Source organism: Microbacterium sp. bgisy203 (genome assembly GCF_965345155.1).
GTDB lineage: Bacteria > Actinomycetota > Actinomycetes > Actinomycetales > Microbacteriaceae > Microbacterium.
In genome coordinates, this window is sequence record NZ_CBDRLZ010000007.1 from 1 (window position 1) to 56,334 (window position 56,334).

Annotated in this window: 50 protein-coding genes (1 of these 50 only partly in view); 17 read left to right on the forward strand and 33 right to left on the reverse strand. The window is 72.3% G+C overall.

All coding sequences use genetic code 11. The annotated features are described in order from the left end of the window. Positions 1 to 707 (reverse strand): 2-phosphosulfolactate phosphatase (locus tag ACRVYW_RS10940; protein ID WP_431804519.1); only part of this gene is annotated, 707 nt, incomplete at its 3' end. A 75-nt stretch (positions 708 to 782) separates the two neighbouring features. Between ACRVYW_RS10940 and ACRVYW_RS10945 the strand changes: the two genes are divergently transcribed. Beyond that, positions 783 to 1,319, forward strand: a complete 537-nt coding sequence (locus tag ACRVYW_RS10945) for a hypothetical protein (protein ID WP_431804521.1) — start codon at positions 783 to 785, stop codon at positions 1,317 to 1,319. A 25-nt stretch (positions 1,320 to 1,344) separates the two neighbouring features. Here ACRVYW_RS10945 and ACRVYW_RS10950 read toward each other — a convergent pair whose 3' ends face one another. The 6 genes from ACRVYW_RS10950 to ACRVYW_RS10975 all read right to left on the reverse strand — a co-directional run bounded on the left by ACRVYW_RS10950 (position 1,345) and on the right by ACRVYW_RS10975 (position 6,606). Beyond that, positions 1,345 to 2,820 carry an FtsX-like permease family protein gene (locus ACRVYW_RS10950; RefSeq protein ID WP_431804523.1) on the reverse strand — a complete coding sequence of 492 codons (1,476 nt, stop codon included), beginning with the start codon at positions 2,818 to 2,820 and terminating at the stop codon, positions 1,345 to 1,347. Then, complete coding sequence (locus ACRVYW_RS10955) at positions 2,817 to 3,578, reverse strand: ABC transporter ATP-binding protein (RefSeq protein ID WP_431804525.1); 762 nt, start codon at positions 3,576 to 3,578, stop codon at positions 2,817 to 2,819. Before ACRVYW_RS10955 ends, ACRVYW_RS10950 begins: the two co-directional genes overlap by 4 nt. Before the next feature lie 221 nt (positions 3,579 to 3,799). Continuing rightward, positions 3,800 to 4,462 carry a response regulator gene (locus tag ACRVYW_RS10960; RefSeq protein WP_431804527.1) on the reverse strand — a complete coding sequence of 221 codons (663 nt, stop codon included), beginning with the start codon at positions 4,460 to 4,462 and terminating at the stop codon, positions 3,800 to 3,802. Beyond that, on the reverse strand, positions 4,459 to 5,640 hold the full coding sequence (locus tag ACRVYW_RS10965; protein ID WP_431804529.1) for a sensor histidine kinase: 1,182 nt from the start codon (positions 5,638 to 5,640) through the stop codon (positions 4,459 to 4,461). Before ACRVYW_RS10965 ends, ACRVYW_RS10960 begins: the two co-directional genes overlap by 4 nt. 86 nt (positions 5,641 to 5,726) lie before the next feature. Next, on the reverse strand, positions 5,727 to 6,002 hold the full coding sequence (locus ACRVYW_RS10970; protein ID WP_431804531.1) for a hypothetical protein: 276 nt from the start codon (positions 6,000 to 6,002) through the stop codon (positions 5,727 to 5,729). Between the two features lie 97 nt (positions 6,003 to 6,099). After that, complete coding sequence (locus ACRVYW_RS10975; RefSeq protein WP_431804533.1) at positions 6,100 to 6,606, reverse strand: Lrp/AsnC family transcriptional regulator; 507 nt, start codon at positions 6,604 to 6,606, stop codon at positions 6,100 to 6,102. 93 nt (positions 6,607 to 6,699) lie between these two features. On the opposite strand from ACRVYW_RS10975, the gene ACRVYW_RS10980 reads away from it, so the two are divergent. Then, positions 6,700 to 8,076 (forward strand): DUF6421 family protein, encoded by a 1,377-nt coding sequence (locus ACRVYW_RS10980; RefSeq protein WP_431804535.1) that lies wholly within the window; start codon positions 6,700 to 6,702, stop codon positions 8,074 to 8,076. Further along, positions 8,069 to 8,728 carry an SDR family NAD(P)-dependent oxidoreductase gene (locus ACRVYW_RS10985; protein ID WP_431804537.1) on the forward strand — a complete coding sequence of 220 codons (660 nt, stop codon included), beginning with the start codon at positions 8,069 to 8,071 and terminating at the stop codon, positions 8,726 to 8,728. The genes ACRVYW_RS10980 and ACRVYW_RS10985 overlap by 8 nt, the downstream gene beginning before the upstream one ends. Positions 8,729 to 8,732: 4 nt before the next feature. Here ACRVYW_RS10985 and ACRVYW_RS10990 read toward each other — a convergent pair whose 3' ends face one another. Both ACRVYW_RS10990 and ACRVYW_RS10995 read right to left on the reverse strand, forming a co-directional pair. Continuing rightward, on the reverse strand, positions 8,733 to 8,912 hold the full coding sequence (locus tag ACRVYW_RS10990) for a hypothetical protein (protein ID WP_431804539.1): 180 nt from the start codon (positions 8,910 to 8,912) through the stop codon (positions 8,733 to 8,735). A gap of 80 nt (positions 8,913 to 8,992) precedes the next feature. Then, positions 8,993 to 9,811 (reverse strand): tryptophan-rich sensory protein, encoded by an 819-nt coding sequence (locus ACRVYW_RS10995; RefSeq protein WP_431804541.1) that lies wholly within the window; start codon positions 9,809 to 9,811, stop codon positions 8,993 to 8,995. A gap of 40 nt (positions 9,812 to 9,851) precedes the next feature. Here ACRVYW_RS10995 and ACRVYW_RS11000 point away from each other — a divergent pair, with 40 nt between their 5' ends. Beyond that, positions 9,852 to 10,913 carry a threonine aldolase family protein gene (locus ACRVYW_RS11000; RefSeq protein ID WP_431804543.1) on the forward strand — a complete coding sequence of 354 codons (1,062 nt, stop codon included), beginning with the start codon at positions 9,852 to 9,854 and terminating at the stop codon, positions 10,911 to 10,913. Between the two features lie 105 nt (positions 10,914 to 11,018). Here the strand turns inward: ACRVYW_RS11000 and ACRVYW_RS11005 are convergent, their stop codons facing one another. From ACRVYW_RS11005 to ACRVYW_RS11015, 3 genes are all read right to left on the reverse strand, one after another. Then, entirely contained in the window at positions 11,019 to 12,359 is a 1,341-nt protein-coding gene (locus ACRVYW_RS11005; RefSeq protein ID WP_431804545.1) for a DivIVA domain-containing protein, read from the reverse strand. 146 nt (positions 12,360 to 12,505) lie between these two features. Continuing rightward, positions 12,506 to 14,458, reverse strand: coding sequence for a M3 family metallopeptidase (locus ACRVYW_RS11010; protein WP_431804732.1), 1,953 nt, complete (start codon positions 14,456 to 14,458; stop codon positions 12,506 to 12,508). 84 nt (positions 14,459 to 14,542) lie between these two features. Further along, positions 14,543 to 15,235: an NUDIX hydrolase family protein gene (locus ACRVYW_RS11015; protein ID WP_431804547.1), complete on the reverse strand. Its 693-nt coding sequence runs from the start codon at positions 15,233 to 15,235 to the stop codon at positions 14,543 to 14,545. Between the two features lie 35 nt (positions 15,236 to 15,270). Between ACRVYW_RS11015 and ACRVYW_RS11020 the strand changes: the two genes are divergently transcribed. The 4 genes from ACRVYW_RS11020 (at position 15,271) to ACRVYW_RS11035 (ending at position 23,910) form a co-directional block, all read left to right on the forward strand. After that, positions 15,271 to 15,990: an alpha/beta hydrolase gene (locus ACRVYW_RS11020; protein WP_431804734.1), complete on the forward strand. Its 720-nt coding sequence runs from the start codon at positions 15,271 to 15,273 to the stop codon at positions 15,988 to 15,990. A 412-nt stretch (positions 15,991 to 16,402) separates the two neighbouring features. Further along, the gene (locus ACRVYW_RS11025; protein ID WP_431804549.1) at positions 16,403 to 18,109 is read left to right on the forward strand and encodes an ABC-F family ATP-binding cassette domain-containing protein; all 1,707 of its coding nucleotides are present in this window, start codon (positions 16,403 to 16,405) and stop codon (positions 18,107 to 18,109) included. A 171-nt stretch (positions 18,110 to 18,280) separates the two neighbouring features. After that, positions 18,281 to 23,080: an ATP-dependent helicase gene (locus ACRVYW_RS11030; RefSeq protein ID WP_431804551.1), complete on the forward strand. Its 4,800-nt coding sequence runs from the start codon at positions 18,281 to 18,283 to the stop codon at positions 23,078 to 23,080. A gap of 56 nt (positions 23,081 to 23,136) precedes the next feature. Continuing rightward, positions 23,137 to 23,910, forward strand: coding sequence for a DNA-formamidopyrimidine glycosylase family protein (locus ACRVYW_RS11035; RefSeq protein WP_431804553.1), 774 nt, complete (start codon positions 23,137 to 23,139; stop codon positions 23,908 to 23,910). A 70-nt stretch (positions 23,911 to 23,980) separates the two neighbouring features. Here the strand turns inward: ACRVYW_RS11035 and ACRVYW_RS11040 are convergent, their stop codons facing one another. Further along, complete coding sequence (locus ACRVYW_RS11040) at positions 23,981 to 24,643, reverse strand: YitT family protein (protein ID WP_431804736.1); 663 nt, start codon at positions 24,641 to 24,643, stop codon at positions 23,981 to 23,983. 116 nt (positions 24,644 to 24,759) lie between these two features. On the opposite strand from ACRVYW_RS11040, the gene ACRVYW_RS11045 reads away from it, so the two are divergent. Both ACRVYW_RS11045 and ACRVYW_RS11050 read left to right on the forward strand, forming a co-directional pair. Continuing rightward, positions 24,760 to 25,167 (forward strand): transferase, encoded by a 408-nt coding sequence (locus ACRVYW_RS11045; protein WP_431804555.1) that lies wholly within the window; start codon positions 24,760 to 24,762, stop codon positions 25,165 to 25,167. Between the two features lie 30 nt (positions 25,168 to 25,197). Further along, the gene (locus ACRVYW_RS11050; protein ID WP_431804557.1) at positions 25,198 to 25,974 is read left to right on the forward strand and encodes a LysR substrate-binding domain-containing protein; all 777 of its coding nucleotides are present in this window, start codon (positions 25,198 to 25,200) and stop codon (positions 25,972 to 25,974) included. A 242-nt stretch (positions 25,975 to 26,216) separates the two neighbouring features. Here the strand turns inward: ACRVYW_RS11050 and ACRVYW_RS11055 are convergent, their stop codons facing one another. The 4 genes from ACRVYW_RS11055 to ACRVYW_RS11070 all read right to left on the reverse strand — a co-directional run bounded on the left by ACRVYW_RS11055 (position 26,217) and on the right by ACRVYW_RS11070 (position 31,674). Continuing rightward, positions 26,217 to 28,691 carry a CHAT domain-containing protein gene (locus tag ACRVYW_RS11055; RefSeq protein WP_431804559.1) on the reverse strand — a complete coding sequence of 825 codons (2,475 nt, stop codon included), beginning with the start codon at positions 28,689 to 28,691 and terminating at the stop codon, positions 26,217 to 26,219. A 90-nt stretch (positions 28,692 to 28,781) separates the two neighbouring features. After that, complete coding sequence (locus tag ACRVYW_RS11060) at positions 28,782 to 30,458, reverse strand: S8/S53 family peptidase (protein ID WP_431804561.1); 1,677 nt, start codon at positions 30,456 to 30,458, stop codon at positions 28,782 to 28,784. Between the two features lie 54 nt (positions 30,459 to 30,512). Continuing rightward, positions 30,513 to 30,998: a hypothetical protein gene (locus tag ACRVYW_RS11065; protein ID WP_431804563.1), complete on the reverse strand. Its 486-nt coding sequence runs from the start codon at positions 30,996 to 30,998 to the stop codon at positions 30,513 to 30,515. Further along, a complete protein-coding gene (locus ACRVYW_RS11070; protein ID WP_431804565.1) occupies positions 30,988 to 31,674 on the reverse strand; it encodes an RNA polymerase sigma factor in 687 nt (228 codons plus the stop codon). Before ACRVYW_RS11070 ends, ACRVYW_RS11065 begins: the two co-directional genes overlap by 11 nt. Positions 31,675 to 31,768: 94 nt before the next feature. Here ACRVYW_RS11070 and ACRVYW_RS11075 point away from each other — a divergent pair, with 94 nt between their 5' ends. Continuing rightward, on the forward strand, positions 31,769 to 32,497 hold the full coding sequence (locus tag ACRVYW_RS11075) for a glutamine amidotransferase-related protein (RefSeq protein WP_431804567.1): 729 nt from the start codon (positions 31,769 to 31,771) through the stop codon (positions 32,495 to 32,497). Positions 32,498 to 32,517: 20 nt separating this feature from the next. Here ACRVYW_RS11075 and treZ read toward each other — a convergent pair whose 3' ends face one another. The 6 genes from treZ to ACRVYW_RS11105 form a co-directional block, all read right to left on the reverse strand. Continuing rightward, positions 32,518 to 34,365 (reverse strand): malto-oligosyltrehalose trehalohydrolase, encoded by a 1,848-nt coding sequence (gene treZ / locus ACRVYW_RS11080; RefSeq protein WP_431804569.1) that lies wholly within the window; start codon positions 34,363 to 34,365, stop codon positions 32,518 to 32,520. A gap of 418 nt (positions 34,366 to 34,783) precedes the next feature. After that, entirely contained in the window at positions 34,784 to 37,222 is a 2,439-nt protein-coding gene (gene treY, locus ACRVYW_RS11085) for a malto-oligosyltrehalose synthase (RefSeq protein WP_431804570.1), read from the reverse strand. Between the two features lie 17 nt (positions 37,223 to 37,239). After that, on the reverse strand, positions 37,240 to 39,450 hold the full coding sequence (gene glgX, locus ACRVYW_RS11090; protein ID WP_431804572.1) for a glycogen debranching protein GlgX: 2,211 nt from the start codon (positions 39,448 to 39,450) through the stop codon (positions 37,240 to 37,242). Between the two features lie 100 nt (positions 39,451 to 39,550). Continuing rightward, on the reverse strand, positions 39,551 to 40,033 hold the full coding sequence (locus ACRVYW_RS11095; RefSeq protein ID WP_431804574.1) for a glutaminase: 483 nt from the start codon (positions 40,031 to 40,033) through the stop codon (positions 39,551 to 39,553). A gap of 26 nt (positions 40,034 to 40,059) precedes the next feature. Continuing rightward, positions 40,060 to 40,752 carry an SDR family oxidoreductase gene (locus ACRVYW_RS11100; RefSeq protein WP_431804576.1) on the reverse strand — a complete coding sequence of 231 codons (693 nt, stop codon included), beginning with the start codon at positions 40,750 to 40,752 and terminating at the stop codon, positions 40,060 to 40,062. A gap of 43 nt (positions 40,753 to 40,795) precedes the next feature. Beyond that, on the reverse strand, positions 40,796 to 42,346 hold the full coding sequence (locus ACRVYW_RS11105; protein ID WP_431804578.1) for an APC family permease: 1,551 nt from the start codon (positions 42,344 to 42,346) through the stop codon (positions 40,796 to 40,798). Positions 42,347 to 42,715: 369 nt separating this feature from the next. Here ACRVYW_RS11105 and ACRVYW_RS11110 point away from each other — a divergent pair, with 369 nt between their 5' ends. Further along, positions 42,716 to 43,183 carry a DUF1269 domain-containing protein gene (locus tag ACRVYW_RS11110; protein ID WP_431804580.1) on the forward strand — a complete coding sequence of 156 codons (468 nt, stop codon included), beginning with the start codon at positions 42,716 to 42,718 and terminating at the stop codon, positions 43,181 to 43,183. Between the two features lie 126 nt (positions 43,184 to 43,309). On the opposite strand, the gene ACRVYW_RS11115 is transcribed toward ACRVYW_RS11110, so the two are convergent. Further along, entirely contained in the window at positions 43,310 to 43,861 is a 552-nt protein-coding gene (locus ACRVYW_RS11115) for a YaeQ family protein (RefSeq protein WP_431804582.1), read from the reverse strand. 188 nt (positions 43,862 to 44,049) lie between these two features. Between ACRVYW_RS11115 and ACRVYW_RS11120 the strand changes: the two genes are divergently transcribed. Next, positions 44,050 to 44,739 carry a TetR/AcrR family transcriptional regulator gene (locus ACRVYW_RS11120; protein ID WP_431804584.1) on the forward strand — a complete coding sequence of 230 codons (690 nt, stop codon included), beginning with the start codon at positions 44,050 to 44,052 and terminating at the stop codon, positions 44,737 to 44,739. Between the two features lie 144 nt (positions 44,740 to 44,883). Here ACRVYW_RS11120 and ACRVYW_RS11125 read toward each other — a convergent pair whose 3' ends face one another. Next, positions 44,884 to 45,858, reverse strand: coding sequence for a DnaJ domain-containing protein (locus tag ACRVYW_RS11125; RefSeq protein ID WP_431804586.1), 975 nt, complete (start codon positions 45,856 to 45,858; stop codon positions 44,884 to 44,886). Between the two features lie 10 nt (positions 45,859 to 45,868). Further along, positions 45,869 to 46,960 (reverse strand): enoyl-CoA hydratase/isomerase family protein, encoded by a 1,092-nt coding sequence (locus ACRVYW_RS11130; RefSeq protein WP_431804588.1) that lies wholly within the window; start codon positions 46,958 to 46,960, stop codon positions 45,869 to 45,871. A gap of 130 nt (positions 46,961 to 47,090) precedes the next feature. Here ACRVYW_RS11130 and ACRVYW_RS11135 point away from each other — a divergent pair, with 130 nt between their 5' ends. Continuing rightward, on the forward strand, positions 47,091 to 48,506 hold the full coding sequence (locus tag ACRVYW_RS11135; RefSeq protein ID WP_431804589.1) for an ATP-binding cassette domain-containing protein: 1,416 nt from the start codon (positions 47,091 to 47,093) through the stop codon (positions 48,504 to 48,506). Beyond that, positions 48,503 to 49,333, forward strand: a complete 831-nt coding sequence (locus ACRVYW_RS11140) for an ABC transporter permease (protein WP_431804591.1) — start codon at positions 48,503 to 48,505, stop codon at positions 49,331 to 49,333. The genes ACRVYW_RS11135 and ACRVYW_RS11140 overlap by 4 nt, the downstream gene beginning before the upstream one ends. 45 nt (positions 49,334 to 49,378) lie before the next feature. Here ACRVYW_RS11140 and ACRVYW_RS11145 read toward each other — a convergent pair whose 3' ends face one another. The 6 genes from ACRVYW_RS11145 to ACRVYW_RS11170 form a co-directional block, all read right to left on the reverse strand. Continuing rightward, a complete protein-coding gene (locus ACRVYW_RS11145) occupies positions 49,379 to 49,843 on the reverse strand; it encodes a hypothetical protein (protein ID WP_431804593.1) in 465 nt (154 codons plus the stop codon). A 246-nt stretch (positions 49,844 to 50,089) separates the two neighbouring features. Next, a complete protein-coding gene (locus tag ACRVYW_RS11150; protein ID WP_431804595.1) occupies positions 50,090 to 50,890 on the reverse strand; it encodes a uroporphyrinogen-III synthase in 801 nt (266 codons plus the stop codon). 188 nt (positions 50,891 to 51,078) lie between these two features. Further along, positions 51,079 to 51,417, reverse strand: a complete 339-nt coding sequence (locus ACRVYW_RS11155) for a hypothetical protein (protein WP_431804597.1) — start codon at positions 51,415 to 51,417, stop codon at positions 51,079 to 51,081. After that, entirely contained in the window at positions 51,407 to 51,817 is a 411-nt protein-coding gene (locus ACRVYW_RS11160) for a phage holin family protein (RefSeq protein WP_431804599.1), read from the reverse strand. The genes ACRVYW_RS11155 and ACRVYW_RS11160 overlap by 11 nt, the downstream gene beginning before the upstream one ends. Before the next feature lies 1 nt (position 51,818). Beyond that, complete coding sequence (locus tag ACRVYW_RS11165; protein WP_431804601.1) at positions 51,819 to 52,217, reverse strand: hypothetical protein; 399 nt, start codon at positions 52,215 to 52,217, stop codon at positions 51,819 to 51,821. 106 nt (positions 52,218 to 52,323) lie between these two features. Then, positions 52,324 to 53,847: a protoporphyrinogen/coproporphyrinogen oxidase gene (locus ACRVYW_RS11170; protein ID WP_431804602.1), complete on the reverse strand. Its 1,524-nt coding sequence runs from the start codon at positions 53,845 to 53,847 to the stop codon at positions 52,324 to 52,326. 72 nt (positions 53,848 to 53,919) lie between these two features. Here ACRVYW_RS11170 and ACRVYW_RS11175 point away from each other — a divergent pair, with 72 nt between their 5' ends. Together ACRVYW_RS11175 and ACRVYW_RS11180 are read left to right on the forward strand one after the other, a co-directional pair. Continuing rightward, a complete protein-coding gene (locus ACRVYW_RS11175) occupies positions 53,920 to 54,486 on the forward strand; it encodes an HhH-GPD-type base excision DNA repair protein (protein WP_431804604.1) in 567 nt (188 codons plus the stop codon). Between the two features lie 213 nt (positions 54,487 to 54,699). Beyond that, positions 54,700 to 55,524, forward strand: coding sequence for a hypothetical protein (locus ACRVYW_RS11180; RefSeq protein WP_431804606.1), 825 nt, complete (start codon positions 54,700 to 54,702; stop codon positions 55,522 to 55,524). A gap of 151 nt (positions 55,525 to 55,675) precedes the next feature. Here the strand turns inward: ACRVYW_RS11180 and ACRVYW_RS11185 are convergent, their stop codons facing one another. Then, on the reverse strand, positions 55,676 to 56,334 hold the final stretch of the coding sequence (locus ACRVYW_RS11185) for a glycine--tRNA ligase (protein WP_431804608.1). It continues 730 nt past the right edge of the window; 659 of the gene's 1,389 nt are visible here — the last part of the coding sequence; its start codon lies off the right edge, out of view — the gene reads right to left on this strand; the stop codon is at positions 55,676 to 55,678.

Here is a 56,334-nt window from a genome sequence, read left to right on the forward strand (position 1 = left end):
CAGTAGGCGACGAAGACCCCGTCGCGGAGGGCGGGGACGGATGCCGAGGCATCCACGTCGGCGGCGGCGAGCACCTCGTCGCGCGCGCCGCGCTCGAGGAGCTCCTGACCCGAACCGCTCGCGGTGAGGAGGTGACGCACCGCCCCGCGCAGACCGCGGAACGACTCGCGCGCCGCGGCGGACTCGGGCGACGTGTGGTCGATGCCGCGGGTGCTCAACGCATCGATGACGGCGCCCGCGCCGAGCAGGTCCTCCACGGCGACCCGGAGGTCGGCGTCGGGCGTGCGCGCGGTCAGTTCGCCCGCGGCGATGACGGCGACGCTCGTGCGATCGCCGTGGCGATGCTGCTCGGCGACGATCGCGTCGGCGACGGCAGAGGCGTTACGCAGGGCACCGAGCAGCACGAGGGGCCGCGGGCCGGACGCGACCGAGGACTGTGCGGCTGTGGGGGGCGCGAGAGCGGCAGCTTGCGCGGCGGTGCGCGTGGCAGCGGCGGCGCGCGCGACAGCGGCGCCGTTCAGCGAGACGGCGTGGGCGGCGGCATCCAGCGGCACGGTCTCCCCCGCGTCGACGCGCGAGGTCACCGTCGAGCTGAAGCGCAGCACGTCGACGACCACGACGACATCGGCGGGCGCGAGGCGGGCGAGTCCCCGTGTTCCCCACTCGAAGCGCACCTGGTAGCGGGACTGGTCGAACGGCGAGGGCATCCTTCCAGCCTAGGCGGGCGCGGGTGCGGGCGCCGGTGCGGGTGCGGGTGCGGGTGCGGATGGGAGACTGTGCGCATGCGGATCATGCTGAAGCTCGTCCTCGACTGCGACGCCGACGCGGCCTGGCGGGCGCTCCACTCGCCGCGCGCCGTCGCCGACCTTTACGGTCCGCTCCTCGACCTCGCCCCCATGGAGGCCGCCGGCATGCCGACGACGCTCGAGCCGGGGGCTGACGTCCCGGTGCGGATGCAGCTCGGCATCCCGAGCGGAGGGCTCGCGCTCGGCGATCAGCTGATCCACGTGAGCGAGCGGTACACGAAGGACGCGAACGGTCCGGTGCGGGTCTTCCGCGACAGCGGCATCCCGCTGACCGGCCCGCTTGCGGCGCTCGACGTCTGGGACCACCAGATGGCCGTCTCGCCCGCGCCCGGCGACGCGACGAAGACGCTGTGGCGCGACCGGCTCGTGATCGGCGGCGCGGCAGCTCCCCTGCTGTGGCCGGCGCTGTGGGCGGCGTGGCAGTGGCGCGGCGCGCGCCTGAAGCAGCTCGCGCCGACGTGGGCGCACGACCCCGAGCTCGCCGGCGACGATCCGGGCGAACCCGAGGTCTGACGCGCGCCGCACCCGCGCGGTCGGGCTACTCGGCGAGCGCCTCGACCGCGGTCACCCGCGTCGCGAGCCGCGTCGGCACCACCGCGGCGACGAGGGTGAGGGCGGCAGTCAGGGCGACCACGAGCAGCATCGTGCCCCACGGGATGCCGGGCGCGACGAGCGTCGGCGACGACCACGACGGCGGCGCGCTGATCGAGCCGAGGAGCGACTGCGCCGCGACCCACCCGTAGACGATCCCCAGCGCGAGGCCGAGAACGAGGGCGGTGATCGTGACGTGCACGGCCTCGAGGAGGACGACGCGGCGCACCTGGGGGGCGGTCAGCCCGAGCGCCCGCAGGAGGCCGAGTTCACGCCGGCGCTGCACGACGCCGATCGTGAGGAGGTTGACGAGCCCGACGCCCGCGATGACCGCTGAGACGGCGACGAGCCCCATCATGATCGCGGCGAACGTGTCCATGATCTGCGACATCTCGGCAGGCGGCTCCCCGCCGGCGGACGCCGTGAGCACGGCCTTGACCGACGCGTTCGCGACAGCGAACATCACGACGAGCGTCACCCCCATGACGACACCGATCGCCATGCGGCTGGACCGCTCGGGGTAGCGGAGCGCGTTCTCGGCGGCGAGATGCGCCGTCGCCGATCGCCCGAACAGCCGCCCCGTCAGCCGCAGAAGCGGCGGCATGACGACGACGGCGCCCAGCGCGAGACCGGTGAACGAGAGGATGCCTCCCCCGAAGGCGACCACGACGCCGAGCGGGCTCACGAGCCCCGCGAGCACCCCGAGGCCGAGGAGCGCGGCGCCGACGGCGAACAGCACGATCGCCGCGGCGCGTCGGCCGCGGGACGAGGCGACCTCGTCGTGCGTGCGGGGCGCGGCGCCCGAGACCGCCTGCAGCGGCGTGACCGTGAGCACGCGACGCGACCCCGACCATGCGCCCGCCCACGTGGTGAGCGCTACGACGACGGCGGGCACGAGGAGCACGGGCTGCAGCACCTGGTACCCGGTCGACAGTCCCAGCGCGGCATCCGCCCACGCCGTCAGCACCCCGGCGCCGGCCGTTCCCGCGACGAGGCCTACCACAGCGCCGATCGCGCCGACGACGATCCCCTGGCGGGCGACGGCCCGGCGCTGCGAGCGCGCGGACGCTCCGATGAGCCGGAGGAGCGCGATGTCACGCGTGCGCCCCGCAACGATCGTCGCGAAGGTGTTCGCCGTCACGATCGACGCGACGTACACCGCGACGCCGACGAGCAGAACGCTCAGGATGCCGACGACGATCGTGACGGTCTCGCCTCCGCCGAGGTACGGGTCGCTCCGCAACCATGCGCCGATGTAGCCCGTCGCTCTCAGGAGCAGGACACCGAAGGCCGTCGAGATACCCGCGACGAGGATCGTCGCGCCCATCCCCCGCTCGCGGAGCCAGGAGAAACTGTCGCCTCGGCCGCGGGTCGCCCAGGCATCCGCCCCTGTGCCGCGGGTTGGCGCCGCGACGGCGGTCACGCCGCCACCTCCGCGGCGAGCATGAACGCCGAGACCTGCTCGGCGCTCTGGCGCGGCTTGTCGGCGACGACCCGTCCGTCGCCGAGGAAGAGCACCCGGTCGGCGTGCGAGGCGGCGACGGGGTCGTGCGTCACCATCGCGATCGACTGGCCGTGCTCGCGGGTCGCCGCCGCGAGAAGGGCGAGCACCTCGCGGCTCGAGCGGGAGTCGAGATTTCCGGTCGGCTCGTCGGCGAAGACGAGGTCGGGGGCGGTCGCGAGGGCGCGGGCGATCGCGACGCGCTGCTGTTGCCCGCCGGAGAGCTCGTGCGGGCGGTGGCGCAAGCGAGCGCGCAGGCCGAGCGAGTCGATAAGGCCCTCGATGCGGGCGCGTTCGAGTGCGGACGGGGTGCGCCCGTCGAGGTCGAACGGAAGGAGGATGTTGCCGAGGGCGTCGAGGGTCGGCACGAGGTTGAACGCCTGGAAGACGAACCCGACGCGGCGGCGGCGCAGGATCGTCAGCTCGAGGTCGGAGAGCCCCGTGATCTCGGTGTCGCCGATCCACGCGCGGCCGCTCGTCGGCGCGTCGAGCCCGGCCATGATGTGCATCAGGGTCGACTTGCCGGAGCCCGAGGGGCCCATGATCGCCGTGAACTCGCCGCGACGGATGCCGACGGTCACGCCGTCGAGCGCGCGGACGGCCGTGTCGCCGGCTCCGTAGCTCTTGCCGAGGTTCTGCACGCGGGCCGCGAGGCCCAGGTCTGTCGTCGTGATCTCCATGCCTTCGACGCTACGGACGGCGGGTGCGCCCGCGCGTCGGTCGGCGGTCGCTGGCGCGTACATCGGGAGGATGATCCGCGTTCCGTCGCGAAAGCAGGCTCGATCGCACTCGCGGAGGCTGGGGCGGCCCCCGTTGGCCGGTTGAGCCTGCTTTCGGTGCAGAACGTGCGGGCGATGGCGAGGTCGGCGCCCGTCCAACGAGGCACCCGCCGGTCGGCCGATCAGGCGAGGCCGTGCTCGAACGCGAACACGACGAGCTGCACGCGGTCGCGCAGGGCGAGCTTGCCGAGAATCCGGCTGATGTGCGTCTTGACGGTCGCCTCGGAGAGGAACTCGCGCTGCGCGATCTCGGCGTTCGACAGCCCGCGCGCGGCGAGGGCGAAGATCTCCCGCTCCCGCTCGGTGAGGTCGCCGTACGCTGCGGGGACGGGCGCGGCGGTCGAGTCGGCGAAGTGCGCGAACAGGTCGCGGGTCGCGGATGCCGCGATGACCGACGACCCCGCGTGCACGGTGCGGATCGCGGCGAGGAGGAACTCGGGGTCGGCATCCTTCAGAAGGAACCCGCTCGCCCCCTGGCGGATCGCGCGGGCCGCCGCCTCGTCGAGGTCGAACGTCGTCAGCATCACGATCTTCGGCGGATCGCCCGCGAACGCCGGGTCGGCGAGCAGGTCTGCGGTGGCCGCGAGGCCGTCGCGCACCGGCATCCGGATGTCCATCAGCACGACGTCGGGCCGCACCTCGCGGACGACCCGGACGCCGTCCTCGCCGTCGCCCGCCTCGCCGACGACCTCGAGGTCGGACTGCGAGTCGATCACCATGCGGATGCCGGCGCGGAAGAGCGCCTGATCGTCGACGAGGACCACCCGGATCGCCGCGCCGCTCACGCCGCCTCCCCGATCGGCAGGCGCGCCCGGACGACGAACCGCCCGCCCTCGGCGGCGGCGTCGAGCGACCCGCCGGCGAGTTGCGCGCGCTCGCGCATGCCGATGAGTCCGTGCCCGCGGCTCGGCGCGTCGCCGTCGGCATCGGCCGTCGGATTCGTCACCGAGAGCTCCACCCGGTCATCGTGCCACGCGAGCCCGACCGCGACGGCGCCCGGAGCCCCGTGCCGGAGCGCGTTGGTGAGCGCCTCCTGCAGGATGCGGTAGACCGCGAGCTGCGTCGCGGCGGGGACCTCGGCGCGCGGGGCGGGGTCGACGTCGACCTCGAGGGCGACTCCCGCCGCACGCACCTGCGCGTACAGCGTTTCGAGGTCGGCGAGGGTCGGCTGGGGTCCCTCCGACTGGGTGTGGCGGAGCTGGGTGAGGAGCATGCGGACGTCGGAGAGCGCCGCGCGCGCCGCCGTCGATATCGTGCCGAGCGCCGCCGTCGCCGCCTGCGGTTCGGCGGCCGCGGCGTAGCGCGCGCCGTCGGCCTGCGCGATGACCACGGCGAGCGAGTGCGCGACGACGTCGTGCATGTCGCGGGCGATGCGGGTGCGCTCCGCCTCGGCGGCCGCCTGCGCCTCGGCGATCTCCTGAGCGCGCCGGTTCTCGCGCGCACGGACGCCGGTGCGCACGAGGGCGCCTGCCGTCCACGACAGGAGCAGTGCGAGGGCCGCCGACACGAAGACCGTCGCCGCGAGGAAGGCATACGTCGAGGCGGCCGTCGCCAGCGTCCAGCCTCCGGCCAGCACGGGCGGCACGACCAGATACAGCGTGATCACGAGCGCGCCGACGATCGACGACGCGAAGCTCAGCCAGTACGCGAGGCGCGTGCCGTACACCGCCGCCGCGTACAGGATGGCGAAGATCGCGAGGTTCGCCGGGAGCGGGGGCAACGCGAACGCCATCTGCACGAGCGCGCCGAACCAGGCGACGGCGAGCGCCAGCGTCGGCGACCAGCGACGGATCGCGAGCCCCGCCGAGAAGACCGCGAACAGCGCGACCGTCGCGACGAACTGCACGCGGGTGAGACTGATGCCCGCCGTGCCGACGAAGCTCAGGAGCACGGCACCCACGAAGAACAGCGCCGCCGCCGTCACGTCGACGACGAGCTGGGTGCGGGTCATCGGTCGGAACACGCTTCGACGCTACGCGACGGGTGCGGCCCCGGCATCCTTCTGCGGATGTATCCGGCAGGCCCCGCGCGGGCGGGGCTTGTCGGCGCTCAGCCCGCGCTCTCGTCGTACTCGAAGAAGTAGAGGCTGTTGCCGCCGCCGTCGGAGACGCTCACGACGCGTCCGCCGGGGATGCCGCGGGGAGGCATGATGACGACGAGTTCCGGGCGGGCGGCGAGGAAGGCGTCGAGGTCGGGCACGCGGTACATCGGTCCGGGGCGTTCGGAGTAGTGGTCGATCGAGACCATGACCTGGATGGAGGATCCGGGAACCTGGAAGGCCACCGTCTCGTCGCCCTCGCTCCACGCCTCCACCCAGTCGAGCACGTCTCGGTAGAACGCGACCGTGGGCCCGAGCTCGCGGACGGGGCGAATAGAGGAAGGTGAGGCCGACGCTCTCCATGGGGCGATTATGCCCCGATGATCACCCCGGCGGCAGAGGGGGTCGCGGCAGAGGGGTCGGCGGTAGAGGGGTCGCGTCTGCCGGGCCGGTGACCGTCGGGCGGTGCTCGAAGAAGGTCTGCAGCACGACGGTCGTGCGAGTCGACACGTTCGCCGCGTGGCGGATCTCGCGGACGAGATCCTCGAGCGCGCGCGGCGATGCGACGCGCGCGAACAGCATGTAGGCCGCGTCGCCGGCGATGGAGTGGCACGCCTCGATCGCGTCGAGGTGCTCGAGCAGCTCGGGCGCCGTGTCGGGCTGGGCAGGATCGAGCGGCGTGATCTCGATGAACGCGGCGAGCGGGCGTCCCACCGCCTCCGCGTCGACGAGTGCGCGATACCCCGTGATCACTCCGCGCGCTTCGAGGCGCTTGAGCCGCGCCTGCACCGCTGACACCGACAGACCGGTCGCGGCAGAGAGATCGGCCAGCGTCGCTCGACCGTCGCGGGACACCTTGGCGACGATCCGCCGGTCGACAGCATCTTCCATGTCTGGAAGACTACCTGTTGATGGCGATCAGCGCCGTAATATTTCCTGCCCGTCGCGTCTTCGGCGGGCCTCTTCCCGATCGGAGGCGCTCACATGTCCCTTCTCGACGCTCACCCCACCGCCGTGAACACCGTCATCGACGACGGGCGCCCGCTCGCGGAGCAGCCCGCATGGCTGGCGTTGAAGGATGCCGCGACCGCGGTGCAGCCCTTGCAGGCACAGGACGGGTCGATCCCCGACTCCGCCGACCACCCCGACGCGTCACGCCTTGTCGAAACCGTCATCGCGTCGATCGAAACCCTCGCGCCGCTGTTCCCGCACGACGCCGCGTACCTCGAGGCATCCGTCGCCGACCTCCGCCGCTGGGAGGACGAAGGATTCGGCGTGCCCGACTTCCTGGACTCGCTCGTCGCGTTCCAGCCGCAGGAGCACCGCGTCGACGGGCTCGCGCACCTCGTCGTCTTCCCGATGTACACCCAGAACGGGTCGCGGAACCGCCACCTCGAGGCGGTGCTGTGCGAGGTGATCTGGCCGGAGTTCATCGCCGAGGTCGAGGAGACGTACACGAACCGCCTGTTCGTGAGCCTGCGCCTGCTCGACTTCACGCCGGGGTACGACACGAACTCGGCAGTCCTCTTCCCCGAGACCGTCGCCATGCGCGAGATCCCCGCGTTCACGTGGGGCGCGATCTTCCAAGATCGCGAGGCCGCGCGGTTCCGGCGCGTGCTGGCCGCGGCATCCGACATCACGAAGCTCGACCTGCCCGCCGATGCGGCGGAGCTGCTCGATGACCAGGCGCTGGCCGAAGAGACGTTTGTCATGTGGGATCTGATCCACGACCGCACGCACATGCGGGGCGACCTGCCGTTCGACCCGTTCATGATCAAGCAGCGGATGCCGTTCTTCCTCTACTCCCTCGAAGAGCTGCGCTGCGACCTGACGGCGTTCCGCGAGTGCGTCGCGCTCGGCGCACGGGGCGACGACATCGGAGCGCACGCGCGGCTCGTGCAGTATGCGGTGATCTTCGACCGGATCTTCCGGTTCGCGATCACCGGGTCGCGGGTGCGGAACTACGACGGCCTCGGCGGGCAGCTGCTGTTCGCGTGGCTGCACCAGCGCGGCGTGCTGCACTGGACCGACACGCAGCTCGCGTTCGACTGGGCCGAGGTGCCGGGTGCCGTCGTCGAGCTGGCCGATGCCATCGACCGGCTGTACTGGGAATCGATCGACCGCCCGAAGGTCGCGCATTGGCTCGCCGCGTACGACCTCGTCCGCTCGGTGCTGACGCCGCACCCCGCCTCGCAGTGGGCGCGGGGGCTGCCCGACGAGGTGCTCGCGGGACCGCCGAAGGCCTACACCGACGCGGTGCTCGACGACGAGTTCCCGCTGTCGATGTTCTTCGAGGCCCTGGAGAAGAAGATGCGCGATGTCATCGCCTCGACCGAGGGGATCACCGGCCGCGATGCATGAGCGCACCGTGCTCCTCGCGGGGGCGACGAGCGCGAGCGGACTCGCGGCGACGCGTGCTCTGCTGCACGCCCGAGGGCAGGTGGTCGCGGTCGGGCGGGATGGCGCCCGGCTCGCGACGCTCGCAGACCTCGGCGCACGGACCGAAATCTGCGACCTCGCCGACAAGGCCGCGGTCGACGCTCTCGTCACCGCGCTGCATTCCGAAGGGGTACGGGTCGACGGCATCCTGCATCTCGTCGGCGGCTGGCGCGGGGGCGGCGGGCTGCCCGGCCAGACGGATGCCGACTATCGCGCCCTCGAAGGCGGGCTCACTTCCCTCCGCCACGTGAGTCGCGCGCTGTGGGACGACCTCATCGACTCCCCCGCCGCGCGGACGGCGATCGTGTCGTCGACGGCGGTCGCCCGCCCGCTCGCGGGCGGCGCGAACTACGCCGCGGTGAAAGCCGCCGAGGAGGCCTGGGCGCGCGCGATGGCGCAGGCCTTCGCGAGGGCCGCGCGCGATGCCGCGACACCGCTCGCCGCGGCTTCCGTCATCTTCCGCGTGCGTGCGCTCACGGGTCTCGAAGACGCGCTCGCGGACGCGTTCGTCGGGCTGTGGGATGCCGACGCCGCCGCGATCAACGACACCGTGATCGAGCTCGCCGCCGGGTGACCGATCATTCCTGCTCGGCCACGCCGCCGCGGGCCTGCGCCGCCGACGCCGGACCGACCGGAGGCCCGGCCTCCGGCCGATGCGACGTCCCGTTCGCTTCGTCGACCTCGTCGGCCGGGGAGGCGTCTGGCGCGACGGCGAACTCGGCCGAGAGGATGCGGTACGACTTCGTCGTGAACGCCACGGGGGCGAAGACGAGGATGCCGAGGAACGGGCGCCCCGCCGACGCGCCTCCGGCGCTCAGGCGCTCAGACCCGCGCGCCCTCAGGCGCTCTGCGGCGCGTCGTCCCCGCGCACCCGGTCGAGGACGCGCGCGATCACCGGCACCGACACGACGATCACCGTGGCGATGATCGCCGCCACCGCGATCGGGGTGCTCTGCAGGTCTCCCGTCAGACGCGCGACCGCGAGCCAGCTGAGGCCCCACCCGATCGCGAGGCCCGGCGCGATGCGCCAGTGCGACCAGGCGGCGAGCGCCACACCGATCACCGCGACCGCGGCGACGACGATGACGCCCAGGACATCGGCCGCCGACTCCCACGACGCCGGCACGGTGACGGTGAGCGCCGCGCCGAGGTTCGCGACCGTCGCGAGCGTTGCCCACCCGAGGTGAAGGCCCGTCGTCGCGTCGATCAGCAGGCCATCCCAGAATCCGGCACCGGGCTCGCGCGTGCGGATGACCTTCACGTACGTGATGCACAGGGCCACGAGGAGTGCGACCAGGACGACCACCGTCGCCCAGATGCCCGCGAACTGCACCGTCACAAGCCACAGCCCGTTCAGCACCATCGTGAGGGCGATCCACCATCCGAGAGCGCGCTGACGTAACCGCTCGCGCTGGGCTGGCAGCGCCTGCCAGATCGTGTAGCCGAGGAGGCCCAGGTAGATCGCCGACCAGATGCTGAACGCCTCCGTCGCGGGAGTGAGGTACGAGGCATCCGGGTCGAAGGCGCCGCCGACGGCGTCCTGGATCGGCGTGCCGCCGAAGGCCCCGATCCCGACCATGTCGCCGATGATCATGAAGCAGAACGCGCTGATGACCGCGATCTGACGAAGGATGTCGTTCGCACGTGAGGTGGCCATGGCGAAAGCCTAGAGCGCAGGGAGAATCTAGGCTGGAGCGGTGACAACGCTCCACGATCGTGATATCCGCGGCTTCGCCAGCGACAACTACTCCGGCGTCCACCCCGAGATCCTCGCGGCGATCGCCGCGGCGAACGACGGACACCAGATCGCGTATGGCGAGGATGCCTACACCGCACGCCTCCAGGAGGTCTTCGCCGCGCACTTCGGCGACGGTGTCCAGGCCTTTCCGGTCTTCAACGGCACGGGGGCGAACGTCACGGGCCTGCAGTCGATGCTGCCGCGCTGGGGCGCGGTGATCGCGGCATCCACCGCCCACATCAACGTCGACGAGGGGGGCGCCCCCGAGCGGGTCGCGGGCATCAAGATCCTGAACGTGCCGACGGATGACGGCAAGCTCACCCCCGACCTCGTCGACCGGGAGGCGTGGGGCTGGGGCGACGAGCACCGCGCGCAGCCGCTCGTCGTCTCGATCACGCAGTCGACCGAGCTCGGCACGCTGTACACACCCGACGAGATCCGCGCACTCGCCGACCATGCCCACGCCCGCGGCATGCGCCTGCACCTCGACGGTGCCCGCATCTCGAACGCGGCGGCGGCGCTCGATCTGCCGCTGCGCGCCTTCACGACCGATGCCGGCGTCGACGTGCTGAGCTTCGGCGGCACGAAGAACGGGGCGCTCGGGGGCGAGGCCGTCGTGATGCTGGATGCCGCGGCATCCGAGGGCCTCGTGTACCTGCGGAAGCTCAACATGCAGCTCGCGTCGAAGATGCGGTTCGTCTCGGCGCAGCTCATCGCGCTCCTCGAGGGCGACCTCTACCTCCGGAACGCGCGGCACGCCAACGCGATGGCGGCGCGCCTGCGGGCGGGCGTCGAGGCGGGGATCGCGGACGGTTCGATCTCGGGCGTCGCGTTCAGCCAGCCGACGCAGTCGAACGGCGTCTTCGCGACATTGCCCGACGGCGTCGCCGACGAGCTGCGGCGCTCGTTCCGGTTCTACGACTGGGATGCGGCGAGGAACGAGGTCCGCTGGATGTGCTCGTTCGACACGACCGAGCAGGACGTCGACGCGTTCGTCGCGGAGCTCGCGCGCCTCACCTGACGCGACCCGACGGCTGAGTCGTATGGCCGATGGTGCTGGAGTGCCCTACTGAGGAGAGTGAGGCCGGTCAGAGCCGATCGGCCATACGACCCATGCCGAAACCCCTCAGCCTTCGGCGGTCTCGTCCCGGCCGGCGTCGGCGACGGGCCTCGCGCTCTTGCCCGTGGCGGAACCGGATGCCGAGGCGTCGTCGGCCTCCGACCCGCCCGCCTCCTGCCCGCCGGCTCCCTCGGAGCGCATGAGCTCCTTGACCTCGGACATGAAGCTCGTCAGCTGCTGCTGCTGCCAGCGCAGAGCGCGCGTGCGGTCCTCCGCGTCGCGGAGCACCGCCTGCGAGTGCTGCGTGACGGTGTCGATGATCTTCTGCGCCTTGACGCTCGCACGGTCGAGGATCTCGCGAGCGCGGAGCTTCGCGTCGGCTTCGACCTGCTGCGACTGCGCCCGCATGAGCTTGTCGAAGTCATCGGCCTTCGCCGTGATGCGCTGCGCGTGCTCGACCGAGGCTGCGACCTGCTCGTTCGCGTCCTGCGTGATGCGCTCCGCGTGGGCGACCGCCTGGTTGTGGAGCATGAGGAACTCCTGCTGCGCGTCATCCTGGCGACGGGTGAGCGCCTCTTCGAACTCGAGCGTACGCATGCGCTGCTCGCGCAGGGCCTCGTCGGCCTCGGCACGCGCCTGCTCGGCTTCGCGGGCGACGAGGGAGCGGAGCGCGGCCGCGCCCTTCTCGGCCTCAGTGCGGATCGCGGCGGCCTCCTGATCGGCTTGCGCGACCTTCTCGGCGGCGTGCGCAGCTTCGCGGTCGAGCTGCGCGGTGTGGGCGGTGAGCTCGGTCTCGATGCGCAGGCGCGCCTGCGCGGCATCCGTCTCCGCCTGCTGCTTCAGGGCGTCGGCGTCGGCCTGAGCGGCGGCGCGCTGCGAGGCGATCTCGTCGCGCGCGGCCTCGAGCAGCCGGTCGGCCTGGACGCTCGCGTTCTTGATGATGACGGATGCCTGCTCCTCCGCGACGCGGAGGACCTCCTCGAACCGCTCGCGGCCCTTCGACGACTCGTCGGCGGCGTTCACCAGCTCGTCGCTGAGGGTCTGCACCTTGTCCTCGGCGTTCGCCGCACGCGCGGACTCGACGGCGAGGTCGGACTGGAGGTTCGAGAGCTTCCGCTCGAGCTCGTCGATCTTCGCCTTGTGCCCCTTGAGCTCGACCGTCGCGCGGTGGTGCGTGTCCTTCAGCTGGGCGAGCTCGTCGGAGCTCGCGCCGCGCTGGGCGGTGAGGGCCGCGATGGCCGCGTCGACCTCGGCCTTGTCGTAGCCGCGGAACGTCGTCGTGAACTCGCCGCCGTGCGACGATCCAGAAGAGGACGAGGCGCCGGATGCCGAACTCTGCGCCCCCGCCATCAGCTCGTCGAACGGCGAGGATCCGGGAACATCATCACGGGGGGACTGGTCGGACACAGGGGTCTCCGCTTCGAGCAGGCGGCAGGGAACGCCGCCGAGGGGGGAACGCGGCCCGGGTCGGCCGACACTCGAATCGTACCCGACCGGGGCCTTGTCCCCACGCGCGAAATGGCGTGCGGAAGACGTGTGGTTGCGGCGCCCGATCAGGCGCCCGCGAGCCACTCCCGGTACGCCTCGAACGAGAACGGACGCCCCAGGAACGCCTCCACCAGATCCGCGGCGTCGCGGCTGCCGCCGGGCTCGAGGATCTCGCGGCGGTAGCGGGTCGCGACCTCGGCGTCGGCGAGGTCACCCGCGAACGCCGAGAGCAGGTCGCGGGCGATGACGAGGCTCCACTGATAGGTGTAGTAGCACGACCCGTAGCCGGTGAGGTGACCGAAGCCGGCGTACGAGTGCGCACCGGCGAGCGGCTGCACCGGCGAGGTCACGCGATACCAGTGCTCGGTCGCGGCCTGCAGGTCTTCGGGCCGGTCGACGTGCAGGTGGTAGGACACCTGGGCGTGACCGAGCTGGCGGCGCACCTCGAGGGCACGGCCGAACGCGTCGGCGACCTTCATCTTCGCGACGAGGTCGGCAGGGATCGGCTCACCGGCGCCGTTCGCCGTGAAGGTCGCGAGGACGTCGGCATCCCACGCCCACTCCTCCAGCAGCTGGCTGGGCGCCTCGACGAAGTCCCACTCGGTCGCGACGCCGGTGAAACGGGCGACGCGCTGGTCGCCGCCGAGGATCGCGTGGACGAGGTGTCCGAACTCGTGGAAGAACGTGACGACCTCGTCGTGCGTCATGAATCCGCGCGCGAAGTTGCAGAGGAGCACCGACTCGGGAAGCACCCGCCCGGTGACGCCCGGGGCGAGGCCGAAGCACGCGGCGTGGGTGTACTTGCCGGCGCGCGGGTGCAGGTCGAGATGGATGCGGCCGAGCCGCTCGCCACCGCGCACGACGTCGTACGAGTGGACGTCGTCGTGCCAGGTCGCGACGTCGACCTCGACGTATTCCACGTCGAGCAGCCGCCCGGTCGTCTCGAGCAGGCCCGGCAGCACGCGATCGAAGGTGAAGTAAGAGCGGACGAGCTGTGCGTCGACCTCGTGGCGCTCGTTGCGCAACGTGCTCAGCAGGTAGAAGAGGTCGGCGACCGTGACCTCGGTCGCCGAGGGGTCGTCCTGCTGCAGCCGGTCGAGGAGCACCGGGTATTCCGCCGCGGCGGCGACGACGGAAGCCGCGTCGAGCCGGTCGAGGAAAGCGGCGATCGCGCGCCCGCCGTGCCCGGGATCGGTGTGCCCGATCATGCGCGTCTCGGTCTCGAAGTCGGCCCAGGAGCCGTAGCCGAGAAGCGCCGCGCGCTCGGCGCGTACGTCGAGGAGTTCGCGCAGGATCGCGTCGTTCTCGGGCCAGGCGAGGTCGTTGTAGGCGGCGACGAGCGCGGCGCGGGTCGCGCGGTCGGTCGCATATTCCCGCACCGGCATGAGGTCGGGGTAATCCGTGGTGAGCACGACGCGTCCGTCGTCACCCGGCGGGTGCTCGTCGATGAAGTCCTGCGGGAGCCCGGCGAGCGCCTCGGGGGCGACGCGGATCTCGCGCCGACCGTCGCGGATGTTGCGGGAGAACTCGAGGCTCAACTCGGTGTCGCGGTCGGTCAGCTCGCGCACCCGCTCGCGCTGCGCGTCGGGCAGGTCGACCCCGCCGCGGCGGAAGTCGCGGAGCACCTGGGTGAGCAGGCGTTGCTGGTCGTGGTCGAGGCGGGCGGATGCCTCGTCGGGCGTGATCGCCGCGAGGGCCGCGAACAGCGCGCGGTCGAGCAGGCGCCCGGCGGCGAGCGCTTCGAGGCGCTGCACGTTCTCCTCCGCCGCACCGCGGACGGCGGCGTCGGGGTGCGATTCGCTGAGGAGGTACACCTCGCTCGTCGCCTGCCCGAGGGCGAGCTCGGCGTCGTTCCAGAGAGCGAGGCGGGCGACGGCGTCGAGGCCGTCGGCATCCGCTCGCGCGAGTCGCGCGTCGAGCTCTGCCACGGCGGCGACCGCGCCCTGCGGGCGCTCGGTGACGAAGGCCAGCCAGCCGTCCGTGTCGGCGGGGAAGGTGAGCGGCTCGGGTGCGGTCATCGTCGGGACATCCATCCTCCGAGCCTACGCGGCGCCACCGACGGGGCCGCCTCGCGCACGTCACGCCGGGTGCGGAGGGCGTGTTCAGCGCAGAGCGCCGACCGAGGCGAGCGCCTGGCGGAGGAGCGTCGAGCGGCCGCCCTCCATCTCGGCGGCGAGAGAGTCGGAGGCCGCTTCGTCGGGGCCCATCCACGTGACCTCGAGCGCGTCCTGGCGGGGCTCGCACGTGCCGGTGACGGGTACCACGAAGGCGAGCGAGACCGCGTGCTGGCGGTCGTCGTGGAACGCGCTCACCCCGGGGATCGGGAAGTACTCGGCGACCGTGAACGGCACGGGCTGCGGCGGGAGGAGCGGGAACGCCATCGGGCCCAGGTCGTTCTCGAGGTGACGGAAGAGCGCGTCGCGGACGGTCTCGCCGTAGCGGACCCGACCCGACACGATCGAGCGGGTGATCTCGCCCAACGGCGTCGCCCGGAGGAGCACGCCGACCTGCGTGACCTGCCCCATCCCGTCGGTGCGGACCGGCACCGCCTCGACGTAGAGGATCGGCAGGCGGCGGCGCGCCTCGGCGAGCTCGACGTCGGTCAGCCAACCCGGGTTCGCGGCGTTTCCCGGGGCGGGGTGGCCGAAGCTGCCGTCGCCGAGGGGATGTCCGGAGCGGCCTCCGCCGCCGATGCCGCCGCCGATGCCGCCCCCGCCGAGGCCGCCGAGGGGATCGCGCGGCGTGGAGTCGTCGTCGCGCTCGTTGGGGTCGGGGTCGGGGGTGCGCACGGCCATGCTCCATGTATACCCCCTCGCGCCGCCGGGCCGGGATGCGCCGTGTCCGCACCCCCTGCAAGGATGGCCGCGTGGACGAGACCCCCGAATTGGACGACGCGGCCGTACTGTGGTCGGCCCCGCCCGCCCTCGACCCGACGGAGCGCGCGGAGCGGCCGGTGCTCGTGCTGCTCCACGGATACGGTTCGGAAGAGGGCGATCTCTTCGGCCTCGTGCCCTACCTTCCCGACGAGTTCGTGGTGGCCGCGGTGCGCGCACCCCTCACGCCGCCGTTCCCCACGCCGGGCTGGTCGTGGTTCCCGATCGAAGGGCTGCAGACGCAGGATGCCGGGGCCGTGACCGCCGCGGCGGAAGCGCTCCTCGCGTGGCTCGATCGGGCGGTGGATGCCGCGGCGTCGGTCGGGCTCCTCGGATTCTCCCAGGGCGCCGTGATCGCCCTGCAGGCGCTGCGTCTGCGCCCCGAGCGCTTCGCGTTCGTCGTGAACCTCGCGGGGTTCGTCGCCGACGGGTCGCTCCCGACCGATGAGGTGCTCGCCGGCATCCGCCCGCCCGTCTTCTGGGGGCGCGGTGCGCGCGACGACGTGATCCCGCCCGCCCGCGTCGCGCACACGATCGAGTGGCTGCCGAGGTTCGTCGAGCTGAGCGGCCGCGTCTACCCGGGCCTCTCGCACAGCGTGTCGGAGGACGAACTCGCCGATGTCCGCGCGTTCCTCGACAAGCAGCTCGCCGCGCTCCCCGCTGACCCCGGGCCCTGACCCCGCCACGCCCGTCACCCGCTCCGGTCGTTGATCGAGTCCCTCGGGCGGAGTCGAGACGCCCCTCCGCCCTCCCGCCGAGGCCCGCTAGACTGGTGAGTGTCCTGGTCCCGAGTGTGAGGAAGACCGTTGAAGGCAATCGACGCCGCGCTGTGATCCTGCGCTGACCCGTCGACCCTTCCGTTTCGGATCCTCGACCTCCCGGACTCCCGCCTCGCCCGATGCTTCATCGAGGCAGCGCCCCCGGCTGTTCGTTCGTCGACGCGCCGCGCCCCACCCCGCGCAGGCCGTCGACCTTCCGCCTCTCCCACCGGAGTCCCGCAGCTTCGCGGGTCCGTGCGTCCGAGGCATCCGGTGTGTGCGGCGTCTGCGCTCTGAACGCCCGTGCTCCGGCACGACATCGGAGGACCCCATGCCCACCACGATCCACTCCCACCCCGCGGTCGTCCTCGACCGCGTCACCTTCACCTGGCCCGACGGCACACCCGCGCTGCACGAGGTCTCCGGCGCGTTCGGCGCCGGCCGCACGGGCCTCGTCGGCCGGAACGGCGCCGGCAAGTCGACGCTCCTCGGTCTCATCGCGGGGCAGCACCGTCCGGCATCCGGCACCATAGCGACGACCGGCGACGTCGACCTCCTGCCGCAGCTGCTGACCCTCGACACCGACCGCCGCGTCGCCGATCTGCTCGGCGTGGGAGCCGCCGTCGACGCCGTGCGCGCCATCGCGGCGGGCGACGTCGATCCGGCGCACTTCGACACGGTCGGCGACGACTGGGACGTCGAGGCGCGCGCCACGGCCGCGCTCGTCGAGGCGGGGCTCCCGCCGGATGCCTTGGGCCGCCGCGTCGGAGAGCTCTCCGGCGGCGAGGCGGTGCTCGTCGCGCTCACCGGCGTGCGGCTGCAGGGCGCGCCGATCGCGCTGCTCGACGAACCGACCAATAATCTCGACCGCGACGCGCGGGCGCGGGTGTACGACCTCGTGCGCCGCTGGCGCGGCGCGCTCGTCGTCGTGAGCCACGACACGACGCTCCTCGACCTCATGGACGACACCGCCGAGCTGTACGGCAGCGCGCTGACGACGTTCGGTGGCGGCTATTCCGCGTGGCGCGAGGCGCTGGATGCCGAGCAAGCGGCGGCGCGCCAGGCCGAGACCGCCGCGCGACAGGTCGTGCGGCGCGAGAAGCGCGACCGCATCCACCAGGAGCAGGTGCTCTCGACGCGCGCGGCGATGGGACGCAAGGCTTCGGTCGAGAAACGCCAGCCGAAGATCATCATGAACGCCCGCAAGCGCGCGGCGCAGGAGTCGGCCGGGCGCCTCCGCGGCGAAGCGGCGGGCAAAGAGGCGGAGGCCCGGGCCGCGCTCGACGCGGCCGAACGCCGGGTGCGCGACGACGACAGCGTACGCATCGATCTGCCCGACCCCGGCGTGGGCGCGGGGCGCCGAATGGCGACCTTCACCGGCGCAGGCCGGTCGTGGGTGCTGCAGGGCCCGGAGCGGTTCGCGCTCGTCGGGCCGAACGGCGCCGGAAAGACGACGCTGTTGCGGCGCCTGGTGGGGTCGGCGACGACCGGTCGCGGTCATGTCGCAGGAGATTTCGCGTCGACGGGCCCGGAAGGGGCGGTTTCGGACTCTGCGGGCGCAGATCTCCTGCGAGACGCGCACGCCGAGGCGCGCACCGATCGGATCGGATACCTTTCGCAGCGCGTGGATGGTCTCGACGAGACCGTCTCGCCGCTCGAGAACCTGCGCCGCGCGGCGCCGGGCATCGGCGACGTCGAGCTGCGCAACCGGCTCGCGCGGTTCCTGCTGCGCGGCGACACGGTGCTGCGCCCGGTGTCGGCGCTGTCGGGCGGCGAGCGGTTCCGCCTGGCGCTCGCCTGCCTGCTGATGGCCGATCCTCCGCCGCAGCTGCTCGTCCTCGACGAACCGACCAACAACCTCGACCTCGACACGGTCGACCAGGTGGTCTCGGCGCTCGGCGCGTTCCGCGGCGGGATCGTCGTCGTGAGCCACGACGACGCGTTCCTCCGCCGCGTGGCGCCGGATCTCGTGCTGGAGCTGCGGGACGGTGAGCTGCATGAAGCGGCGATCGACGGCGTGGAGTCCGACGGGGTGTAGCTGGGCGCGCGTGCCGTGTTCAGTCTTCGCGCGAGCCGCGCAGGCCGCACGCCCCGGAAAGTCGCGGGGCGGCGGTCGCGGATCGCGCGGTGGAACGGAATACGGTACACACCGCGTTCGCCCGTCGCGAGCACCCGACCTGATGTCGGAGGTCGGGGCGAAGATGGGAGGGTGACCGACACGACGACGAGCGCGACGCGCCCCGGGGACTCCTCCCCGGAGGTGCTGGCGCGGTTCGGTCCTGCGACGCAGGACTGGTTCCGCGGCGCGTTCGCCGAGCCCACCTCGGCCCAGGCGGGCGCGTGGGAGGCGATCTCGCACGGCAAGCACGCGCTCGTCGTCGCGCCGACCGGGTCGGGCAAGACGCTGTCGGCGTTCCTGTGGGCCATCGACCGGATCTTCCGCGAGAAGCCCGTCGCACCGCCCGCGCCCGTCGACGACGCGACCCCCGGAAAAGGCCGCGCGAAGAAGAAGTCCGCGAAGGCGAAGGATGCCGCGCAGACGCGCGTCCTCTACGTCTCACCCCTCAAGGCTCTCGGCGTCGACGTCGAACGGAACCTCCGCTCGCCGCTGGTCGGCATCGGCCAGTCGGCGCGTCGCCTCGGGATCGCCGTGCCCGATGTCACCGTCGGCGTGCGCTCGGGGGACACGACGTCCGCCGATCGGCGAAAGCTCGTCGCCGACCCTCCCGACATCCTCATCACGACCCCCGAATCGCTCTACCTGATGCTCACGTCGCAGGCATCCGAGACCTTGCGGGGCGTGCACACCGTGATCGTCGACGAGGTGCACGCGGTCGCGGCGACCAAGCGCGGAGCGCACCTCGCGGTGAGCCTCGAGCGCCTCGACGCGCTGCTCGAATCCCCGGCCCAGCGCATCGGGCTGTCGGCGACGGTGCGCCCGATCGACGAGGTGGCGCGCTTCCTGGGCGGGTCGGCGCCCGTCGAGATCGTCGCACCGCGCGCGTCGAAGACATTCGACCTGCAGGTGGTCGTTCCCATGGACGACATGCTGAATCCGCCTCCGCCCCCGCGCGCCGCCGAAGACGTGGCGCCGGATGCCGACGACGCGGACCCCGACGAGGGCGACGGCGACTGGTTCTCCGCGCCGTCGCAGCCGTCCGAGGTCACCGGTTCGGTGTGGCCCCACGTCGAGGAGGCGATCGTCGACCGCGTGCTCGCGCACCGCTCGACGATCGTCTTCGCGAACTCTCGCCGCCTCGCCGAGCGCCTCACCGGTCGGCTCAACGAGATCTACGCCGAGCGCCTCGGCCTCGAGACCCCCGACCCGACCGTCCCCGCCGCGATGATGGCGCAGGCCGGCACCTCGGCTGGTGTCGCGCCCGTGCTCGCGAAGGCCCACCACGGCTCGGTGTCGAAGGAGCAGCGCGCGCAGGTGGAGGATGAGCTCAAATCCGGCATCCTGCGCTGCGTCGTCGCGACGAGCTCGCTCGAACTCGGCATCGACATGGGCGCGGTCGACCTCGTCATCCAGGTCGAAGCCCCGCCGTCGGCGGCCTCGGGGTTGCAGCGCGTCGGGCGCGCGGGGCACCAGGTCGGCGAGATCAGCCGGGCGGCGCTCTTCCCGAAGCACCGGGGCGACGTCCTGCACACGGCGGTCGTCACGGAGCGGATGCTCGCGGGCAAGATCGAGGCGATCACCGTTCCCGCGAACCCGCTCGACATCCTGGCGCAGCAGACGATCGCCGCGTGCGCGACGGGGGCGATCGACGTCGAGGAGTGGTTCGAGACCGTGAAGCGGTCCGCGCCGTTTCGCACGCTGCCGAGGTCGGCGTATGAGGCCACGCTCGACCTGCTGGCCGGCAAGTACCCCTCCGACGAGTTCGCCGAGCTGCGCCCGCGCCTCGTGTGGGATCGCGACCACGGCACCCTCACCGGGCGGCCCGGCGCGCAGCGCGTCGCGGTGACGAGCGGCGGCACGATCCCCGACCGCGGCCTGTTCGGCGTCTTCGTCGCGGGCGAGACGCGCAACGCCCGCGTCGGCGAGCTCGACGAGGAGATGGTCTACGAGTCTCGCGTGAACGACGTCTTCACGCTCGGCACCACGAGCTGGCGGATCGTGGAGATCACGCACGATCGGGTCAACGTGCTCCCGGCCTTCGGGCAACCGGGAAAGCTCCCGTTCTGGCACGGTGACGGTCTCGGCCGCCCCGCGGAGCTCGGCGAGGCCCTCGGCGCCTTCTCGCGCGAGGTGGTCGCCGCCTCGCCGGAGAAGGCCTCCGAACGGCTTCGGGAGTCGGGGCTCGACGACAACGCAATCGGCAATCTCCTCGCCTACCTCGGTGAGCAGAAGGAAGCGACGGGGAGCCTTCCCACCGACAAGACGCTCACCGTGGAGCGGTCCCGCGACGAGGTCGGCGACTGGCGCATCATCCTTCATTCCCCGTACGGCATGCACGTGCACTCACCCTGGGCGCTGGCGGTGAATGCGCGCGTGCGGGAGCGGCTCGGGGTCGAGGGATCGGCGGTGGCGAGCGACGACGGCATCATCGTGCGGGTGCCGGATGCCGAGAGCGAGCCGCCCGGGGCGGAGCTCTTCGTCTTCGAGGCCGACGAGCTCGAACAGATCGTCACCGACGAGGTCGGCGGCTCGGCCCTCTTCGCGTCGCGGTTCCGCGAGTGCGCGGCCCGGGCTCTGCTCCTGCCGCGTCTCAATCCCGCGCGGCGCTCACCGCTCTGGCAGCAGCGGCAGAAGTCGGCGCAGTTGCTCGAGGTGGCGAAGAACCATCCGACGTTCCCGATCATCCTCGAGACGCTCCGCGAGGTGCTGCAGGACGTCTACGACCTCCCCGCCCTGCTGCGCATCACCCGCGCGATCGGCGATCGCCGTATCCGTCTCGTCGAAACGACGACGACGCAGCCCTCCCCGTTCGCCCGCGACCTCCTCTTCGGATACGTCGGCGCGTTCATGTACGAGGGCGACTCGCCGCTGGCCGAGCGGCGCGCGGCGGCGCTGTCGGTCGATCCGGCGCTCCTGTCGGAGCTGCTCGGCAAGGTCGAGATGCGCGAGCTGCTCGACCCCGACGTCATCGCGCAGTTCGAGGCCGAAGCGCAGCGCCTCGAACCCGACCGGCGCGTGCGCGGCGTCGAGGGCGTCGCCGATCTGCTGCGTCTGCTCGGACCCCTCGATGCGACGGAGGTCGCGACGCGTCTCGAGGACGGCACGCTCGAGACCGCCTCCGCCCATCTCGACGAGCTCGTGACCGCGCGGCGCGCGATCTCGGTGACGATCGCGGGCGCGCCGCGCGTCGCGCAGATCGAGGATGCCGGACGCCTCCGCGACGCGCTCGGCGTGGCGCTTCCCGTGGGCATCCCGGTCGCATTCCTGGAGCCGGTCGTCGATCCCCTCGCCGATCTGGTCGCCCGGTTCGCGCGGACCCACGGCCCGTTCCGCACGTCGGACGTCGCCGCGCGCCTCGGAATCGGTGCGGCGGTCGCGCGACAGACCCTGCAGCGTCTCGAATCGCAGGGACGCCTGGCAAGCGGGTTCTTCCTGCCCGGACCGGGCGGAGGCGACTCGTCCGCCGGCGCCGACAACGACGCCGAATGGTGCGACGCCGAGGTCCTGCGCCGCCTGCGACTGCGATCGCTCGCCGCGATCCGCGGCACGGTGGAGCCGGTCTCGCCCGACGCCTTCGCGCGTTTCCTCCCGGCGTGGCAGCACGTCGCCGCTCCGCTCCCGGGCGGCGCCCGCGCCGAGCGGGGAACCGCCGGCCGCGCGCTCGAGGGCGTCGACGGCGTGCTCGCCGTGATCGAGCAGCTCGCCGGGGTGCCGCTCCCGGCGAGCGCGTGGGAGTCGCTGATCCTGCCGGGGCGGGTGTCCGACTACAGCCCGACGATGCTCGACGAACTGACGGCCACCGGTGAGGTCCTCTGGTCGGGGCACGGCTCCCTCCCCGGTCGCGACGGCTGGATCGCCCTGCATCCGGCAGACACCGTCGCCCTGACCCTCGCGCTCCCCGATGACGCCGAGCCGCCGAGCGTCCTCGAGCAGCAGCTGCTGTCGGCGATGGAGACCGGCGGCGCGTACTTCGCCGCCCAGCTCGTGGCGGCGACGGGCGCGGAGAGCGAGCAGTCGGTCGTCGAGGCGCTGTGGAACCTCACCTGGACCGGACGGGTCACGAACGACACTTTCGCGCCGGTGCGCGCGCTTCTGGCGGGGGGCTCGCAGGCGCATCGCACCGCCCGGCGCACCCCCCGGGCGCGCATGTTCCGGGGCACGCCGCTCGCCGCCGCGCGCCCTCAGGCATCCGCCGCCCCGCACCGCGCTCCGCAGCGCCCCCCGCTGATCGGCGGGCGTTGGTCGCTTCTTCCCGAACCGAGCGCCGATGCCGCGCTGCGCGCCACGGCCGCGGCGAGCGTCCTGCTCGAGCGCTACGGCGTCGTGACGCGCGGAAGCGTGCAGACCGAGGGCGTGCCGGGCGGTTTCGCGCAGGTCTACCGGACGCTCGCCGGATTCGAGGATGCCGGGCACACACGGCGCGGGTACTTCATCGAGAAGCTCGGGGCGGCGCAGTTCGCGTCGTCGGCGACCGTCGACCGGCTACGGACGTTCGCCGCCGTCCCCGACCCGGCACCGCTCGACGCGCTGACCCTCGCCGCGACCGACCCCGCGAACCCGTACGGCGCGGCGCTCGCGTGGCCCGCGCTCGAGGGCGTCGGCCACCGGCCCGGACGGAAGGCCGGCGGCCTCGTGACGCTCGTCGACGGCGCGCTCGTCCTCTACCTCGAGCGAGGCGGTCGATCGGCGCTGGCGTTCACCGACGATGAGGACATCCTCGCCGCCGCCGCGCGGAGCCTCGTCGACACGGCCCGCGCGCGCCGACTCGACACCCTGACCGTCGAACAGGTGTCGGGCGCGTTCGTCTACGGCACACCCGTCGGAAAGGCGCTCCTCGCCGCGGGCTTCGTCGAGTCGAGCCGCGGCCTGACGCTCCGGCGGCAGCGGTGACCGCGGCGGTGCCTGGCGCGGCGGCGGTGGCAGGATGCCTGGAGTGAGGGGCGCGGATGCCTGAGGGCGACACCGTCTTCCGCGCGGCGCGGCGACTGAACGACGCCCTCGCGGGGCAGGAGGTCACGCGGTTCGATCTGCGCGTTCCGCGCTACGCGACCGCCGACCTCACCGGCGAGACCGTGCACGAGGTGGTCCCCCGCGGGAAGCACCTGCTGATGCGCATCGGCGATCAGACGCTGCACTCCCACCTCAAGATGGAGGGGCGGTGGCTCGTCTTCCGTCCGGGCGAACGCTGGCGCTCCCCCGCGTATCAGGCGCGCGCGATCCTGGGTACGGCCCGTGCCGTCGCCGTCGGGTTCGAGATCGCGATGGTCGACCTCGTCCCGACCGACAGCGAGAGCGAGCTCGTCGGGCACCTCGGACCCGACCTCCTCGGGCCCGACTGGGATGCCGCGGAGGCAGCACGCCGGGTGGCATCCGACCCCCGCCCCGTGCACGTCGCGATCCTCGATCAGCGGAACCTCGCCGGCCTCGGCAACGAGTACGCGAACGAGCTGCTGTTCGTTCGCGGCATCCTGCCGACGCGCCCCGCGACCGACGTCGACGCCGCGGGCCTGGTCGACACCGCGGCGCGGATGATTCGCGCGAACCGCGACAGGGCGGGCCGCACCTTCACCGGCGACACGCGCCCCGGCCAGCAGGACTGGGTCTATCGCCGAGAGAACAAGCCGTGCCGCCGGTGCGGCACCCTCATCCGCCGCACCGATCTCGGAGCGAACCCGACGAGCGAGCGCATCGTGTTCTGGTGCCCCGTCTGCCAGACCTGAGCCTGCGGCGCCGGCCACGAAACCACCACCGCCGGCTCCACCACCGCCGTCTCCATCACCGCCCGCTCCATCACCGTCCGAGGTACCGCCCCGGACGGTGATTGAGTGCGAGCACGAGATTCAGCAGGACTGCCCCGACGGCGCTCATCAGCACGTTCTGCCACGGCACGACGAGCAGCGCGGACAGGATGATCAGCACGTCGAAGATCATCATCGTCCAGCCGGCACGGAATCCTGTTCTGTCCTGCACTTCGAGGCCGATGATGTTGACGCCGCCGACGCTCGATCGGTGCCGGAAGAGGATCAGGATGCCGACGCCGGCGAGCAGGTTCCCGGCCATCGTCCCGTACCAGGGTTCGATCCAGTCGATCGGGAACAGGGCATCATGCACGAGCGCCCAGGCCGACACGAGCGCGATCGAGACGACCGTGCGGATCGTGAAGTCCCATCCGCGCCGCCAGACCGCGAGGAGGGCGAAGGGCACGTTGATGAGGGCGAACAGCAGCCAGAAGGGCCACCCCGTCGCGTAGCCGAGAAGCAGCGACAGGCCCGCGGTGCCGCCGGTGACGGCGTGCGCCGCGTGGAGGAGGTGCAGCCCGAGCGAGACCAGGAAGGTGCCGGTGAGGATGCCGAGGATGTCCTCGGCGACCGAGTGTGCCTGCGCCTTGTCGTCGAAGACGAGGGAGGGCGCGGTCGTCGGGTCGGGCTCGGGCGCGGCAGTCACGGCATCCATCATCCCAAGAAGGATGCCGTGCACCGCGCCGCGCCCTGCGGCGGGCGACCGGCCGATCCGTGCGCGGGAATGAATCGCGCACGGATGCCGTTGCATCTGATCTCAGGAGGAACTCTGTGGGCAAGAACTACGTCGACATCGAAGACGATCAGGGCCGGACGCTCCGTTACCGCAAGCACGTGAACGGGCGAGGCCTCATCGCGAACGGTGCCAAGGTGCACGCCAGCGCGCTCGTCGAAGCGGGAGCGTACGTCGAACCGGGCGCCCAGATCGCCGCGGGCGCGCACATCGGGCGCGGCGCGTGGGTCGAACCCGACGCCGTCATCGGCCAGGGCGCCGAGATCGCGCCGCACGCCCACATCGGATCGGGCGCAGCGATCGGATCGCAGGCGAAGATCGGCGTCCGCACGGTCGTCGGCGCGCACGCGCGCATCGCGGGTGGTTCGCTCATCGGCGACGACGAGCAGATCGGCGAGGGCGAGCAGGTCGCCACCGACCGCCGCGGACTGCGCCTCGCCGCCTGACCGCCGCGACACCCCGGCTACGCTGGCAGCATGGCGGCAGGACGAGGCGGGCGCGGAGGCCAGGGCAAGCGCCCCGCCGGCAAGAGGCCCGCCACGGCCAAGAAGGCGCCCTCGACCAAGAAGACTTCCGCCACGAAGGACACGGCGAAGAAGCACACGGCGAAGAAGCCCGTTCCCGTCGCTTCACCCGCTCTGCCCCCCGGCCCCTTCCGCCTCGGCGCGATCGAGGGGGCCACGCCCGGCAAGTGGATCGACGTCTGGCGCGAGCGGATGCCGGGCATCCCGCTCGATCTGGTCGCGCTCGGCATCGCCGACCAGCGCGCCGCGCTCGGCGGCGACACCTCCCCGGCATCCGTCGACGCGGCGCTCGTGCGCCTGCCGATCGATCGTGAGGGGCTCCACGTCATCCCGCTGTATGACGAGCTGCCCGTCGTCGTGTGCGCCGCGGACGCGCACCTCACCGCGGCCGATGAGCTGACCGCCGACGACCTCGCGGGCGAGGTGCTGATCACCCCCGTCGCTCCCCCGCTCGAGGTCGAGATCCCCGGCGCCGACGCGCCCCGCTTCGCGCCGCCCGCCTCGGTCGAGGAGGCCATCGCGATCGCGGCCTCCGGTGTGGGCATCGTCGTCGTGCCGATGTCGCTCGCGCGCCTGCACCACCGGAAGGACGTCGACTACCGGCCCCTCGCGGACGGCCCGCACTCGACCGTGGCGCTCGCGTGGCCCGCGCGCGACGCGGAGACGCCCGCACTCGTCGACGCGTTCATCGGCATCGTGCGCGGGCGCACCGCGAACTCCTCGCGCTGAGCGTTGCACTCCTCACGCCGAGCGTTGCGGACAGACGCGGCGAAGGGGCCGGCGGGTTCCCCACCCACCGGCCCCCGGACGGGTCAAAATCCCCCCGAACCACCGTCCATGCGAGCGACCTGACGTCCACCCCAGATGGCCGTCGTCCCCACGTGCGAGCGCCTGTCGGCGGCCGCGCACCGGTCGTCTCACGGATCATGAGCGTCACCGCCGGCTCCTGATACATCGGCGCCGGAGGAATCTCAGAATCCGTTGCCGTGCGTGAGGAACGGCGTACGGATGCCGGTGCGCTCCGTCGCGCGCGCGAGCGCCTCCGCCGGAGCGAGCCCCGCGGCGAGGTCCGCGTGCACGGCGCCGAGCACCTCGCACGCATCGTCGTCGGCGACGACGACGGGAGCGGCGATCACGGCATCCGCGCCGCTGTGGAGCCACGCACGCGTCATTCCGACGGCCTCCTCACCCCACCGCACCGACGTGCGGCCAGCTTCGCAGGCCGAGAGCAGGACGGTGCGCGGAACGTGCGGCAACCGGTCGACGTCGTAGCCGAAGAGGGCACCGTCGGCCAACTGCAGACCCGAGAAGAGCGGATTGTCGAGGGCGTGCCGCCCGTGGGCGGCGATGTGGAGGACGTCGCCGCGCGAGGCGGCGGCCGACACGGCATCCACTGTCGCGTCCTCGCCGACGAGCACCGCAGCGCCGGGCCAGTGCGCGGCGCCCGTGCGGGCCTCCTCCTCGCCGCGCGCGACGCGCGGGCCGACGGCGAACACCGCGGAGCGCTCCGGTGCGGCCGCGGACGCGCGAGCGTGCACCCAGCGCGACGCCGACGCGGCGACGGTGAGGATGCGCCCGCGAAGCCCCGGAAGCATGCCCCACGGGAGCCCCGCGAGCACCCCGGGTGCGGTGAGCACGAGACGGCGGCCGGGGAGGTCCGCCACGACCCGATCGACGAGCCGGGCCGAGAGACGTTCGAGGTGCCCGTCGAGGGAGCGTGCGACGACGGACGTCATCGGACCCGAGCGCACCGCTGCCGCCATGTCGAGGTCGGAGCGGAGCGCGGGAAGGTCCTTGCGCGCCTCCGACCACCCCGGAAGAGCGATCACCCGTGCGCCGTCGCGGGCCACGACGACGCACGCGAGCCCCTCGCCGCTGAATACGTACGAGGCGATCGCGGTCTCGCCGTCGAGAGCCGCCGCCGCTTCGGCGAGGTCGACGCGGCGCTCGAGGTCGCCCGCACCCGTCGTCGTCCACTGCCGCCGCCGCAGGCTCTCGCCGAGTTCGATGGCGCGGGGGTCGCTCATCCACTCGCCGCCCGCGGCGTCGGCACGGAGCATCCGCAACTCGCTCAGCTCGGCGGCCTGCTCGGGATCTGGCGGCGGGCGCAGCGGGACGACCTGGAGGCTCAGATGACGCGCCCGCTCCGACCAGTCGAACACCGTTGCGGGGTCGGCGGAGCGGAGGGCGGCGGCGAGACCCGCGACCATGAGCGTCGTGCCGTGCATCGCGAACGACGTCTGCAGGTCGAGGCTGCCGAACGACGCACGCCATCCGGTGAGCTCGTCGAGGCCGACCGCGGCGAGCCGTCGGGCCTTCGCGTCGTCGCCTGCGCGGGCGGCGCGTTCTGTGCGCACCTCGTGCGCGAGCATGCGCACCTCGAGCGGAGCGCGCGCGTCGACGCCCGGCATCCGGCCCGCCGGCGCGCCGCGCCGGGCGCGGGAGAGCTCGCGGCTGAGGCGCAGGGCCGCCGCCTCGGCGGCGAGGCCCTCGCGCGCGAGCCGCGTCGCGACGGCGTCGACCTCCGCATCGTCGACCTGCGCCGCCGCCACGACACGCCCCGCACGGTCGATCGCGCCGCCGGACAGCAGGGCGCGCAGGCGCACCCCCCGTGCCCGGTCGGCCCACGATCTCGCCCCGAGCGCGTCGAAGTGCCGAGCAGCGGATGCCGCGACGCGGGCGGCCTCGCGCGGATCGTGACGCAGGAGCGACCGGGCGAGATGGAGCTCGGCTTCGGCGCGGGCCTGCGGCATCCCGTTCGCGCGGAACGCCTGCGCGGCGGCACGCAGCAGGCGCTCCGCCTCGGTGACGAGCCCCGCGTCGCGCAGCGCCTCGGCCATGTCGACGTCGGCGATCGCCGCGTTCGCGGCGGAGGCCTCGGCGACGATCGGGCGCGCCGCGCCCATCTCGCGGATCGCCCGTACGAGGTCACCGGCGAGAAGGGCGGTGTAGCCGAGGTTGTGCCGCGTCTCGGCGAGGCCCATCTCGTCGCCCGCCGTCTCGTACGCCGCGACCGCCGCCTCGAGATCCGCGGTCGCGGCGTCGATGTCCCGGCGCTGCATCGAGACGAGGCTGCGGTTGAGGCGCAGGTTGGCGACGGCGAGCGGGTCGTCCGGGATCGACGCGATGGCCGCTGCGAGAAGGTCGGATGCCTCGTCGAGGCGGCCCCGGTGCATGAGGATCGTTCCGAGCTGCCCCTCCACGACGCCGCGCGTATGCGCCGTGAGGCGCGGGTCCGACAGAGCGTCACGGCACAGCTGTTCCCCCTCGTCGGGGCGACCGAGCTGATCGAGGACGTACGCGCGGGTACCGGCGATGCGGGCGCACAGATCCGGGTCCGTTGCGGCGAGCGCGGCATCGGTCAGCGCGGCATCCGCCTCGCGATAGCGCCGGTCACCGGTCAAGGCGCGGCCCTGCGCATAGAGTTCGGCGGGGTCGGCGTGCACACCCCCAGCATGCCGTGTCCCGCGCGTGTGCGCGCGATTCGCACGCATTCGAGACCAGAACAGAGGGGGGATGCCGCGTTCGGCGGCAGGTCACGCGAGCGCGCCGAGCACCCTCTCGACCGAATCCCGCGCGGCGCCCACGGCAGGCTCCGCCTTCTCCGCGGCGGGCGGCATTCCGAGCGCGGCGGCGACGAGTCCCGCGACGAGCGGAGCCGCGAACGAGGTACCGCTCCATACGGCGAAGCCGCCGCGATAGTCCTCGGGCCCGATCGTCAGGCGGCGCCGACGGTATTGGTCGTCGCGGGCGGAAGCCTGCAGCCCGCCCGTGAAATCGGGAAGCGTGCTCACGACGGCGGCGCCGACCGCGTAGGTCTTCACCCACGGCCCGACGTTCGAGAAGAGCGCCGTCGTGCGCCGGTCGGGGTTGAGCGCCCCGACCGAGATGTGCGGGGCGAGGTCGTCGGGCGCGATCCCGTTGTCCGAGCCCGGCCACGGCCAGAGCGACGCGGGGAAGGTCGGGCGGTCGGTCGCATCGTTCCCCGACGAGACGACGACCGTCGTCCCGAGTCCGCGCAAGACCGAGAGCAGATCGAACAGGTCGCGGGTGTAGAGCCCGTCCTCCGGCGTCTCGTGGTAGTACCCGAGCGACAGATTCAGCACGTCGATCGGCCGCCCGTCCGCGCGCCCGTCTCGGTGGCGCTGCACGAGGATGCCGAGGTCTTCGATCACGCGCAGGAGGTTCGACTCCTCGACGATCCCGAGCGCGTCGGCGACGCGGATCGCGAGCAGCTCGGCATCCGGCGCCTTCTGCCGGATGATCCCGGCGATGAACGTGCCGTGCCCGGCGACCGGGTCGAGCTCGCCGTCGAGCGGGCCGTACAGGTCGGGATAGACCTCGGGGTTCCTCTCGTCGTGCAGGCCTACCGGCACGCCGTCGAGGCGGACGTCACGGTCGACGAGCGTGTCGGGCAGCCAGCCGTGGGCGCCGATGCCGGTGTCGAGGACGGCCACCACGGGGCGCCGTCGACCGTCGGGCACGTCGGTGCGGCCCGGCTCGGGCCCGACCCACGCGACGGGCTGGCGCCCGCCGCTGCCGCAGTCCCCGTACTCGTCGACGGGGTTCGACCTCGAGAACGGGTTCGATCTCGAGAACGGATTCGACCTCGAGAAGGGATTGGTCCGCGTGAACGGGTTGGACCGAGAGAACGGGTTGAGGCCGACCGGGTCGATCGTGAGGATGTGGTCGAGTCCGATGCGGTCGAGCCTCGCTCGGCGCAGCGACTGCCCGGCATCCGCCTCGCCGTTGCGTCTGCGCACGACGTCACCGGCCAGCGCGCGCCGGCGCACCTCCTGCAGCACGCGCCACGCGTCGGGGAGCGCCGGCGAGACGCCGTCCGCCCGCTCCGGCGTGGTGAGGCGCACACGCGTGACGACGGGCGCTCCGCGCAGTCGCGCCTCGATGCGCTCGCCCTCCTGCATCGCGGACCCGTCGAGCCGTTCGCGCTCGACACCCCACCCGAAGACCGCCGCCGCCTCGCGGACGATGTCGACGCTCCGTTCGGCGCGCCCCGGGTCGCCGCCGTCCGAGACGAGGAGCCGATCGGGCACGTACGCCGTCGGGAAGGCCTCGATGCCGTCGAGAGGCTCGGTCCCCGGGTCGAGCACCGTCGCTCTGATGACCGAGCCCCGCGCGCGGTCGCGCCACGACCAGCCCTTCGGCTGCCCGGTGGGCGAAGTGTCGTCGGTGTCGCCGTCGTCGGTGGGCATGCTCTCTCCTCAGGTCACGCGGGGCTGGCAGGGTCGCGGCGGGATGCCGGGACGTCAGATCTCGAAGCGGGGCGTCAGCAGCTCGAGGCCCGCGTCGGGCGAGGGTGCTGCGGTGAGCAGGATGCGCAGTCGCGAGACCCCGCCCTCGACGTCGTCGAACGCGAAGCGCCCGCCGTCGGAGGTCGTGCGGGTCTCGGCATCCTGTTGGATGAGGTGCACTTCGGCGACCTCGCCATCCGCCCACCCGTCGAGGCGGTGCGCGCCGCCCTCGCGCGGGGTGACGTGAACGAGCACGTTGGTGTGGCCGTCGCTGAACTGCAGCGTGAGCATGTCGGCGTCGCCGCGCACGGCGGCGGTCGAGTCGGCCTCGACGAGGGTCAGCAGCGCATACTCGCGCCCGAGGTCGGCCGACGCGACGGCGGCGACCATGTCGTCGACGAGGCCGACGGGCGCAGGATCGACGCCCTCCCAGGTGCGCCGGAGCGCCGCGAACAGCGCTGCGTCGTCGGCGAGGTCGAGGTCGGTGGGTTCAGGAGTCACGGGGGGCCTCATCTCTGGAATCCGCATGGGGATCTCCGCCCATTCCCTCGTGGGCGAGGGCGGTGCGGAGCTTTCCGAGGCAGCGGCCTCGGGTGGGACCGATCGAGCCGATCGGCATGCCGAGGTCGCCGGCGATCCGTGCGTAGTCGGGCCGCTCCTCGAATGCGACGATGCGCAGCAGACGCCGGCATCGCTCGTCGAGGGCGCCCACGGCATGCCAGAGTCGGCGGTCTCGGTCGCTCGTGAGGGCGCGCTCCTCGGCCGACTCGTCGTCGGGCAGGAGCGGCTCGAGGAGGATGTCTTCGGTCGGCCGGTCGCGCTGCTGCGCGCGACCGACGCGCCACGCCTCGCGGCGCGCACAGGTCGTCAGCCACCCCGCGACGGCGCGATCGTCATGGATGGATTCGTGCCGCCGTACCAGCGTGAACCAGGTGGCCTGCACGACGTCCTCGGCGAGCATCCGATCCACGCCGTACGCGCGTACGACCTGCCACAGCACGGGCGTCATGGTGCGGACGAGGTCGTCCATCGCGCGCGTCTCGCCCGCCCGCCACCGCGCGAACGCGTCGGAGGCGCGGGCCCAGATCCCCTCGCCGTGGTCCGAGTGCGCGGGCAGCGCACCGCCGCCGTCGCCCTCGGGGCTCTCCAGTGGCGGCGGCGACACGGCTTCGCTCATAGCGCCCATTGTGGCCATACATGCAGGAGGAGGCCAGGTGTCGCCCTGATACATCCGCCGATGGTTTTCATCGAGACCGTTCTAGACTCGCCGCATGGCCTCGCTCGTCTACCTCTGCGCCCGCCCGCAGGAGGGCGCAGCCGCCGCCGAGTACGAGTCGTTCCGCACCGCGATGCGACGGGGCGAAGACGAGCTGGAGCGCTGGGACCTCGTTCGCGAACCGTTACCGGTCGACGCGGCGGCACGCTGGCACGGAGCCGTCGTCGGCGGCAGCCCGTTCAACGTCACCGACCCCGAGTCGACCAAGACCGACGCGCAGCGGAGGCTCGAGGCATCCCTCGCCCACCTCGCCGAAGAGGCCGCGGCGGGATCGATCGCGGCCCTTTTCACCTGCTACGGCATCGGCGTCGCGACGCGCACCCTCGGCGGCGAGGTGACCCGCGCCTACCCCGAAGACACCGGGCCGACGAGCGTCACGCTCACTCCGGAGGGCCGCCACGACGCGCTCTTCGGCGGCCTCGCCGAGACATTCACGGCGCTCACCGCGCACAAGGAGGGCACCGCGCGGATGCCGGAGGACGCCGTCCTCCTCGCGCAGAACGAGGGATGCCCCGTGCAGGCATACCGGGTCGGCGATCACCTCTGGGCGACGCAGTTCCACCCCGAGCCGACCGGGCGGGCTTTCACCGAGCGGATGGCCGTGTACCGCGACGACGGCTACTTCGCCGCCGGCGACTACGACGTGATCTCGGCGCGGGTGCTCGCGGCATCCCTCAGCGAACCCCCGCGGATCCTCCGCGCCTTCGCCGACACCTTCGCCTGACCGCGCGGACGCGGGTGGCGTCAGCTCTCGACGGCGACGTACTCGGCGTGGTTGCGTGCCATCGGCAGCGGCGCGCTCCCCTGGGGCCCGAGGACGACGATCGAGTCGGGCGACAGGGTCAACGACCGCGCACCCGCGTCTCCCGGACCCCATGCCGTCGTCGTCCCCACCCACACCTCGCGCCCGTCGAGATCGATCCGCCAGGGCTCGGCGGAGAGGTTGAGGTAGATCGTCGCGCCGGCCCGGTGGAGGATCCAGCGCCCCTCGCCGACGCTCTCGCCGCCATGCCCCGATCGGTCCGGGTCGGTCAGCTCCGGGTGCTGGCGCCGCATCCGCGCGAGCAGCCGATACCCCTCGAGCAGGCGCTTGTGCTCGCCGTGCGTGGGCTCGTTCCAGTCGAGCTTCGACCGCTCGAAGGTCTCGGGGTCGTTCGGGTCGGGTACGAGCGACTCGTCCCAGCCCATCTTCGCGAACTCCTCGCGACGCCCCTTAGCGGTGGCCGCCGCGAGCTCGGGCTCGGGGTGCGACGTGAAGAACTGCCAGGGTGTGGATGCCCCCCACTCCTCCCCCATGAAGATCATCGGCGTGCCGGGCGCCATCATCGTGAGGACAGCCTCGATCTGCAGCCGCGCGAAGGACAGGTTCTGGCTCAGGCGGTCACCGGCCGCACGATTGCCGATCTGGTCGTGATCCTGCGCGAACTCGACGAACCGGTGCGAGGGGATGCCTTCCGGGACGGGCTTTCCCCAGGTCATCTCGCGGAACGATGAGTAGGTGCCGTCGTGGTAGAAGCCGCCCGCCCAGGTCTTCGGCAGGGCCTTCGGGTCGGCGAAATCGGCGTAGTACCCCGCCGTCTCACCCGACAGGGCGACATGGACGGCGTGGTGCCAGTCGTCGACCCACTGCGCCGTGAGACCGTAGCCGCCCTCGTCGCGCGGCAGGATCATGACCGGGTCGTTCAGATCGCTCTCGGCGATGAGGATGAGGGGGCGGCTGACCTGGGCGGAGAGCGCGTCGGTGCGTTCGGCGATCTCCTGGAGGATGTGCGTCGGGAACGCCCCCGATTCGTGGAGCGCGTGCACGGCATCCAGCCTCAGCCCGTCCACGTGGTAGTCGCGCAGCCACATCACGGCGTTGTCGATGATGTAGTCGCGGACGGCGCGCTCGTCGAGGTTGACGCTCGCACCCCACGTCGTGTTCTGCCCGTCGCGCAGGTAGGGACCGTACTCGGGCAGGTAGTTGCCGCTCGGTCCGAGGTGGTTGTAGACGACGTCCTGGATGACGGCGAGACCCGCGTCGTGGGCCGCGTCGACGAACCGGCGGTAGGCGCCCGGCCCGCCGTAGTCCTCTTGGACGGTGTACCAGAGCACGCCGTCGTAGCCCCAGTTGTGGGTCCCGTTGAAGCCGTTCACCGGCAGGAGCTCGACGTGCGTGGCGCCGAGGTCGACGAGGTAGGGGAGCTTCGCGATCGCGGCGTCGAGCGTCCCTTCCGGCGTGAAGGTGCCGATGTGGAGCTCGTAGATGAGCGTCGCGCCCGAGAGATCGCGCCCTCTCCAGTCCTGGTCGGTCCAGGGAAAGGATGCCCCGTCGTCCCACGCCGACAGGTCGTGCACGCCGCGGGGCTGTCGCCGCGAGCGGGGGTCGGGGCGGGCACTCTCGGCATCCCCCAGCACGAAGCCGTACTCGTCACCGTTCGCCAGGGCGACGTCGGCGCGCCACCAGCCGGCCTCCGCCGCCTCGACCATCGCGAGCTCGAGGTCGTCATGCCCGGGTCGGCGCAGGCGCACGCGATCAGCGCGCGGAGCCCACACGTCGATGGTCGCGGCGGCCTCGGATGCACCCGAGCTCGGGGTCGCGTCTGTCGTCATGGCCCCATGATGCCCGCTCGCGCCGAGGCGGCGCACCCCCTTGCGGCCGGGCCTCGTAGGTACTCGGCGGCCGGCGCGGGCTGTACCGGCCTGCGGGCGCAGGCGGCGGCGTCCCATCCGTCGGATCGGTGGGGTAGGTGATGACTCCGGCGCCACAGGGGGTGACACACGCACCACCGATCCGACGAACGGTCACGCATCCCGCGCTCACCGCCGGCACGCGTCGGCACGGTGCGAGCGCGCAGGGGGTGCGGTCCCGGCGAGATCGTCGGCGCGAATCGTCGTCACCCGCGAGATCGTCGGCGCGAATCGTCGTCACCCGCGGCGGACACAGCGATCTGCGCCGACATCTCCGTAGCGGGCACGGCCGGCAGGCTCGCGCCCGATGTCCTGGCTGGATGCCGAGAAGGCCAAGGCGTCAGGGCGCCGAGCGGACCAGGAGCGCGACCGGGTAGTCGGCGAGCACCTCGGCGAGGCGCGCGGCGCCGCCGGCGACCTCGCGCCCGGTGAGTTCGTCGCGCCACGTCCCCGCGGGGAGCATCACGACGGTGTCGCCCCAGTTTCCGCGCCCCACGAGCCCGAGCGGCAGGCGCGTCGCGATCGCGACCGCGCCTCCGCGGTCGAACGCGATCGCGTGCTCGGACGCCGAGCCTGCCGTCTCGAGCGGCGTGTACCGGGTGAAGAGATCCGGCCGGTCGCGGCGCAGCCGCAAGGCACGTGAGACGAGCAGGAGCTTCGCCGCGCCCGAGGCGTCGACGGGCGGCTGCCATCCGTCGTCGATGCGCGCCAGGAGCGTGCGTCGTGCGGCGTAGTCGACGGGTCGCCGGTTGTCGGGGTCGACGAGGGAGAGGTCCCAGAGCTCCGTGCCCTGGTAGACGTCGGGGACGCCCGGGCCGGTGATCTGGAGGAGCTTCGCAGCGAGACCGTTCGACCATCCGGCATCCGCGATCTCTCGGACGATGTCATCGACGATCCCGCGGGCGGCGCCGAACGCCGACGACACGAGCGCGTGCACGCGGCCCTCGAACGCTTCGTCGGGGTCCTCCCACGTGGTTCCGACGCCGCCCTCGCGCGCCGCCTTTTCGGCGTAGCCCTGCAGGCGCTCCTCGAGACCGGCGTCGTCCGGCGCCCATGCGCCGATGATCGCCTGCCAGAGCAGATTGTCGAGCGGTCCGTCTCCGGTCGAGGCGATCTCGCGCAGCTGGGCGAGCACCGCCGTCCAGCGTGCGGGCATCTCGGCGAGCACCGCCAGGCGCGCCCGCGTGTCTTCGGAGCGCTTCGTGTCGTGCGTCGTGAGCGCCGTGAGGGCGTGGGGCCAGGATGCCGCGCGGCGCGCGAGCGCGTCGTGCAGGCCCGCCACCGACAGCGCGAACTGGCCCGGATCGGCGCCGACCTCGTTGAGGGATGTGAGCCGGCTGTACCGGTAGAACGCGCGGTCCTCGACGCCCTTGGCCATGACGGGGCCGGTCGTCTGCATGAAGCGGCGGGTGAACTCGCCCGATCCGTCGGAGCCGGAACCCTCGAGGAGCAGCGGGGTGAGCACGGCGATCGCGTCGGCGAGGTCGGGGCGGCGTGCGCGGGCGGCCTGGGCGGCGGCGGTGACGTGCTCCGCCCCGGCGGGCAGATACGCGCGGTACACCGCGAAGGCGGCGAGCAGTTCCGCGATCGCGTCGCGGGCGGCATCCGCCGTGAGCGCCCCCTGGGCCGACGCCGGGAGGTTCCGGACGATGCGGCCGACCTCCGCGGCCTGCGACGTGTCGGCGATGTCACGCTTCGTGCCGGCGGTCATCGCGTGCCAGTCCGCGCGTTCGCCTCGGAGCTCCGTGTCGAGGTCGGTGAGCCCAGGCTCGCCGGCCGGGTCGACGAGCACGCGATCGATGCCGCCGAGGGCGTCGTACCCGGTCGTCCCCTCGGTCGCCCACCAGCCGGGGAGCTGTTCGCCCGGCTCGAGGATCTTCTCGACGACGACGTAGGGGCGCGCGGCCCCCGCCGCGCCCGCAGCTCCGGAGGCCTGCGCCGCGACGAGCGCGTCTCCCAGCCGGTCGAGGTACCCTCCCGGGTCGGCGAGGCCGTCGGGGTGGTCGATGCGCAGACCGTCGACGAGGCCCTCCCGGAACCAGCGGATGACCTCGACGTGCGACGCGTCGAAGACGTCGGGGAGCTCGACGCGCACACCCGCGAGCGAGGTGACGGTGAAGAAGCGCCGGTAGTTGAGCAGCTCCGGTGAGCGCCGCCAGAACCCGAGCTCCCAGTGCTGACGGGCGAGGACGTCGCGGACGGCCGCGGCATCCGTCGTCTCGTGCAGCGGCGCGGTGCCGGGCGCGAGCGGGAGCGTCAGGTCGTAATACCGGGCGGTGCCGAACTCGTCGCCGCCGCCTTCGTTCGAGCGGGCCGGCGGGGCGACGCTGATCTCGCCCGCGGCGATCACGTCGTCGGGTTCGCCCCCGAGAATGGGCAGCCGCACACGCCCGCCCCCGTAGGCCCAGTCGATGTCGAAGGATGCCGCGTGCACCGACGCCTCGCCGCGGGCGAGCACGTCCCACCACCACGGATTCTGCTCGGGCGCGACGACGCCCTGGTGGTTCGGCACGATGTCGACGAGGATGCCGAGACCCGCGTCCCGCGCCGCAGCCGAGAATCGCGCGAGGCCCGCGGCCCCGCCGCGCGCCTCGTCGACCTTCGTCGGGTCGACGACGCCGTAGCCGTGCGCGGATCCCTCGGACGCCTGCAGGATCGGGGCGAGGTACGCCCAGTCGACGCCGAGGTCGCGGAGGTAGTCGGTGACGGATGCCGCGGCATCCAGATCGAACTCCGCCCGCACCTGCAGGCGGTACGTCGAGACCGGCTTGTCGCCCATCGCCGCGCTCCCCGGCCTCAGTGCGGCAGCTCGGGCTGCGGGGCAGGGGAGCGCACCATGTCGATCGGTGCCGTATGCGCGGCGAGCGACGCGGCGACCGAGTGGTCGGTGCCGACGGTCTCCTCCTCGAACGCGCGGAGCACGACGACCGACTTTCCTGCGACGTCGAGGACCGCGCCGCCGTCGTGGAGGCCCGAATCGGTGAGCTCTCCGGTCGTGTCGACGACGATCTCCCACCGCGGGCTGTACTCGGCCTTCGGCATGGTGAAGGACACGACGTCGTCGCCGGCGTTGTACAACACGAAGAAGTGGCGGTCATGGATGTCGGCGCCGCGACGATCGCGCTCGCGGATGCCGTCGCCGTTCAGGAAGACACCGATCGCACGCCCGAAGCCCGAGTCCCAGTCGCCGGGCTGCATCTCGGTGCCGTCGGGGCGCAGCCACGCGATGTCGGGGATCGGCGCGCCCTCCTCACGAGCGACGGGCCGGCCGTCGAAGAAGCGCGAGCGGCGGAAGGTCGGATGCTCGCGGCGCAGGCGGGTGAGGGCCCCGGTGAACTCGATGAGCGGCTGGTCGGCGTGCTCCCAGTCGATCCAGGTCACCTCGTTGTCCTGCGCGTACCCGTTGTTGTTGCCGCCCTGCGTGCGCCCCAGCTCGTCGCCGTGGGCGATCATCGGCACGCCCTGGCTGAGCATGAGGGTCGCGAGGAAGTTGCGCTGCTGGCGCGCGCGCAGCCGCAGCACGTCGGGGTCGTCGGTGGGGCCTTCGACTCCGCAGTTCCACGAGCGGTTGTGTGATTCGCCGTCGTTGTTGCCCTCTCCGTTGGCCTCATTGTGCTTCTCGTTGTACGAGACGAGGTCGCGGAGGGTGAAGCCGTCGTGCGCCGTGACGAAGTTGATCGAGGCGACGGGTCGACGTCCGTCGTGTTCGTAGAGGTCGGCCGAACCGGTCAGTCTCGAGGCGAACTCGCCCAGAGTCGAGGGTTCGCCGCGCCAGAAGTCGCGCACGGTGTCGCGGTATTTCCCGTTCCACTCCGTCCACTGCGGGGGGAAGTTGCCGACCTGGTACCCGCCGGGCCCGAGGTCCCACGGCTCGGCGATGAGCTTGACCTGCGAGATCACCGGATCCTGCTGCACGAGCTCGAAGAAGGACGACAGTCGGTCGACTTCGTAGAACTCTCGGGCGAGGGTCGCGGCGAGGTCGAAGCGGAAGCCGTCGACGTGCATCTCGAGCACCCAGTAGCGCAGCGAGTCCATGATGAGCTGCAGCGTATGCGGGTGCCCCATGTTCATGCTGTTGCCGGTGCCGGTGTAGTCGGTGTAGTACCGCTTGTCGTCCTGTTGCAGCTTGTAGTACGCCTCGTTGTCGATGCCGCGCATCGACAACGTCGGACCCAGGTGGTTGCCTTCGGCGGTGTGGTTGTAGACCACGTCGAGGATGACCTCGATGCCCGCCGAGTGCAGGGCGCGCACCATCGACTTGAACTCCTGCACCTGCTGCCCGCCGTCGCCCGCGGACGCGTACGTGTTCTGCGGCGCGAAGAACGCGATCGTGTTGTACCCCCAGTAGTTCGACAGCCCCTTCTCCTGCAGGGTCGAATCGTTGACGAACTGGTGCACGGGCATGAGCTCGACGGCGGTGACGCCGATGCGCTTGAGGTGATCGATGATCGCCGGGTGCGCGATGGCGCTGTAGGTGCCGCGGAGCTCTTCGGGGATGTCGGGATGCCGTTCCGTGAGCCCCTTCACATGGGCCTCGTAGATGACCGAGTCGGCGTACGGCGTCTTCGGCAGCCGGTCGCCCGCCCAGTCGAAGTACGGGTTGATGACGACGCCCTTCATCGCGTACGCGGCGGAGTCGTCGTCGTTGCGCGAGTCGGGCTCGCCGAAGGTGTACCCGAACACGGCCTGGTCCCATTCGACCTGGCCGTCGACGGCCTTCGCGTAGGGGTCGAGGAGGAGCTTGTTGGGGTTGAATCGCAGCCCGTTCTCGGGGTCGTTCGGGCCGTACACGCGGTAGCCGTAGCGCTGCCCCGGCTGCACGGTCGGCAGGTAGGTGTGCCACACGAAGGCATCCACGTCGACGAGTTCGATGCGTGTCTCGGTGCCGTCCTCGTCGAAGAGGCACAGTTCGACTTTCTCCGCGGCGTCGCTGAAGAGCGCGAAGTTCGTGCCACCTCCGTCGAAGGTCGCCCCCAGCGGATACGCGGATCCGGGCCAAGCCTGCATGTTTCCTCCCGTGGTCGTGGCCTCAGCCTAGGCTCTGGACGTTACCGGCGGGTGTCCGCGTGCTGGGGCTGGACGGCGGGGTCCGGGCTTGGTATGCGCGTCAGCGCAGGGCGAGCTGGTCGTCGAGGTAGGCGCTGAGGGGGCGGGTCTGCCCCGTCGCGCTCCAGCGGATGTGCGGCACGTCGAGGACGAGGGAGAGGGGCCCGGATGCCTCGCCGCGCGCGAGGGCGTCGAGGTCGATCGGCGCGGCGCCGAGGTGCAGCACCTCCCCCTCGGCGAAACCACCTCGAGCGGCCGCGGCGGCCCGCTCGGACCTCTCGCGCTGCGCCTGGGCGGTGTACCCACGGGGGGCCTCGGTGCGGGCGCGGAGGACCTCGCCGGTCGCCCAGACCTCGGCATCCCCGATCAGGAGCACGCCGACGTGCCACGCCTCGCCGACCGGCACGATCCGCGGCGCACGCCCGAACCCGAGGAGGCGTCGCGACGCCGCCCAGTCGCCGAGACGCTCGCGCGGAGAGCCCGCAAGGCGCGTCCGCGCGGCATCGAGGATCGCGCCGACGTCGGTCATCGCGGGTCCGCTCATGTCGGGTCCGGCCATCGCGGGTCCGGTCACCGTGGCCCGGGGCGCACGGTGACGTCGCTGATCACCGCGTCGCGCGGCAGGTCGAGCGCCGTAAGGATCGCGGCGACGACGGATGCCGGGTCGATCCAGCGTGACGGGTCGTAGTCGGCGCCCTCCTGCGCGTGGACCTCGGCCTGCATGGGAGTCGCGGTGCGGCCCGGGTAGACGGACGTGACCCGCACCCCATGCTCCGCCTCCTCGCCGCGGAGGGCGTCGGCGAGCGCCTTGAGTCCGTGCTTGGATGCCGCGTATGCCGCCCACTCGGGGTGCGCGGTCAGCCCCGCACCCGAGTTCACGAAGAGCACCTGGCCGCGCGCCGCGCGGACGCGGGGAAGGAGCGCGCGGGTGAGCTCCGCCGGGGCGACGAGGTTGACGGCGAGCTGCGAGGTCCACGCGTCGAGCGGGAGGGCGGCGACCGCGCCGAGCGCCACGATGCCGGCGGCGTGGATGACCGAGTCCACGGCATCCGGAAGATCTGCGGCGGCGACGGCACGGGCGATCGTCTCGGGGCGGGCGAGATCGGCGACGATCGTCGCGCTCCCCGGGAAGGCGGCGGCGAGGTCTTCTGCCCGCGCGGCGTCGCGGGCGACGAGGACCAGCCGGTCGCCGCGCTCGTGCAGGCGCTCGGCGATGAGGCGGCCGATACCCGACCCGGATCCGGTGATGACCTGGTGCGGCATGGCATCCATCCTCGCACCGGTGCGGGACGGACGACGGATGCCGTCAGACCCCGCCGTCGACCGACCGGACGAAGTCGCCGGGCTCCTCGGGCACCATGACGGGGGTGTCGCGGTTGAGGCTCCGGCCGTCGAAGAACGGCTTCGAGCGCGGGAAGAGGTACCAGACGAACATCAGCACGACGCCGACGAGGAGTGCGCCGATGCCGACGACGAACGTGCCGCCGATGCCGAGGAGCACGGTGTATCCGTAGTCGACGTCGTACATGTCGATCGCCGACTGGATGAACGCGTAGGTCAGCATGACGGCGCCGAGGACCGGGAAGATCCCCTTGAACCACAGGTCGCGCGCCGAGCGGCGGAGCACCCCGCGGTAGTACCAGGCGCACGCGTAGCCGGTGATGGCGTAGTAGAACGCGATCGCGAGGCCGAGCGAGAGGATCGAGTCCTGCAGGATGTTGTCGCTGATGAGGGTCATGCCGACGTAGTACGCGACGGCGATGGTGCCGCCAGCGATCGTCGAGAACGACGGCGTCTTGTAGACGGGATGCACGATCTTGAACTTCGCCGGAAGAGCACGGTAGACGCCCATCGCGAGAGTCCCGCGCGCGGTCGGGAGGATCGTCGTCTGCGTCGAGGAGACGGCCGAGATGAGCACGGCGACCACGAGCAGCCAGCCCCACGGGCCGAGGAGGCCGTCGCGGATGGCGAGGAAGAAGTCGTCGGCGTTGTCGGGGTTGCCGAGCCCCGTGCCGGTCTCGCCGAGACCGGCGTACATCATCGCGGCGATCGTGACGGAGACGTAGGTGACGAGCAGGATGACGGTGGTCAGCAGCGCCGCGCGGCCGGGGGTGCGCTTCGGGTCCTTCGTCTCCTCGGTGAGGGCGAGGCAGGTGTCCCAGCCCCAGTAGATGAAGAGCGCGAGGAGGGCAGCTTCCACGAATCCGTGGAAGTCGGTGAACGCGAAGGGGTTCAGCCAGTTCCCGTCGAAGGGGGTCGGGTCGGGCGCGGTGCCGTCGAAGTAGTGCCAGAGGGCGGCGACGACGAAGATGCCGAGCGCGATGTACTGCGCCGCGAGGAGGACGTTCTGGATGCGCTCGCCGATCTCGACGCCTCGCCAGCTGACCCACGTCATCGTCGCGATGAACGCGACGGCGACGAGGACGACCCGCCAGTCGTTGTTGGCGAACTCGAGGCCGAAGATGCTCCAAAAGTAGATCGACGCGATCTGGGCGAGGTTCGCGAGGACGATCATGCCGGCGGCCGCGACGCCCCAGCCGCCCATCCAGCCGACCCACGGGCCGAAGGCCTTCGTCGCCCACGTGAACGTCGTTCCGCAGTCGGGGATCTCGTTGTTGAGCTCGCGGTAGGCGAACGCGATGAACAGCATCGGGATGAACGCGATGACGAAGGCGATCGGCGCCTGCGCGCCCACGGCGAGAACGACGAAGCCGAGCGTCGCGACGAGCGAGTAGACGGGTGCGGTCGAGGCGAGGCCGATGACGGTCGAGCCCCACAGGCCGAGGGTGCCCGCGGCGAGGCCCTTTCCGTCGGAGCGGTCGATGTGTACGGGTGTGGTGGAGCCGAAGTCGGTCATGTCGGAAACCTCCGGGCGCTGTCGGGTTGCGGTGCAGGCTAGCGGCATCCGCGGCGCCCCCACCGCCGCCGTGAGGGCGAATCTGCCGGCGGAGAGTGGACACAGCGTACAGATATCGGAAGTTCACAGGGAAGGGGCTTGCGCGGGGGTGCGCGGGTGGCGAAATGCTAGTGGTGGCGGCGCGGGGGCTGACCGTGACCGCCTTGATGAACCACCGAAGAAATCGAAGAAAAAATCTCCGAGAACGTCGTTGTCATCACCTTCCCCACCCGGGATGCCACCTACGAGGCGCTCACCGCGTTCCGCAACTCGTCGGGCGATTACGGCCTGCAGTCGGCAGCCCTGATCGAGCGCGACGTCAACGGCGCTGTGACCGTGACCGACGGCGGCGACGAGATCGGCGGCACCGCCACGATCGGAGGTTCGCTCATCGGCATGCTCGTCGGCGTGTTCGGCGGCCCCGTCGGCATGCTCCTGGGCCTCTCGTTCGGAACGCTCGGGGGCGCCATGGTCGACGCCTCGCGCATGGACAAGGGGGACGACGTGCTGTCGCAGTTCGCCGAGACGGTCCCGCCGGGGACCAACGCGATCATCGCCGAGACGGTCGAAGAGGACTTCTCGCTCCTCGACGGTGCCGTCGCGCAGCGCGGCGGCGCGATCGTCCGCTGGCCGCTCGACGAGGTGCTCGACACGCTCGAGGCGCAGCAGGATGCCGCCGAGGAGGCCTCGAAGGCCGCCCGCAAGGCCCTGAAGGAAGAGAAGAAGGCCGAGCGCAAGGCATCGCGCGAGGAGCGCATCGCGGAGCTCAAGGCGAAGCACGAGAAGAAGGACGCCTGATCCGACTCACTGACGACGCGGCGGGTGACCCTCACGGGTCGCCCGCCGCGTCGCGTTCGGGCAGCGCATCGAAACCACGGCGCATCGAGCCGCGCGGCGCCGGGCGCGACCGGCAGAGACGGACGACTACCGGGGTGAGCCGTCGACGCCCTGCCGGTGCAGCGCCGACGAGAAGCTCGCGCCGTTGACGTCGAGGTAGAGCTGGCCCTCGGTCACCGACACGGTCACGGTGTTGCGGCGCTCCACGGCATCCGCCGCCTGCGCGATGAACCCGGGATCGAAGCTCGTCACGACGATGCGGTCCTGCTCGTGAATCTTCTTGCCCGCCCAGGTCGGCACGAGGCGCGCCGGATCGCGGTGCGTGTAGACGGCGACGCGCCCCGTGAGCTTGCTGCCGTGGTGGAGCCGTTCGGCATCGGGGGCGCCGACCTCGATCCACGCGGTCTGGCGGCCGGTCGCATCGCGCACGAGCACGGCGGGCTCGTTCGTCGCCGAGACACCCTCGCTGAGCGCGATGCCCTCCGTGTATTCGAGGCAGTAGGCGAGGAGGCGCGTGAGGAGGTACTCCGGGGTCTCGGACGGGTGCTGCGCGAGCCGCACCGTGAGGTCCTCATACACGCCGCGGTCGACGTCCGCGAGCTGAACGTCGAAGGTGTGCATCACTGCGCCGATGGCCATCCTTCGAGCCTAGGCGGTCGGCGGCCGAGGGCTTCGCGGCAGCTCGTGTGGCATGCAGTCTCGGCGGGGCAGTCTCGGCCGGGGCGCCGGTGAAGACCCGCGAGATTCCGCGGCGTCTCGTCTCGGGAGCCGCGGCGCGCGCCCGCCGAGACTGAATACGGCACGCCGGGGCGTGAGAAGATCGCGGCATGACCGCCGCCGAGACCCCCCGCCCGCGCGGCAGCTACGCGAAGGGGGTGGCGCGGCGGCAGGAGATCCTCGACCGGGCGATCGAGGTCTTCGCCCGCCGCGGCGCGCAGCGGACGAGCCTCCGCGCGATCGCGCAGGAGGTCGGCGTCACGCACGCGGCACTCACGCACTACTTCGGGTCGCTCGACGAGCTGCTCGTGGCGGTGTACCGCGAGTCGGAGGAGCGCGGCGAAGGGGATGCCGACGCGCCCATGTCTCCGGCCTGCGCCGACACCTCCGCCGGCGCCGACAGAGCGGACGGTCTCGACGCCGCCGCGGGCGTCGACACCGTCCGCTCGCCGGCGCCGCTGCAGAGCCCCGCCGAGGCGATGCGGGTCTCCGCGGCGGCGAACCGCGAGATCCCGGGCCTCGTCGAGCTGTACTCGACCCTTGTCGCCTCGGCGCTCGACGGCGCGCACCCGGCGGCGCACGAGTTCGCGACGACCCGTTTCGCGCGCTTGCGCGCCGAGCTGTCCGACCGGGTGCGTGCGCTGCAGGCATCCGGCTCGCTGCGCGCCGACGTCGATCCGGCGCTCGTCGCGGCGCTCGTGATCGCGGCATCCGACGGCCTGCAGACCCAGTGGCTGCTCGATGCCGACGTCGACCACGAGGCCGCACTCGCGCTCCTCGACCGCCTGCTCACCCCCTGACCCCTCCTCCCTCCCCTGGCCCCTCCCCCTGGCTCGCGAATCACCGCCGGTTGCGCGAGTCACCGCCGGATTTGCGCGCATCGCCCGGTGATTCGCGAAAGCACCGGTGATTCGCGAGCGGTGCCACGTGCACGGCGGGCGGCGTCAGACGAAGCGCACGGCGGCCTGCAGGCGGGTGCGGACATCGAACAGCTCGTTGCCGCCGATGTCGCGCGCGCCGGTAAGGCCGCGGCGGAGGACCGTCGACAGCGCCGAGCGGGCGACGACGCCGACGGGGGTGCCGCGGACCTTGCCGATCTCCTCGATCGCGGTGGGTACGTCGTCATCGGGCAACACGACGATCGCGCCGCCGAACTTCACGCGGGCGCTCCGCGCGAGGGCGCGGGATGCCGCGACGAGGTCGCCGATCGGCGCGCCCTCAACCCCGTCGCCGATGAGCTCCCCGCGGCGCAGGCGCACAGGACCGCCGAAGTCCTCGCTGAGCACCGCGTACAACCCGCTCGGCCCGAGGACGATGTGGTCGAGCTTCAGCTCGGGGTCGCGCGGGTCGGCGGCGACGTCGTGCCACACGGTGTACCCCATGCCGAGGTCGCCGACGATGCGCGCGGTCTCCTCCTCGGCGAGCGCGTCGGCGAGAAGGCGCTTGAGCTCCCGCGGTGCCGACCGGACGAGCGCCGGGTCGTACGGGTCGGGGAGGTCCGCCCCGCGCCCCACCCACTCGCGCATGAGCGTCAGGTACCGCTCGCGCCGCCACCCACCGGGCTGGCCGAACGACCGCGCACGGGGTCGCGTGTCGGCCCCGCGCCCCGGCGGCCTCCAGCCACCCGCGCCACCGCCACCAGAAGCGGAGCCGGAGCCGGGACCGGACCCGCCCGGCCCGAACCGCGGCGCCTCCGTGCCCCCGAACCCGTGGCCGCGGTCGTACGCCGCGCGCGCCTCGGCGGTGCCGACGAGCTCCCACGCGCGCTGCACCTGCACGAACAGCGCGGCGTCGCCTCCCGTGTCGGGGTGCGTCTGGCGCAGCCGCAGGCGGTAGGCGCGCCGGAGGTCGTCGTCCGAGGCATCCCACGCGACAGCGAGGACCTCGTACGCGGATGCCGACAGGGGAGAGTCGAACACGGTCGCCTCGTCAGCCCCACAGGGGCGTGGGCGGTGCCCACGCGAGCGCCTCCGCGGCGATGCCGTCGGGCCCGTCGGCGACGTCGGCGAGGGAGGCGGGCGACCAGGCTGGCGTCCGGTCCTTGTCGACGACCTGCGCGCGGATCCCTTCGACGAGGTCGGGCTGGGTGTGCGCGAACCACAGCACGAGGCCGTACTCCTGCGCGAGCGCGGCGCGCAGGTCGGGCAGCGCGCGCGCCGAGCGGACGGCCGCGAGCGAGACGGCGAGTGCGGTCGGCGAGAGCTCCTCGAGCGTGTCGGCGGCGGCGGATGCCTCAGCCTCCGGCCGGGCGCGCAGGCGGTCGATGATCTCGGTGACGGTGTCGGCGGCGAACGCGTCGTCGATCCACTCCCGCGCGGCGGCGAGCGCGGACGGCTCGGGGGTCTCGTCGAAGAGCAGCACGATCTCGGCGGGCGTGCCGGGGTCGGCGCGGGTGAGGAGCGCGTCGCGCAGGTCGTCCAGCCGCTCGCTCGGGACCATCGCGTCGGCGAACCCGGCGTAGATGGCGTCGGCGGCATCCATCGACGCGCCCGTCAGGGCGAGGTACTCGCCGACGCGGCCGGGGGCCTGCGCAAGAAGCCACGACCCGCCGACGTCGGGCGTGAACCCGATGCGCGTCTCGGGCATCGCGAGGCGCGAGCGCTCGGTGACGACCCGCACGGACGCGTGCCCGGCGAGGCCGATGCCGCCGCCCATCGTGACGCCGTCGGCGATCGCGACGATCGGCTTGGGATACTCGAAGATCCGCGCATTGAGGGTGTACTCCGGCACGAAGAATTCGGCGGTCCGCTCGGGCTCGCCGTCGACGATCATCTGGCGGAGCCCCCGCACATCGCCGCCGGCGCACAGGCCGCGCTCGCCCGCCCCTTCGATCAGGACGAGCTGGACGTCGGCGTCGCCCTCCCAGTCGTCGAGGGCGGCGGCGAGCCGCTCGATCATGCCGATGTCGAGCGCGTTGATCGCGCGCGGCCGGTTCAGGGTCAGGTGTCCGACGCCGCTGTCGGAGCGAACGAGAACGGTCGCGTCCTCGTCGGGTCGGGGGCTGGTCGAGTGCTCGCTCACCCGGCCAACGTTACCCGCGTGCGGCGCACCGGCCGCCCCGGCGTGCATGGTCGCCGCGGCGCGGCACCCCACGCACCGTGGGCATCTCCGCCAGGATGGACGTGACGCCCCCACCGACGAGAGGCCCGCGATGCCCGAAGGACTGGTGCTCGAGTTCACCGATGTGACCAAGCGCTTCGGCGGCGTCTCCGCCGTCGACGGGCTCACCGCCCGCGTCGAACCGGGCACGGTGACGGGCTTTCTCGGGCCCAACGGCGCGGGGAAGACCACGACGCTCCGCATCCTCCTCGGACTCGTCCGCGCGACCTCCGGCACGGCGACGATCGGAGGGCGCCGCTACGCCGACCTCCCCCGGCCCCTGCAGACCGTCGGCGCGGCGCTCGAGGCATCCAGCTTCCACCCCGGTCGCACCGGCGCGAACCACCTCAAGGTCTATGCGCGCGCGGCGGGGCTGCCCGATCGGCGCGTGGACGAGGTGCTCGGCCTCGTCGGGCTGACGGATGCCGCAGGGCGCAAGGTCGGCGGATACTCGCTCGGCATGCGGCAGCGGCTCGGACTCGCGTACACGCTGCTCGGCGACCCGGGCGTGCTCGTGCTCGACGAACCGGCGAACGGGCTCGACCCCGAAGGCATCAAGTGGCTCCGCGGGTTCTTGCGGCGACTCGCCGACGAGGGCCGCACGGTGCTCATCTCGTCGCACATGCTCGCCGAGGTCCAGCAGACGGTCTCGGCGCTGCTGATCATCTCGCGCGGCCGCCTCGTCTACCAGGGCGATCTCGCCGGGCTCACGCAGCCCGAGGACTATACGACCGTCATCGACTCTCCCGACCGCGCCGCTCTGGGCGCAGCGCTGGATGCCGCGGGCATCGGCTACGAGCCGCTGCGCACAGGGTTCACCGTGCAGTCCTCCGACCCGGCCGCGCTCGGGGCGATCGCGGCCGGCGCCGGCGTCGCGCTGTCGAACCTGCAGCGCAAGGGCCCGGCCCTCGAGGAAGTGTTCCTCGGTCTCGTCGACGGGACGCGCGTGCAGGCGGCGGATGCCGCGCCTGTGGTGGCCGAGCCGGCGCCTGTGGTGGCCGAGTCGGGGGCGGCGGCGCCGGTTGGTATGGCCGATTCGGCGCCTGCAGCCGAGTCGGCGGGGGTGGCAGAGTCGACGGCGGCCGATCCGGCGGCCTCGCTGGATTCGGACGCTGCCGAGGAACCTCATGCGGAGCCTCCCATCGAACCCGAACCCGAACCCGAACCCGAACAGGCCCTCGACCCGGACGTCGATCCCGAACCCGAACACGCGGACGTCGATCAGGAGGAACCGCCCGTCCCGGTCGATGCGCCCGCGCACTGGGACGAGGGTCAGGCGCGCACCGATGCCGACGACGAAGCCGACGCGTTCTTCGCCCGATACGACGCCACCGTCGACCCGGAGCCGACAGGCGAGATTGCCCCCGTCGAGGGACCCACCGAGGCATCCTCCGTCGAGGCATCCACCGAGGCATCCCCCGTCGAGGCATCCGCCGATGAGCCATCCGACTCCGAGGAGGAGCGATGAGCCTCGCGCGCGCCACCCGCTCCGAGCTGACGAAGCAGTTCACCACATCGATGTGGTGGATTCTCGCGCTCGTGATGTTCCTGTACGTCGGCGTGACCGCCGGCGGCCTCGGCGGCACCCTGGGCGCCGTCGCGAACGGCACTCTCGGCCCCGACGCGGTCAACGGCCCGGCCCTCCCCGTCGATGCCGTCCCGCCGGTCGTCTACAGCATCGCGACGTCGGTCGGGTATGTCTTCCCGCTGCTCATCGGCACACTGATGGTCACGAACGAGTTCCGACACCAGACGCTCACCCCGACGTTCCTCGCGACCCCGCGGCGCGGCGTCGCGCTCGGTGGCAAGGTCGGCGCGGGCATCGTCATGGGGCTCCTGTACGCGGCGGTCGGGATCGTCGCGGCGGTCGGGATCGGCGCCGCCGCCCTCGCCGCCCTGGGCCTGGACACGCTCCTCGACCGGAGCGAGACATGGGCGATGATCGGTCGGATGGTGATCGCGCTCGTCCTGTGGACGCTCATCGGCGTCGGCGCCGGCACGCTCATCCGCAACCAGGTGGCGGCCGTGGTCAGCGTGCTCGCGTTCACGCAGTTCATCGAGCCGATTCTCCGCACGATCAGCGCGTTCATCGAGGGACTCTCCGACGTCGCGAAGTACCTCTCCGGTGCGGCCTCCGACGCTCTCGTCGGCGCGAGCATCTACACCTCACTCGGCGGCACGGATGCCTCCGGCGGCGGCCTCGACTGGTGGGTCGGCGGGCTTTTGCTGCTCGGGTACGCCGTGGTCTTCCTGCTGCTCGGCTGGCTCTTCAGCTGGCGCCGCGACGTGAGCTGACCGTCAGCGCGCCGGCTCCGCCGGCGAGGAGCCGGTCGGCATCCGTCACGCGATGGCGGGGCGCGGCGTGCGCCGCGGGCGTGGCGCACGCGCGGATGCCGGGGCTTCCGGATCGTCGGCCGCGGCGACGATCTCAGTCACGGGCGCGGCGGCATCCTCGCCCTCCAGTCGCAGCGCCCGAACGAGCTCGAGGCCGTGCCGTGTCGTGAGCAGCAGGCGCGAGAACTCTGCGCTCTCGTCGAGGTCGATGATGACGCCCGCGCGGCGACGGCGCACGACGACGAAGTCGCTGCCCCCGGCCGAGGCCCACGTCCCCATCGCCACGACGCCGCGGACGAGCGTTCCGAGGCTCGGCACACCGCGCAGCCAGTTCCACGGGTCGTCGGTGAGCTGCACCTTCTGGATGAGGTCGCGCTCGATCCGCACCGACGTCGACCGCCGCGAGAGGGCGCGTTCGGTGCCCGAGAGCACGACTTCCAACTGCGTCGAATCGAGCAGCAGAGTCACCATGACTTCAGTCTGCCAGCGTCCGCGCCGCGCGGCGCGCCACCGGGGCAACGATCGTGTCTCTTCCCGCGCGCCCCTCTCGCCCCGACTCTGGCTCGCGAATCACCGCCGGTTTCGCGAATCACCGGCCGTCTCGCGCGAAACCGCCGGTGATTCGAGAAATGCCGGGTGATTCGCGAGCCGCATGCGCGCGAACGCGAGCGGGCGAGACGCGAGGCGAGCGAGGCGCGGGGCAGCCCGGCGCGAGGGTCAGACGGCGAATTCGTCGGTCGCGTGCGGCAGCGGGAACTTCTGCACGGCGGCGATCAGGCCGCCGACCGTCTGCTCGCGCGCGACGACATTCACCCCGAGGCCGGCCTTCCGGGCATCCTTCGCCGTGCGCGGACCGATGGCGGCGATGACGGTGGATGCCGGGATGTCGGGGAACTGCAGGTGCACCTGCTCGGCGACCGAGCCGCTCGTGACGAGGATCGCGTTGATTCGCCCGCTCTCGACGTCGTGCGCGATGCGTTCGGTCACGGGCACGCCCACCGTGCGATAGGCGACGACGCTCCGGACGTCATGCCCTGCCTCGGTCAGACGCTTGGTGAGCACCGGCTTCGCGATCTCGCTGCGCAGGGTCAGGATGCGGCGCGGCTCCGGCTCGAGCTCGAGCAACTGGGCGGCCATACCGGCGGCGGAGTTGTCCTCGTCGGGCACGAGGTCGACCTTGTAGCCGACCGCCGCGAGCGCCGCCGCGGTCGTCTCGCCGACGGCCGCGACGCGGGTCGTGGAGGGGATCTCGGCGCGATACGCGTAGAGCACGTCGACGGTAGTCGCGCTCGTCAGGGTCACCCAGTCGAACGCACCGGCGGCGAGGTCGGCCAGCGCCTGCTCGAGCGTCTCCTGGTCGGTGGAGGGCGCGAAGTTGATGAGCGGTGCGATCACCGGGACCGCGCCCTGGCTGCGAAGCGTCGCCGCGACCGAGTCGCCCCACGGACCGCCACGCGGCACCAGCACGCGCCAGCCCTTGAGGGGCTTGGCGGCCGCGGCGTGCGGATCTGTGTTCATGCTCGACTCTCGTGATGCTCCGTCGGACACACGTGATCGCACATCCGACCTCGTCGGACCCGGGCGTCCAGCTGCTGTGTGCCTCGGGTCGGCTGGGCCGGCAGCCTATGCATCGTCGCCACTGCCTGGTACACGAGCATACCCCTGAGCCCGGTGCGGGGTGCCAGCGCGGTCGGAGCGCACCATCGTCACCGCGTGTACAGACGCACGATCCCCCACACCGCGAAGCCCACCGCCGCAGCGATACCGACGGCCGCCGCGATCGCTCCGTTCGGATTGCTGCGGGCGAATCCGCGCGCGTCGGCGACGACGCGGTCGGTCGACCGCGCAACCCGCTTGGGGACGTTCGTCTTCTCCTCGATGGCGGCGAGGGTCGCCTTGAGCTCGGCGCGTGCCTTCTCGACCGGGTCGGTGATGCCGAGGGCGACAGCCGTCCGCGGAACCGGGGTCGAGTCGGTGCGCGCAGGCGCCGAGGCCTTCGTGCTCTTCGCGGGCGAGCCGCTGCGGGAGGTCGGTTCAGTACTCATCGGTCACGTCCTTCACGATGCGGGCGTCGACGGCGATCGCCTGGGCGGGGGTCTCGGTCGAGCGGAGCTTCTTGAATCTCAGGAGCCCGAGGATCGCCGCGATGACGGCCAGCAGCAGACCGACCACCAGCACGATGAGCGACGCGACCCAGGGCTCCATCCACGAAGACAGCCCGATGATCGCGAAGGCCCCGAGGGCGGGGATCGACCAGAACAGGAAGAAGAGGGCCACGACCAACCAGACGCCGCCGAGGCCCGCCTGCTTTCCCGTCTTCTTCGCCCATGACTTCGCCGAGTCGATCTCGGCGACGATGAGGTTGCGGAAAAGCTCGGGCACCTCCCCGATCAGGGTGAAGAGGCTGTCGTCGGCGCGGTCTCGGAATCCGCGGGGAGTGCTCATCTCAGTCGTCCGCGGCCTTCTTCTCGATGCCGTCCTTGATGTCTGCGACGGCCTTGTCGGCGGAGCGCTTCGCTTCGTTCGCCGAGATGCGGGCTCCGAGTGCGACCTCGTCGGCCGAGTCGTCGGCGGCGATGAGCGCCGCGTCGAGCTTCTGGCCGGGCGTCGTGCCCTTCGAGGCGGCCTTCGTGACCTTCACCGCGCCGTCCCAGAGGGCCGACGGAAGGGCGAAGGCGGCGGACTTCGTGAGTTCCTTCGCCTTTCGCACCTGCTTCTGGACGGGCTCGGTGTGCCAGAGCTTGCCCACGCCCGCCTTGATCTGCTCGTACCGCTCGCGCCCGGCGCGCGTGCCGAAGACGTACCCCGCGGCGAACCCCACGACGATCCCGAACTTGCCTCTCATGGTGCTCCTCACGGTCGAAACGGTGTGATGTAGGTCCCAGGGTAACGCCGTATGCCGCGGCGGGCATCCGCTCTTGCCAGAGGCGCCCCAGGCTGGTATCGCCGCGTCACGCGGAGCGGTCGGCTCCCCACAGGACGCTGGTGCGCAGGCGATCGACCTCGGCGACCGTGTCGGCGACCACCTGCGCGACGCCGCTCCCCGCGAGACTCGCGCCGACGACCGCGAGACCCGGGTGCTCGTTCACCGCGGCACGGACGGCGGCGACCCGCTCGGCATGGCCGAGGGCGGATGCCGGCGGTGCCGCGTCGACCCGGCGCAGCGCGCTCGCCCGCGGGGTGCCCATCGCGACCCCGAGGAGCCCCCCCGCGGCGCGCGCGGCATCCGTCGCGGCGTTGTCCGCGTCGCGCGTCGGATCGGCGGGCAGCGTCACGCGGACGACGTGGCGCCCGGGACCGGCCGCGGCGGCGAGCCACGGCCAATCGACGGTCGGAAGGGTGAGGGCGACCGCGTCGGTCGGGCCGGGATCGAGGGGATACACCGCCCGGCCGCGCGGCGCGGCATCGAGCGCGGGGGCATCGACGACGAGGGTCACGACATCGCGCAGGGTGGTGGAGATCGGCTCGGTCCGAATCCCCGCCGTCGCCAGCAGCGCGGATGCGGCGACGGACGGAGACGCCAGGATCACGACATCGGCGACGAGAACGCCGACGCCGTCGGAGGTCGAGGCGTCGTCGAGCGCGATCGTCCAGGCATCCTCGCGCGTGAGCGTCACCGGGCGGACACCGGTGCGGAGGTGCGCGCCGAGGTCGCGGAGGCGCTGGACGAGAGCGTCGGGCAGCCGGCCGTAACCTCCGCGGAGCGTCGTGCGGCGGGGCTCGTCGTCGGGCAGGAGGTCGAGGGCCGCCCCCGCGAGCGATCCGGTGCGGGTGAGCGCGGTGCTGAGGCCCGGCGCCGCGACCTCGACGTCGATGTTGTCCGGGTCGGTGCTGTACAGCCCGCGCGTGACCGGCGCGACGAGGCGGTCGGCGACGAGGTCGCCCATGCGCGTACGCACGAGGCGGCCGAGACTGCGCTCGTGCCCGATCGTCAGCGGCGGGCGCAGGCGGTCGAGGTAGGCGCGCCACGTGCCTCGCCATCCGATGACCCTGCGCACGTCGTCGGCCCACGGGTTCGCCGGGATGCCGAGGACCGTCCGTGTCGGCAGCGGCGCCGCCCCACCCGCGTTCGCACCGCCCGCCTTCGCACCACCGGCCTTCGCACCGCCGGCCTTCGCACCACCGGGAAGCCCCGCGATCCAAGCCGGGTGCGCGGCGGCATCCTCCACCTCGGGCAGCAGGCGCAACTCGTCGAGCAGCGCGTGCAGGGCAGGGGATGCCGGGGGGAACGCGTCGGCGACGAGATCGACCGGCAGCCCGTCGAGTTCCACCGTCTCGACAGCACCCCCGAAACGTTCCGCGCTCTCCAGCACGGTCACGTGCGCGCCGATCTTCGCCCATTCCAGCGCCGCGACGAGTCCCGCGACACCCCCGCCGACGACGGCGACGTGCGTGCGGCGTGCGCGGGCCAGGAGGTCCGGGTCCTGCGGGTCGGGACGCGGGTGGTCGAGGTCAGGGTCGTCGGGCGCGGCCATGGCATCCATCCTCCCACCGCCGGCCGGGGACGCGCCGGGACCTGAGCGGCCGCGCGTGGGACGATGGATGCCATGGCCCTGCACATCACCGACGACGACGCCGCCGACGCGCTGCTCACGCAGAACCCGCTCGCGCTTCTGATCGGCATGCTCCTCGACCAGCAGATCGCGATGGAGACGGCCTTCACCGGCCCGTTGAAGATCGAGCAGCGCACCGGGTCGCTCGACGCGGCATCCCTCGCGGCGTACGACCCGGACGCCTTCGTCGAGGTCTTCAAGGAGACGCCCGCCGTCCACCGGTTCCCGGGGTCGATGGCCGGGCGCGTGCAGGCGCTCAGCCAGGCGCTCGTCGACGATTGGGGTGGGGATGCCGCCGCGCTCTGGACGTCGGGTGAGCCCGACGGGGCGACAGTCCTGAAGCGCCTGAAGGCGCTCCCCGGCTTCGGCGAGCAGAAGGCCAAGATCTTCCTCGCGCTGCTCGGCAAGCAGTACGGCTTCACGGGGTCGGGGTGGCGCGAGGCATCCGCCCCCTATGGCGACGAGGGGTCGTACCGCTCCGTCGCCGACATCACCTCGCCCGAGAGCCTGACCAAGGTGCGGGAGTACAAGCGCGCCGCGAAGGCCGCCGCCAAGGGCTGAGGCCCGCGGCCACCTCACCTCACCTCACCTCACCAAGGCAGGAGATCTCACCGAGACAGGATGCCTACCCGCGCGGCGGTCCTGTGTGCGCGATATCTCCTGCGTCGGTGATCCACCCCGCGCCCCCGCCCCCGCGAGGCCGCACGCCGGACATCGACGGGTTATCCACACCCCGCCACCTCCCGCGCCGTGAGCGCCGCTACCGTGAAGGGCATGCGTCGGCATCTGCGATGGATCGTCCCCGCCCTCCTCGCGGCGGCCGTCTATCTCCTCGCGATGTGGGGTGTCACCGCTCTCGCGGGGCCCGACCGCTCGCCGACGCCCAACGAGACACTCGGAGCACTCGGGCTTCTCGCCGTCGCGTTCGTCGGCCCGCTCGTGCTCGTCGTCGTCGCCATCGTCCAGGGCGTGAAGACCTACCGCGCAGCGCGACGGCGGCGCGGGCACTTCAGCAAGGGCGAACTGCGTCTGGCCGGAGAGCGCGCCGCCCATCAGCACGCGTGGGACAACGCCCGCGCGCTGCGCGCCACGCTGCTCCGCCGCGAGGTACCGGCCTCGATCGATCAATGGGATCTCGCACCCTACGCCGGAGAGCTGTTCTTCGCCGCCGTGCCGACCTCTTATGCCCGCTACTACGGCACCGACGCCCGTTACACGACGACATCGAGCTTCGCGTACGGCAGTCCCGCCTTCGTACTGGGCGTCATGGCAATCACTGGCATCGGCAACGCAGCGTCGCGATCGGCTGCGCGGCAGCAGGCCCGCGAGCAGTGGCGCGACTGGCAGCAGGCGCACGTGCTCGTCAGCAACCACCGGCTCGCCGTCCGCACAGCTGAAGGCTGGCTCAGCTTCGACTACGGGGCGATGACCGCCGTGTATCCCGAGGTCGCCGCGAACACCCTGGTGTGCGAGTTCCCCGGCGTCGCACCCCTCCTCCTTCAAGGCCCGCACGCGCCGCTCGCAGCGGTGATGTCGGTCTTCGCCACCCGCGGAGCGGACGGCCTCGCGAGGCATCCGTCACTCTCCGCGCTCGACTGACGCGACGGCTCGCGCCGCTTGCGCCGACACTCCTCACGGCCACAGGAGATCTCACCGAGACAGGATGCTTACCCGCGCGGCGGTCCTGTGTGCGCGATATCTCCTGCGTCGGTGATCCACCCCGCCGCCCCACGCCCTCGCGCCGCGCGCGTCAGGCGCCGCGCAGGCGCTCGGCGAGGTAGTTGACGAGATCCGCCAGGTCGACGCGCTGCTGCGCCATCGTGTCGCGATCGCGGACGGTGACGGCCTCGTCCTCGAGCGAGTCGAAATCGACCGTGACGCAGTACGGGGTGCCGATCTCGTCCTGGCGGCGATAGCGGCGCCCGATCGCGCCGGCGTCATCGAAGTCGACGTTCCAGCCCTGCGCACGCAGCGCATCGGCGACCTGACGCGCGAGCGGCGAGAGCTTCTCGTTGCGCGAGAGCGGCAGCACCGCGACCTTGACCGGCGCGAGGCGCGGGTCAAGGGCCAGGACGGTGCGGGTGTCGGTGCCGCCCTTCGCGTTCGGCACCTCCTCTTCGCGGTACGCGTCGACGAGGAACGCCATCATCGCGCGCGTCAGACCGAAAGAGGGCTCGATGACGTACGGCACGTAGGTCGTGCCGGATGCCTGGTCGAAGTACTGCAGCTTCTGCCCCGACGCCTCGATGTGCGACGAGAGGTCGTAATCGGTGCGATTGGCGACGCCCATGAGCTCGCCCCACTCCTTGCCGGCGAAGCCGAAGCGGTACTCGACGTCGATCGTGCCCGCCGAGTAGTGCGCCCGCTCGTCCTCGGGGACGTCGAACTGCCGCAGATTCTCGGGATCGA

What these genes read in the sequence shown, in the direction of transcription:
- ACRVYW_RS11075 (WP_431804567.1), top strand. Translation starts at nt 31,769, where the DNA reads ATGGCCTCGCTCGTCTACCTCTGCGCCCGCCCGCAGGAGGGCGCAGCC.
- ACRVYW_RS10945 (WP_431804521.1), top strand. Translation starts at nt 783, where the DNA reads ATGCGGATCATGCTGAAGCTCGTCCTCGACTGCGACGCCGACGCGGCC.
- ACRVYW_RS11015 (WP_431804547.1), bottom strand. Translation starts at nt 15,235, where the DNA reads ATGGCCGTGCGCACCCCCGACCCCGACCCCAACGAGCGCGACGACGAC.
- ACRVYW_RS10980 (WP_431804535.1), top strand. Translation starts at nt 6,700, where the DNA reads ATGTCCCTTCTCGACGCTCACCCCACCGCCGTGAACACCGTCATCGAC.
- treZ (WP_431804569.1), bottom strand. Translation starts at nt 34,365, where the DNA reads ATGACGACAGACGCGACCCCGAGCTCGGGTGCATCCGAGGCCGCCGCG.
- ACRVYW_RS11180 (WP_431804606.1), top strand. Translation starts at nt 54,700, where the DNA reads ATGCGTCGGCATCTGCGATGGATCGTCCCCGCCCTCCTCGCGGCGGCC.
- ACRVYW_RS11095 (WP_431804574.1), bottom strand. Translation starts at nt 40,033, where the DNA reads ATGAGCGGACCCGCGATGACCGACGTCGGCGCGATCCTCGATGCCGCG.
- ACRVYW_RS11155 (WP_431804597.1), bottom strand. Translation starts at nt 51,417, where the DNA reads ATGAGTACTGAACCGACCTCCCGCAGCGGCTCGCCCGCGAAGAGCACG.
- ACRVYW_RS11010 (WP_431804732.1), bottom strand. Translation starts at nt 14,458, where the DNA reads ATGACCGCACCCGAGCCGCTCACCTTCCCCGCCGACACGGACGGCTGG.
- ACRVYW_RS11020 (WP_431804734.1), top strand. Translation starts at nt 15,271, where the DNA reads ATGCGCCGTGTCCGCACCCCCTGCAAGGATGGCCGCGTGGACGAGACC.
- ACRVYW_RS11025 (WP_431804549.1), top strand. Translation starts at nt 16,403, where the DNA reads ATGCCCACCACGATCCACTCCCACCCCGCGGTCGTCCTCGACCGCGTC.
- ACRVYW_RS11140 (WP_431804591.1), top strand. Translation starts at nt 48,503, where the DNA reads ATGAGCCTCGCGCGCGCCACCCGCTCCGAGCTGACGAAGCAGTTCACC.
- ACRVYW_RS11175 (WP_431804604.1), top strand. Translation starts at nt 53,920, where the DNA reads ATGGCCCTGCACATCACCGACGACGACGCCGCCGACGCGCTGCTCACG.
- ACRVYW_RS11040 (WP_431804736.1), bottom strand. Translation starts at nt 24,643, where the DNA reads ATGGATGCCGTGACTGCCGCGCCCGAGCCCGACCCGACGACCGCGCCC.
- ACRVYW_RS11035 (WP_431804553.1), top strand. Translation starts at nt 23,137, where the DNA reads ATGCCTGAGGGCGACACCGTCTTCCGCGCGGCGCGGCGACTGAACGAC.
- ACRVYW_RS11170 (WP_431804602.1), bottom strand. Translation starts at nt 53,847, where the DNA reads ATGGCCGCGCCCGACGACCCTGACCTCGACCACCCGCGTCCCGACCCG.
- ACRVYW_RS11115 (WP_431804582.1), bottom strand. Translation starts at nt 43,861, where the DNA reads ATGGCCATCGGCGCAGTGATGCACACCTTCGACGTTCAGCTCGCGGAC.
- ACRVYW_RS11070 (WP_431804565.1), bottom strand. Translation starts at nt 31,674, where the DNA reads ATGAGCGAAGCCGTGTCGCCGCCGCCACTGGAGAGCCCCGAGGGCGAC.
- ACRVYW_RS11060 (WP_431804561.1), bottom strand. Translation starts at nt 30,458, where the DNA reads ATGCCCACCGACGACGGCGACACCGACGACACTTCGCCCACCGGGCAG.
- ACRVYW_RS11145 (WP_431804593.1), bottom strand. Translation starts at nt 49,843, where the DNA reads ATGGTGACTCTGCTGCTCGATTCGACGCAGTTGGAAGTCGTGCTCTCG.
- glgX (WP_431804572.1), bottom strand. Translation starts at nt 39,450, where the DNA reads ATGCAGGCTTGGCCCGGATCCGCGTATCCGCTGGGGGCGACCTTCGAC.
- ACRVYW_RS10955 (WP_431804525.1), bottom strand. Translation starts at nt 3,578, where the DNA reads ATGGAGATCACGACGACAGACCTGGGCCTCGCGGCCCGCGTGCAGAAC.
- ACRVYW_RS11165 (WP_431804601.1), bottom strand. Translation starts at nt 52,217, where the DNA reads ATGAGAGGCAAGTTCGGGATCGTCGTGGGGTTCGCCGCGGGGTACGTC.
- ACRVYW_RS10995 (WP_431804541.1), bottom strand. Translation starts at nt 9,811, where the DNA reads ATGGCCACCTCACGTGCGAACGACATCCTTCGTCAGATCGCGGTCATC.
- ACRVYW_RS10975 (WP_431804533.1), bottom strand. Translation starts at nt 6,606, where the DNA reads ATGGAAGATGCTGTCGACCGGCGGATCGTCGCCAAGGTGTCCCGCGAC.
- ACRVYW_RS11105 (WP_431804578.1), bottom strand. Translation starts at nt 42,346, where the DNA reads ATGACCGACTTCGGCTCCACCACACCCGTACACATCGACCGCTCCGAC.
- ACRVYW_RS11120 (WP_431804584.1), top strand. Translation starts at nt 44,050, where the DNA reads ATGACCGCCGCCGAGACCCCCCGCCCGCGCGGCAGCTACGCGAAGGGG.
- ACRVYW_RS10985 (WP_431804537.1), top strand. Translation starts at nt 8,069, where the DNA reads ATGCATGAGCGCACCGTGCTCCTCGCGGGGGCGACGAGCGCGAGCGGA.
- ACRVYW_RS11160 (WP_431804599.1), bottom strand. Translation starts at nt 51,817, where the DNA reads ATGAGCACTCCCCGCGGATTCCGAGACCGCGCCGACGACAGCCTCTTC.
- treY (WP_431804570.1), bottom strand. Translation starts at nt 37,222, where the DNA reads ATGGGCGACAAGCCGGTCTCGACGTACCGCCTGCAGGTGCGGGCGGAG.
- ACRVYW_RS11135 (WP_431804589.1), top strand. Translation starts at nt 47,091, where the DNA reads ATGCCCGAAGGACTGGTGCTCGAGTTCACCGATGTGACCAAGCGCTTC.
- ACRVYW_RS11100 (WP_431804576.1), bottom strand. Translation starts at nt 40,752, where the DNA reads ATGCCGCACCAGGTCATCACCGGATCCGGGTCGGGTATCGGCCGCCTC.
- ACRVYW_RS11050 (WP_431804557.1), top strand. Translation starts at nt 25,198, where the DNA reads ATGGCGGCAGGACGAGGCGGGCGCGGAGGCCAGGGCAAGCGCCCCGCC.
- ACRVYW_RS11150 (WP_431804595.1), bottom strand. Translation starts at nt 50,890, where the DNA reads ATGAACACAGATCCGCACGCCGCGGCCGCCAAGCCCCTCAAGGGCTGG.